Genomic DNA, 57,671 nt, shown 5'->3' on the forward strand with positions numbered 1-57,671 from the left:
ACCCGCGGCATCTGGGAAGACGGCTGGAAGGCCGCCGCGATCCATGCCCCGCTGACCGGCAAGGGCCACTTCGACCAGGACGATTGGGAACTCTACAACGTCGACGAGGATCGCTCGGAATCGGTCGACCTTGCCAAGGAGCATCCCGAAAAGCTGCAGGCCCTGATCAAGGCCTGGTTCGAGGAAGCCGATGCCAACAACGTGCTTCCGCTTGACGACCGCAGCGCGGCCGAAGTGCTGGGCACCGAACGTCCCTCCACCGAGCCGCCGCGTGAACGCTACGTCTACTATCCGGGCACCGCGCCCGTACCGGAAGGCGTTGCCGTGAACGTGCGTGGGCGCAACTACAAGATCATCGCCGATGTCGAAGTGACCGACAGCACCGAAGGCGTGATCTTCGCGCATGGCTCACGCTTCGGCGGGCACTCGCTGTTCATCAAGGACGGCAAGCTGCACTACGTCTACAACTTCCTGGGCATCAAGCCCGAGCAGAAGTTCGTCTCGGACAAGCTCACTCCCGGCAAGTATTCGCTGGGCATGGAGTTCATCCGCGAGAAGGCGGGCGAATACGGAGAATCGCTGGGCAAGACCACGCTCTACGTCAACGAACAGGCCGTGGACTCGGGCGACATGAAGACCCAGCTCGGCAAGTTCACGCTCTCCGGTGACGGCCTGTGCATCGGGCGCGACAGCGGCGATGCGGTCAGCGAGGAATACGCCTCGCCGGGTGAGTTCAAGAACGGCACGATCTTCGGCGTCGGCGTATCGGTCGAGAAGGAACAGTATCTCGATCTCGAAAAGCTGGCGGCGGCGGCGATGGCGGTCGACTGACCCTTCGCGATCGATCGGATCGAAGGATGGATGGGAGCCTTGCGCTCCCATCCATTTTTTTGTGCCCGCCATCCGGCGTGCTGCGACTGGAGCGAGACTGTCCGAAGGGCGCGCGGCCGCATTCGGCGCGAATGGCTATCCGAAAAAGAAGCCGAGCCGGCCCCGGTCAATCCAGGTTGAATGCCCAGGCGTGGCCGAACTGGAGGTAGAACACCGCGCCCGAGGGACCATAGGCCACATCGATACCGGCATCGAGACCCAGCTTTCGGGCGATCCGATAGCGGAAGCCGCCCCCGCCGGCGATCTTTGCGCCGGAATTGTCGAAGATCCGCGCCCCGCCCGCATCGGTGAAGCCCAGCCCCGCAAAGCCCAGCAGCGCCCAGCGGGGGCTGATCTGGCGGGTTATTTCCAGTTCCGTGCTCACGGCCGTCTCGCCCTGGTAGCGCCGCGCCTCGATACCCCGCAAGTTGATCGAGGACGCGAAGTAGACCGGATAGTGCCCCCGGATCGCATCGACTTCCACTTTCGCCCCCAACCGCCATTCGGGCGAGAGCTTGTGGAAGCCGTAGCCGTGCACGTCGTAGATCTGGAAGTCCCGGTCGCTGCCGAAAGCGCCGTCGTTGAACTTGCCTTCGGCGTAGATGTTCAGGCCCTCGGTGGGGGTCATGGCATTGTCGCGGCTGTCGAAATGGACCCCAAACCCGAGCGCGCCGGTCTTGAGCTTGCGCTCGAAGTCGGAGAAGCGCTCGGGCAGATCCTCGATGTCGAGGTCTATGCGCGAGTGCAGCTTGCGGAAATCGAACAGCGGTCCGAGCGAGAAGCGCGAATCCGCCAGGTGCAGCCGCACCGAGGCGAGCGCGCCGTAATCGTACTTGTTGGTATATTCGAGGCCGGACGGCAGGATGTCCGGATAGGCCTTCAGCGTCACTTTGCCGCGCCCCACGCCGAACTTGTAGCTGACCCGGTCATCGAAAGCCGACCCGGACTGGAAATAGCCGTAGCCATAGGAGCCGTTGCCGGTCTTCACCGCCCCCAGCATCCGGCGCGTGGTGCGCTTGGGATCGTCCTTGTTCACGGTGATGAACTGCGCGACCACGCCGAAGCCGCCGTCCACCGCCGGCTCGGTGATGATGACCGGCATCGGGAAGAACCCGCCCTTTGCCAGGAAGTTGGAGAAATCGAGCTTGCCGTCGGTCTCGTCGAAGAAGTTGCGGTGAAACTTCGATTCCTTCTTCACCGGCGGCGTTTGCGAAGGGTCGGGGGGACCGACGGGCTCGGCGGAAGGCGTAGGCGGCGCGGGGACGGGCGCTGGAGGCGCCGGGGCGGGATCGCCCGCCTCCTGCGCCAGGGCGCCGGGCGCGGGCAAGGCAAGGGCCGCCAGGGCGGCGATCGAGAACGCGCGGGGGCTCAGTCTCATCGGCGCATGACTCCCTGTCGGACCATAAAATCCTGCAGGATCATCGGCAGAACCACCGCCGCCGGCCATCGGTAGAAGCCTGTAGAAACGCGCCTGAAGTTAGAACCCCACGGTGGCCATCACTGCCAGCCGGGTATCGCGGTCCCGCGCGAAGGGCGCCTTCTGCAGCTGGTGGCCCAGGTCCACTTCCAGGTCGAGGTAGCGGCCGAGCGTATAGTGGACTTTGCCGCCCACGCTCACCAGTTCGGCATTCTTGGGCGAATCCGGCAGGCGGCGCTGCTGCCAGACCTTGCCGTAATCGACGAAGAGGCCGAGCTGCATCTGGTCGGTCAGCGAACCGCTGCCGGAAATCACCGAGAAGGCCGGCGCATTGAGTTCGGTCTTGAGCAGGAAGCCCTCGCTGCCCAGCGCCGTATTGGGATCGTAGCCGCGCACGCTGCCGAGGCCGCCTGCCGCCAGTTGCTCGCTATAGGGCAGGTTGCTGGTGGCGAACTGCGCCATGCCGCGCAGCACCCAGCTCATGCGGTAGGGCAGCCAGGTGGTGCGGGTAACGGAAATGCGGTCATAGGCATAAGTCGCCTTGGCATAAGGCACCAGTTGCTGGAGATCGGCATCGTGGTTGTAGCGGGTCACCCCGCCGGGCGAGAACACCATCTGGTTCTCGATCACCGTCTGCCCCAGCCGGTCGTCCACGGTGCCGGTGAAGACCACCGGGAACTGGAAAACCTCCACCGCCGTGTCGAGCACGCGGAAGCCCAGGAACTCCAGGTTGTTGTCCGCCCGCTTGTAGTCGATGCCCAGCTGCATGCTGCTCCTGAGCGCGCCGCTGCGCGGCAGGTCGTGGACGAAGCGGGCGCTGACTTGCCCGGAATGGCCCTTGCTGTCGAACAGGTCGGCGATCTTCGGCTTCTGGGTGGCATAGGCGCCGAACACCAGCAGCTTGTCGTTCGGGGAGAGCGGAATGACGTCGCTGGCCGAATGCGAGGTATAGCGGCCCTCGAAGCTGCGGGTGAACTGGTAGGACAGGATCTGCCCGGTGCCCAGCACGTTGCCCCAGTTGAAACCGACGAACCATTCGTCCCTGCCGAGCGTGGCGACGCCCTGGTTGTCATAGCCGCCATAGACGCGCAGCGGCAGCCGGTCATGCGCTTCCAGCACCAGGTCGGTCGTGCCGGTGCCCCGGCCGGGCCGCAGCACCCCGTCCACGGTGAGGAAGGAGTTCTGGTTGTAATCGTCCAGCGCCTCGCGCAGGCGCGGCAGGGTGAGCACTTCCCCGGGATCGAGGTCGCTCATGCCGCGGATCAGCCGGGTGGAGAAATGGCGGTTGCCGGTCACTTCGATGGCGCCGACGCGGTATTCGGTGACGACCACCTGCACCACGCCGCTCTGCACGTTCTGCGGCGGCACGCTGACGTCCACGAAAGGATGCTCGGTGGCGCGGTAGGTATCCTGGACGATGCGGACCACGGCGTCGAGATCGGCGCGGGTCAGCGGTCGGCCGAGATAGGGGCGCACCGCCGCATCGAAGGCCGGACCGGCAAGCAGCGGCAGGCCGCGCACGGAAATGCCGCTTTCCGCACCCTCCGGGGCGATCCCGGCAGGTTGCAGCGCGCCCGGTCCATCGACGAAGACCAGCCCGCGCAACAGCGGCAGGATCGCCGTGGCGTCCGCAGGCGGCGGCGGGGTTTCGGGCGGCACGGGCACTTCGGGCGTGGCGGGGAGCGGCGGGGCCTTGGGCAGGCGCCGCTCGAAGTCCTGCGCCGCGGCCGTGGCGGGCAGCAGGGTGGCCCCGGTCAGCACGGCCACCCCGGCCAGAAGGGCGGCAGGCGCCGTCACGGCCCGCGCGGACCGGCTTCGCAATATCGTGGATCGCATCATTGTCCCCCCATGCCGCCCGGTTCGCCCAGTTCTATCGCCGCAGGCGGCGCTTCGTAGCGGATACGCACTTCCATGCTACCGCCGCCGCGCGCCAGGATCTGCTCGCTGGAATTGAGCACCGTGCTGCGCTTGGCCACCAGCCAGCCGTCCGCCGTCAGGACCACGCCGCCCGGATCGAGGATGCTGGGCATCGCCGCGAAGGCCTGGGTATGGGCCTGGTAGCGCGGGAAGACGCTGGGATAGACCACGTAGAAGCGCGGGAAGGCTCCTGCTGCGAAGCGGGCCAGGTCGGGCGGTTCGGGCAGGCAGGATGCGAGCGAGGTGCAGTTGAACGGCGGGCGGATCGTGCCCGGCCCTTCGGCGCTGTCCGGCAGGTTGTAGTTCGACAGCAGCGTACCGCTATCGGCCAGGTAGTCCGACGGGGAGAGCAGCGCGGTCACCTGGTGGCGGCCGGGCGAAGCCTCCGCATAAGTGCCGGAGGCCTGAGTGATCGTCGCCCCTTCCCCGGCCGCGAAGCCGGTGATCGTGTAATAGCTGGGCACGAGCTGGGCATCGGTGGTGCCGTCCCAGGCCTTGGTGGGATTGCCGGTGATCGCCACCGTCAGGTCCGCGCGGGAGATGGTGCCCGTGCCCGAGGCCAGGGTCGGCAGGACGTAGTTCGCCAGCAGGGTGCCGCTGTTCGGGCTGAAATCACCCTGTGCCAGCGCGGCGGTGACGGTGTGCGGCCCGGCATTGGGACCGTCGTAGAGCCCCTGGCCCTGCGTGACGCTGGCGCCCTCGCCCGCGACGAAGCTGGTGAGGGCATAGTTGGCGCTCGTCAGGCGGGCGACGGTGGTGCCGTCGTAGGCGCGGCTGGGGTTGCCGACGATGGCGGCCGTCAGCACCGCGCGTTCGATGGTGCCCGCGCCGCTGGCGCTGGTCGGCAGGGCATAGTTGGACAGCAGGGTGCCGGACTGGGCGGCGAAGTCGGTTTCGGAAAGCAGCGCGGTCACGATCCGCGCGCCGGCATTGGCACTGTCGTAGCGGCCCTGCGCCTGGGTTATGCTGGCCCCGTCGCTGCCGACGAAGCCGGTGAGCAGGTAGTTGCCGGGCGTGAGGCCGATGCCGGTGGTGCCGTCGTAAGTGCGGGTGGGATTGCCGATGATCGCGGCCGTCAGCACGGCCCGCGCGATCGTGCCCGGCCCGCTGGCGCTGGTCGGCAGGATGTAGTTGGACAGCAGCGTACCGGACTGGGCGGTGAAGTCCGCCGTGCCCAGACCGGCAGTCACGGTCCAGAGGCCCGCGTTCACGCCTGCATAAGTGCCCACGGTCTGCGTCACCGCGGCGCCCTCTCCCGGTGCGAAACCGGCCAGGGCATAGTTTGCCCCGGTCAGCGTGGCGGCATTGGTGCCATCGTAGGGCTTGGTGGGATTGCCGACGATGGCGGCCGAGAGCACCGCCCGCTCGATAGTGCCCAGCCCCGCTGCCGTGGTCGGCAGCAGGTAGTTCGAAAGAACCGTGCCCGCCCCTGCCGCGAAGTCCCCGCTGCCCAGCATCGCCGTCACCAGGTGGATGCCGGCATTGGCATCGGCGTATGTGCCCGAAGTCGCGGTGACCGTGGCGCTTTCGCTGCCGATGAAGCCGGTGAGCAGGAAGTTGCCCGGCGTGAGCAGGGCCGCCGTGGAACCGTCATAGGTCTTGGTGGGATTGCCGAGGATCACGGCGGCCAGCACGGCCTGCGTGATCGTGCCCGCGCCGCTGGCGCTGGCGGGCAGGACGTAGTTCAGCAAGGACGTGCCGCTGTTCGCCACGAAGTCGGCGCTGCCGAGCGCGGCGGTGACGGTGCGCGCGCCGGCATTGGCGCTGTCGTAAGTGCCGACCGTCTCGGTCACCGTGGCGCCCTGCCCGGCGATGAAGCCGGTGAGCGCATAGTTGGCGCTCGTCAGGCTGGCAGCCGTGGTCGCGTCGTAGACCTTGGTGGGATTGCCGAGGATGGTGGCGGTCAGCACGGCGCGTTCGATCAGGCCGATGCCGGTGGCCTGGGTGGGGAGGATGTAGTTGTCGAGCAAGGTGTTCGACTGGGGCGCGAAGTCCCCCGCGCCCAGCGTGGCGGTGATCTGGCGGAACCCGGCATCGGGCGCGGCGAACGTGCCGCTGGCCTGCGTCACCGCGGCGCCCTCGCCCACGGCGAAGCCCGTCATCTGGTAATTGCCCGGAACCAGCGTGATCAGCGTCGTGCCGTCATAGGTCTTGACCGGGATGCCGACGATGGAAGCCGCCAGCGTGGCCTTCCCTATCAACCCCGCGCCCGTAGCGCTGACCGGCAGGACGTAGTTGTCCAGCAGCGTACCGGCGCCGGCAACGAAGTCTCCCGCCACCAGGCTGGCCGTGACGGTGCGCGCACCGGCGTTGGGGCTGTCGTAGACACCGATGCTGCGCGTCACGCTGGCGCTCTCTCCGGTGACGAAGCCGGTGAGTGCGTAGTTGCCGCTGGTCAGCCGGGCGGCGGCGTTGCCGTCATAGACTTTGGTGGGCGTGCCGACGATGGCCGCCGAAAGCACGGCGCGGTCGATGGTGCCGAGGCCGGCGGCCTCCACCGGCAGGACGTAGTTGGCAAGGTCCGTGCCGGCCCCGGCGACAAAGTCCCCGCTGCCGAGCAGGGCGGTGACCAGCCGGGTGCCCGCATTGGCGCTGCCATAGGCGCCCAGCGCCTGCGTGATGCTGGCGCTTTCACCCGAGACGAAGCCGGTCAGCTGGTAGTTGCCGGAGGCCAGCGTGGCCAGGGTGGTGCCGTCGTACGTCTTGGTGGGATTGCCGACGATTGCGGCGGAAAGCGTGGCCTGCCCGATGGTGCCCGCGCCGCTGGCGCCGAGCGGCAGGACGTAGTTCGACAGCAGGGTGCCGGAATTGGCCGTGAAGTCCCCGCTGCCGAGCACGGCGGTGACGGTGCGTGCGCCGGCATTGGCGCTGTCGTAGGCGCCGATGGCCTGCGTGACGCTGGCGCCTTCGCCGGTGACGAACCCGGTGAGCTGGTAATTGGCACCGGTGAGGGCCGCCACCGTGTTGCCGTCATAGGTCTTGGTGGGATTGCCGACGATCGCCGCCGAGAGCATGGCCTGGTTGATGGTGCCCGCGCCGCTCGCGGTGGTCGGCAGGATGTAGTTGGAGAGGAGCGTGCCCGAACCGGCGACGAAGTCACTGTTGGCGAGGTCTGCGGTGACGGTGCGCGCGCCGGCATTGGCGCTGTCGTACCGCCCCGATGTCTGCGTTACCGTAGCGCTCTCGCTGCCCATGAAGCCGGTGAGCTGATAGTTGGCCGTGCCCAGGATGGCGGCAATGGTACCGTCGTACGTCTTGGTGGGATTGCCGACGATCGAGATGCCCAGCAAGGCCGGGTTGATCGTGCCGTCGCCGCTCGCGCTTGTCGCCAGCACGTAGTTGGAGAGCAGCGTCCCGCTGTCGGCGTCGTAATTGCCGGCGAGCAGCGCAGCGGTAATCGTGCTGATCCCGGCATTGGCGCTGGCATAGGCGCCCTGGGTCTGGTTGATCGTCGCGCCCTCTCCGGTGACGAAGCCGGTGATCTGGTAATTGCCCGCGGCCAGTGTCGCGGCGGTCGTGCCGTCATAAGTCTTGGTGGGATTGCCGATGATCGAGACGTTCAGTGTGGCCGGGGTGATCGTGCCGATGGGCTGGGCCAGGACCGTGCCGGAAATGCTGTAGTTGGCAGCGTCGCCGCCTGCGAGCACCAGTCCCATCAGCGAGACATTGATGCCGCTCGCCACGTTCCTGTCGGCGTATTCGCCGGTGATCCCGGCCGTATTGACGGTCACGTCATCGCCCGAGACCACGCCGGTCAGGGTATAGGCGGAAGACAGCGTCGGCAGCGTCACGTTGCCGTCATAGGTCTTGGTCACCCCGACCAGCTGGATCAGTGCCTGGGTGATGTCCGCCGAGAGCCCGGTGGGCTGAACCAGCACGTAGTTTCCGAAGTCATCGGCGAGAGCATAGCCGAAGGCGGTCACCGGAATGTCAGTGCCGACATTCCGGCTGTCGAACGTGCCCGCCGCCCCCGTGGAGACCAGCGAGACGGTATCTCCGCTCACGACATTGACCAGCGCGGCATTCGTGCTGTTCAGCGTGGCGGCGGTGGTGCCGTCGTAGACCTTGTCGTTCGCCACGACCCCGCTGATCGTCAGTACACGCTGGTCGATCGTGCCCGCGCCGCTGGCGGAGACAGGCAGGACGTAGTTGGACAGCAGCGTGGCGCCAGTGGCCGAGAAGTCCCCGCTGCCGAGCACGGCGGTGACCGTGCGTGCGCCCGCATTGGCGCTGTCGTAGGCGCCGGTGGTCTGCGTGACGCTGGCGCCTTCGCCGGTGACGAAGCCGGTGAGCTGGTAGTTCGCGGAAGTCAGGGTGGCCAGGTTGTTGCCGTCATAAGTCTTGGTGGGATTGCCGATGATCGCCGCCGTCAGCTGGGCCTGCGTGATCGTGCCGATGGGGCCGGTCACATCGTTGCTGACGAAATAATTGCCCGCGCTGGCGCCCGACAGGGCGAGATTGCGGACCGTCACCGACATGCCCGAGCCGACATTGGCACCGGCATTATATTGGCCCGAGACACCCGAGGTGTCGGCATTGACGGTGTCGCCGGTCAGGACCCCGGTGAAGCTGTAGCCGGTGGAGGCAGAGGGCAGCGCCGTGGTGCCGTCATAGACCTTGGTCACCGAAGCCAGGATGATCTGGAGCGGGTTGATCCGGGCGGTGAGGCCCTGGGCCTGCACCAGGTTGTAATTGCCCGCATCGGCCCCGGAAACCGTGTAGCCGCTGGTCGTCACGTTCCAGAAGCCGGCGTTGGCGGTGGGATTGCCCGCCCCGTCCACGAAAGTGCCGGTGCTGGCGGCGGTGTCCAGGACGACCACGTCGCTGCCGAGCACGCCGCTGAGGCCGGTGCCGCTGTTGTCCAGCGCGGCGAGCGCGCTCTGGTTGTACGTCTTGTCCAGCGCGGTCGCGCCGATCACGTTGAGGGTTGCGGGCGTGATCGTGCCGATGGCGGCATTGGTCACGCTGGATGCGATCGAGTAGTTCAGCGCATCGGTGCCGGTGATGGCAAGGCCGGACAGCGTCACCAGCTTGCCGGTGCCCACGTTCTTGGTATCGTAATTGCCCGAGATGCCGGCGGCATCGACGCTCACCGTGTCTCCCGCGATGACACCCGAAAGCGTGTAGGCGCTGCCCACGGTGGGAAGGCCGGTCGTGGCATCGTAGACCCGCGTGACGGAGGCAAGCTGGATCGTCGCTTCGGTGATGTCCGCCGCAAGGCCTACAGGCTGCAGCACGATGTAGTTCGCCGCATCGGTCCCGGCGGCGGTGTAGCCGGTGGCCGTGACCGGAATGTCGACGCCCACGTTCTTGGTGGCGAACTGCCCGCTTGCGCCGCTGGAAACCAGCGTGACGACATCGCTGCCGAGAATGCCCGTCAGCGAGCCCAGCGAACTGTCCAGCCCGGCCAGCGTGGTGCCGTCATAGACTTTGTCCAGCGCGGAAATGCCCACCACCTGCAGGCTGGCCGGCGTGATCGTCCCCGCACCGGAGGCGGAAACCGGCAGGATGTAGTTGGCAAGCTGGGTGCCTGCCCCGGCAGTGAAGTCGCCCGCGCCCAGCGTGGCCGTGACCACCCGCGCGCCGACGTTCTTGCTGTCGTAAGAGCCCAGGGCCTGCGTCACGTCCGCGTTCTCGCCCGCCACGAAGCCGCTGAGGCTGTAATTGGCGGTGGTCAGCGTGGCGGCCGTGGTGGCATCGTAGACCTTGGTGGGATTGCCGATGATGATCGCGCTCAGCGCCGCCTGGGTGATCGTGCCGGGGCCGGAAATGCTGGTGGGCAGGACATAGTTGGACAGCAGCGTACCGGCATTGGCCCTGAAGTCCGACACCACCAGCGTGGCGGTGACCGTGCGCGCACCCGCGTTTGCACTGTCGTAAGCGGCCCCCGCGGACTGCGCGATCGTGCCGCCCTCTCCGGTGATGAAGCCCGAAAGCGCATAGTTGGCGGCGGTCAGCGAGACCTGGGTGGTGCCGTCGTAAGTCTTGGTCGGATTGCCGACGATGCTCCCGGTCAGCGCCAGCGGATTGATGTCCGCCGTCAGCCCCGAGGGCTGCGAAAGCGTGTAGTTCCCCGCCTGCGCGCCCGAGATGCCGTATCCGCCCACGTTGACGCGCAAGTCCGTGCCGACGTTGGACTGGAGGAAGGCCGCCGAGGAACTGCCGCCGTCCAGCGCCACGTCGTCCCCCGCCAACACGCCCGAGAGCGTCGCCGCGCCCGAGAGCGTGGCGGCGGTGGTGCCGTCGTAGAACTTGTCGAGCGCGGTGAGGTTGGCAATGGTCAGCCCGCGCGGTGTGATATTGGCCACCAGACCGCTGGGCTGGAACAGGGTGTAATTGCCCACGTCCGCCCCGGCCACCGTGTAGCCCGAAGCCGTCACCGCGATGCCGTTGCCGACATTGGCCGTGGCGAACGTGCCGGTGGAGGCCGATGGGTCCAGCGTCACGTCATCGTCGGTAACCAGCCCGTACAGCGTCGCCGTCCCGGCCAGCTGCGCCAGCGTCGTCTGGTCGTAGACCTTGTTCTGGGCGCTGATGCCCAGCACGTTGAGCGGCGCGGGCGTGATCGTGCCGGGGCCCACCGCTTCGGTGGGCAGGGCATAGTTGGTCAGCAGCGTGTTCGCCCCGGCCACGAACTCCGATGCCGAAGCCAGTGCAACCAGGATAGAGCGCGCACCGGCGTTGCGGCTGTCATAATTGCCCACGCGGGACAGCACGGAAATGCTCTCGCCGCTGACGAGGCCGGAAATCGTGAAGTTGCCGGAGGTAAGCCCGATCCGCGTGGTGCCGTTGTAGACGCGCGTGGGGTTGCCGATCACGCTGGCCGTCAGCGGCGCACGCAGGATCGTGCCGATGCCGGTGGCCTCGGTGGGCAGGGTATAGTTGGCGAGGTTGGTGTTGGCGAAGGGATCGAAGTCGGTCGGCGCAAGCTGCACGGTCACCGCCTGCGGCCCGGCATTGGCACTGCCATATTCGCCCACCGTCTGGGTGATCGTGGCCCCTTCGCCGGCGATGAAGCCGCTCAGCGTGTAGTCGGCGGGGGTCAGCGTGGCGATGGTATTGCCGTCGTAGACCTTGGTGGGATTGCCGGTGATGTCGACGACGATCACGCCCGGGCCAAGGTTGCGCCGCACGATGGTGCCAAGGCCGGCGACCGGCGAAGGGATGATGTAGTTCGACAGCAATGTGCCGGGATCGGTGGTGAAATTGCTGGCGTCGAGATTGGCCGAAACCGTCCAGATCCCGGCGTTGGACGAGGAATAGGTGCCCTGGCTCTGCGTGACTGTCCCGCCTTCCCCGGTGACCCAGCCGTCCACCTGGAAGTTCGATGGCCCCAGAGAGGCATTGGTATTGCCGTCGTAGGTCTTGGTGGGATTGCCGATGATGGTGATGTTCAGGGGCGCGGGGGTGATCTCGCCCTGGATCGCGCCCACCGTGGGGAGGCTGTAGTTCGACAGCAGGGTATTCGGCCCTGCCACGTGGTCCGACGGACTGAGCGAGACGGCGATGTCCCAGATGCCGACGTTCTTAGAGGCATAGTCTAGCGCGGAGGCCTGATTCAGCGTGATGGATTCGCCGGAAACGAGATTGCCCAGCGCCACTTGCGAGGATGTCACGATGGCGGAGGTCGACCCGTCGTAAACCTTGGTCGGCATGCCGCTGCCGGTTACCGACAGCGGACGCGGCGTGATCGCGGCGCTCAGCGTGGACGAGAAGCTGAGGTCGTAATTGCCCGCATCGGCCCCGCTCAGGCTGAGGCCGTCGATCGTCACCGGAATGCCCGTGCCGACGTTCTTGGTGGCGAAAGTGATCTGCGCGCCCGGACCGGCGACGGGGATGATGTCGTCCCCGGCGAAGAGGCCTGAAACCTGGAGGCCGCCCGTGTTGACGCCGCCGAACAGCGTGCCGTCGTAGACTTTTTCGTTGGCGGTGAGCCCGGACACCACCAGCGCGGCGCGGGTGATGTTGGCAGCCAGCCCGCTCGGCTGCGCCACCACGTAGTTCCCCGCGTCCGCGCCGCTCAGTACGACGCCGGTGGCCGTCACTGCGATCGCATTGCCCACGTTCTTGGTCGCAAAGACGCCGCTCGAACCGGAGAAGTCCAGCATCACGTCATCGCTGCCCACCACGCCGAAGATCGTGGCGGAGCCGGTGTTCAGCACGGCCGCCGTGGTGCTGTCGTAGACCTTGTCGTCCGCCACGATGCCGCTGACGATCAGCGAGGCCGGGGCGATCTGCCCCGCGCCGGTGCCGATGGTGGGCAGGATGTAGTTCGACAGGCTGGTCCCTGCCCCGGCGGTGAAGTTGGGCGCCGCGAAGGTGGCGTTCACGGTGCGCGCACCGGCATCGGGCGCATCGTAGGCCGCCGTGGCGGCGGCGCCGACGGCGATGGACTCTCCGGCCGCCACCCCGGTCAGCTGGAAATTGGCCGAAGTGAGAGAAACCGCCGTCGTGGCGTTGTAAGTCTTGGTGGGGTTGCCGATGATCGCCGCGGTCAGCGCCATGCGGTTGATCGTGCCCGTTGCGGCCGTGACGCTGGGCGTTGCCACGGCATAGCCGAAGACGGGAATGCCGCCGTGGGTCGCTTCGAAATTGGTGGCGGTAACGGCAATGCCGGTGGCGGCGTTCTTGTCCGCATATGTGCCGTCCAGCGTCCAGTCGTCGCTATTGATGAGGCCGGTGACGGTGACGTTGCCATCGTCGAGGAAGGCAGTGGTGGTGCCGTCGTAATCCTTCACTACCGGCCCCAGCGTGAAGCTCACGCTCGGCGCGGCGGCATAGAGCAGCCCATTGCCGCCTGCTGCCGGAGCCGTGCCGGCGGGCGCGGCATATTGATAGAAGTCCGGTATCAGGCCGCCCGGGCTGTCGGCGGCCGGGTCGTCCGAATAAACCAGCCAGTTCCCCCCCGCCGAAAGCGCGCCCGCACCGGCCTGGTTGGTGAAGCTGCCCGTGGTCAGCGTCACGTTCCCGGTTGTCGCGGCAAGCTGCCCTGCGGCCGAAAGGGTGGTGGCTCCGGCCGCGCTGGCCGTCACGGCAGTGGCGGTGACGGCAGCGTTGACGCCAAGCGCATTACCGGCGGTGAGCGTGACCGAGCCGCCTCCGGAAATGGGCTGGTCGACCGTGATGTCATTGAGCGCGTCAAGCGTCAGGCCGCCCGTGCCGGTCCAGATCACCGGAGCGGCCACGGTGATGTTGCCGCTGCCCCCGGTGCCGCCCGCCGTCGTCTGCTGCGTGACGTCGCTTCCGGCATTGAGCGAAGTGACGATCGTGGTCGCCGCCGCCGTGTCGATCACGATGTCGTCGGGATCGAGCAGCCATTGCCCGCCGCGACCCGCCAGGATCGTCGCCGCGCCAAGCGTGAATGCGCGCCCGGATGTCTCCACCCTTCCCCCGCCCGCGCCCCCGCCTTCGGTGCCGTCGGCGCGGATCTCCGCGCCGCTTTCGATCCGGGTGACCTGGGCGATATCTTTCCCGCTCGCGAAGGCGGCCGTGCCCACCAGCACTTCGCCGCCGCGCGTTCCCGAGGCGTCGATAAGCGCGCCCGCCGCGATCTGCACCTGCTGTCCATTGACGCCGATCGTGCCGCCGCCGCCGTCGGCCGCCCTGGCCGCCAGCGTCCCGTCCACCACCACCGTGCCTGAAGGCGCCGTCAGCCACAGCTCGCCGTCGATCGTGGCCGTGCCAGTGGCCTGGACCAGGCCCTCGCGGTTGCCCGCCAGCGCGAAGACATTGCCGTTCGCCGCCTTAAGCGCGGCCGCAGCCGCCTCGATCCGGCCGGTCTGGGTCACGTCGCCGCCCGTGCCGATCCCCGCTGCGTAGGAGACGTAAATCCCGTCCGCCTTGCCATCGGTGGTCGCCAGCAGCACGTCCTCGGCCGCAGCCAGCGTCACGCGCCCCTTCGCCGCGGTGATGAGACCACTGTTGGTCACCGAGCGGGCGATGAGGACCACGCTGCCCCCGTCCCCGTCCTGGCCGACGCCCGCGGTAATAGTACCTTGGTTCTCGATCCCCCCGGCCGACGTCCCGCGCGCGCGCAGCGCCCCGCCCGCCATGAAGGCGGCCGGATCGATCGCCCGCGTGGAGCCGACGAAACTGCCCCCCGTCAGCACTTTGCCGCCCGGTCCCACGATCATCCCGGCCGGGTTCATCAGGTAGACCGAGCCGCTGGCCGAAAGTGTGCCGTCTATGCGCGAGAGTTGCCCGCCCATCACCCGGTTGAGCGTCGCGCCCGCGGCATTGTCGATGCGGACCTTACGGTCGGTGCCGATGGAAAAGTCGCCCCAGTCGATCACCGCCCGGTTGGAGCCCTGAGTGATCGTCATCGTCGTGCCGGCGACGGAGATCGTGCCCGATCCGCCCGTGAACACCCCGCCCGTCGGCAGCCCCGGCGCCTCGGCCAGGGCCGGTGCGGAAAGCAGCAGCGCCGGAGCCAGCAGCGGCAGGAGCATGGGCCGCAGGACCGGCCGAAGCCCTGCCGCGGGGAGCCGCCCCAGCGACGTGGTCCGGAGCATGTTCGAACGAATGCGTGCAGATCGGTGCATAAAACCTCGCTGCCCACCCGACTCGCTTGGTACGATCCGCCCGCCCCGCAGGACATCGGGGATTCCCCCTATTGGTTGGGGTAAATGTCGGAGAAGCGGATGAATTCACCGTGCCTGTAACCGCTGGAAATGGCCTCTTCCGCGCGCCACACCGCCTCTCGGTGGGGGTGACGGGCCGCGGAACAGCGAAGTGGATGACGCGAATTCGCGGATCGCGCCCATGGCGGCGTCCGAGTTTCGCCAGCCCGGTATCCTCCGGCATCATCGCGTGCCCCGTTTGGAGCCTTCCAACACGCGGCGAAGTAACGCAGGGTTCAAGCTTCAGGACGCAGGATCGCTCATCGCGTCTGCTCCTCTTCGGCCGAGCGGTCCTCGTGAAAGCCGAGCCGCATCGATCCGCCGCTCAGGCCCGCTATCGCCGCTTCTAGTGCTGCACCTTCCAATGCCACCAGCCCCCGCTCCGCCGCGCGGCGGGTCCTGCCCTTGACGATCGCGCGCACCGCCGCTGCCGTCAGCGCCTGCTCGCCGATGGCATAGTCGACGCGCGCGGGCCGCGCAGTGCGGCCGCCAAGACGGCCCTCGCCCTGCCGGTGGTTCCACGCCAGCTTGCGCAGCGGCACGGCTTCGGCGCCGCTGCGCGCCCTGACCCGCCGCACCGCCACCCGGCGAAACAGCGGGCCCTCGCTCAGATCCGCTGCCGCGATCCAGGCACGGAGCCGCCTCAAGGTATCGCCCGGCAGTGGAACCACGCGCACCGTTTCGCCGCCTTTCCGGGGGGGAATGCGCAATTCCTCCGCCTCCAGCGCAAGATCGCTCAGGGTCAAGGCGACGAGTTGGGAAACCCGCAGTCCGCAATCGCTGCCCAGAGACAGCAGCGCTCCATCCCTCAGGCCCGGCGGATCGGCCTCGCAGGCCGCCAAGAGCACCGCCAGCGTGATCGCCCTGCCCTGCGCCGCCCCCTCACCCCCGTCGCCGGAACGGAGCGCGGCCAACTGCCGCTGTCCGCCCTTGGCGCGCCCTTTCATCGCCAGCAAGGTACCGCGCACCCGGTCGGCCAGCGCGGGATTCGCGCATCCCAGCATCTCGTGAACCGCCCCCAGCGATGCCAACCGCCGCGCTGCCGTGGCGGGCTTGAGCCCCCGTGCTTCGCAGTCCTCGATATAGCGCACCAGACGCGCCTCACCGGCCGGAAGCCCGGTCAGGCGCCGTTCCCGGCAAAAGGTGGCGTAATCGTCAAGATCGCTCGCCAGCGCCTTCACGCTCGCCGCGGCCCGGGGAGCGATGGCAGCGCGGAAAGCCGCAGCATCCAGGGCGTGGTCCGATGCCCACAAACTGCCGACAAGCGCCAGGAGCTGAGCATTGCGATCGATGGCGCCACCAGTCCGGCGCTGGGGCAGAGACTGCTTTCCGGCCGCATGGACGGTGACGATCGCATCGTTCTCCCCACTGCCCGCCGCCGACATTCTGGCGACACGAATTGCGGCCCCATCGCCTTTGCCGCCCTGATGCAAGTCATGCTCCTCCGGCGGCCGAGCGCCCGAGTTCAGCCCGCCCTCTTCCATCGCTACAACCTGCTCACCTCGCCCGTCCGCTGTAATGGCACCCTCACTCCTTCGATGCGCCCCCCAAAAAAGGGCGGAATTCCGCCGCCAGCGAGACTATCGGCAAAGTGGCGAGCGGCATCGAGCGCCGCTTCCTTTCCGCAACTAACGGCGCGTCCGACCGCTGCGCGCCCAAGGACCGCGCCTGCCTTCCGCACCTCAACTATACCACGTTTCGATTATCGATAGTGAGGCAAATCTTGACACCAGCAGGTGCAAAGCTAAATTGATTTAAGTTCCACTTGGTGCAGTCCATTGTTTCAAGGGCGTTTTATGCAGCCGGATCCATCACACCCCCTGGAACCCGCCCCGATCACGCTCTGCGCCCTGCTTCTGGGCCGCATCCAGATCGGCATTTCGCGGGCCAGTGACGCCGCCCTGCCGGTTCTGGCCGCCCGGTCGATCCGCGAAAGCCTCCTGACCGCGCTTCGACAGGAAGGCCACGAATTCACCCAAAGCCGATTCTTCACCTGGTTTGCCGGGCTGGACACGCTTTCGGAGGGCTCGCCCGCCAGTTTACGCCCTCCCAAGGCCCTCTGCCAAGCCATTCTAACCGAATTCCGGCACAATCCCTGGCCTCCCCTCGCCCTGGCCGCCGAAGCCCTTCTGCGGGCTTTCATCGCCCCCAGCGACGTCCACCTCGGAACCGAGCACGAGGACGCCCATACCGCGGTCCAGGCGGCGCACGCGCTGATGGCCGCCATCGACAGCCCGGAGGACGCCCTCCCCTTTCACGCCGCCGCCCGCCTGTTCGCCGCTGCGGCCCGCTCGCCGCACTTCGCCCGCCAGATGCCCAGCCTCGCGCTGGTTCGCGGCATGGCCATGGAACAGCGCCCTACCGGCCATGCAGGCTGGGCGTTGGACATCCTCGCCGGGCGCTACCTCTCGCCGCGTCACGGGCTCCCTGCCGCGCTGCCCCTACCAGGCCTCGTGGTGCTGCCCGCGGGACTTCCCGATAGCGATGACCCCGATGTTGCCCAGCAGGCAATTGCCGCCCTGCACGGCGCCTTCTCGCGGATCGATCGCTGGCTGACCGAAGCCGAACGCGACGGCGCGCGCATCTCGGCAGGCTTGCACGACTGTCGCAGTTCCGGCCGCGCGCGGGAACTGGCCGGCTATCTCGCCGGGTTCGGTCCGCTGCGCGGCGCGCAGATCGAAGCCCTGATCGGCGTCTCGCGCCCCGGCGTCCGCGTCCTCACCACCACCTTGAACGAAGCCGGCCTCGTCGAGACCCATGTCTCGCGCAACGCCGCGCGCGTCCACGCCTACCTGCCCTGGGAACCCGAAGCGCCCGCCCCGCCACCGGCGCAGGAGAAGTTCACCCCCTCGCGCGAGGCCATCGACGATTACGAAGCCTCCATGCGCGCTATCGAGGAACTGCTGAACCGCACGGCCGCCAGAGACGACGAGGACTAACGCCGACGAGTGACTATGCCCTCCGTCGACGGGGGCGCCCTTTTCAATCGCCACCGTTCGCCTGGAGGGGCCAGGCTTAACGGCCTCTGCCGATCCAGACCTAGGCAAACGGTCACGGCCCAGAATAGATGACCCGGGTTGTTCGTCGCCTCGCCTCTCCGCGCGACGGTGACGAATTTGCCGGCGAGGTTACAGGTTGACCTGACCTGGGCCGAATTCTGGAGGACCGGGGCGAAAAACGGCCCTCCGGTCCGATTTCAGCGGTCTTCGTGCGAATTTTCGCGGAAAATCGCGGTTTTCCAGCGCCCCGAAAGCGGCTTTCGTAGAGCGCCGAAACAGGCCTGGGGTAGGGTAAGGGTCCACCAAGGACCTGAAAGCGCTCTACGGGCTTCTCAGGGCAAAAATTTGACATGCCAGACGTGAGACAGGACCTCGGGTGCTGTGGTTTGAATCAATATGCGCCTCAAGGTCCGGAAATTGATTCAACTCGGGTTTCCGCGGCCGGCGAACGCGGCTGCCTCGCGGTTTCATGCGAAGTGGCTCTGGACGCGAGGCAGCGGCGGGAAAGGCCCTCACTCTTGGCACCCCTTTTCAACCCGGCGCAGCCCCCTCCCCCATTTCTCTCCAAAGGCAAACTTCGTGCGGAGCGGTTAGAAAGGTGTTTAGAGGGATTCTGTTAGAAGAAGTTAGACCGCCGGGATCTGCGCTGCAGCGCCGCGAGTCCCGCGATTCGCATTTTCGGGCCATTCCCGAAGTGTCGTTGCTTCGTTCCCGAAGTGTCGTAGGACCTGTTCCCGAAAGGTCGAACGCGTGTTCCTGAAAGGTCGACATGCTGTTCCCGAAGGGTCGAAACATGCGGTTTGGGCGTTCCCGGTGTGTCGAAGGCCTGAATTTCCGGCGGATATTTGAATCACTTTCCAGAGGGGGCGGTGTGGAAAGGTTCAATCGCGCCGCTCTCACGCCAGCCTTCGTCGCGTTGCCGCTTCGCTTCAGCTCCAGACGCGACACTTCGGGAACGGCCCGATCGGCGAACGACCAGGGACAGACGTGAGAAGAGGGGACGCGTTGAGAACGGGCGCTTGCGGTCGTCAGGATGACCTGCGCAAACGGGCCTATGTGCGACTGGGAATTTCGAGTTTCCTTTCCCCATCGAGAGAGGTCCCCGGGCCGCTTCATCGCCTTCCCTCTACTTGAGAGCAATCGCGGTTGGCGTCGAAATGAAGAAGGGGCGCCTGCCGCCACGTCCGCGCCTTGCCGAATAGGGCGCGTCCGGGACGCAGAGACGGGGAGCGCGCCGCGATGCTGGGCCAGAGCTAGTGCCGGAATGGGCAAAGAGAAAGGCCCCGAAGCGGTTGTCGCTTCGGGGCCTTCGGTCTGAGGTCTGCGGCAGGATCGGGGAGCCGTCAGCCGCGCAAGTTGCGACCGTGTTTTTCGTGGTGGCGCTTGACCCAGCCCACGAAGGCGCGCTGCCAGTCAGCGGGGGTGCGGTCGGGAGAGGCGGCGATCCAGCGTTCGAACTCCGCATGCAGGGCGTGGAGGTCCCAGCCCGGGCACGTGCGGCGCAAGTGGTCGATGGTCTCGTCGGTCATGAAACCGCGCGTTGCGGCTTCGGACAGGCCGATGACGGTGCGGCGGATGAGGTGGCTGGCGTCGACCACGGGTTCATTCGGCGAGCCCGCGCGAGCGGCCGGAGACGTTGCCGAGACAGTTTGGGATGCGGCCGGTTTCCCCGGGGAAACGGCGGTGCGGGCGGCGGCTGTCGCGGTGACCTTGCGGGGACGGGCAGGGGCCTTGGGAGGCATCGCCGCCTCGGTGGGCAGGGGCGCGCGGGGGGTGGCGAAGGCGCGATCGATGGCCTGTTCCATCTCGTCCTCGTTCGCGGCGGGACTGGCAGGCAATCCCTTTTCCGCGCCGCCCTTGCCATCGACGCGGCGCATCCGGATCATTGGCTCACCGTCGCGCGCGGTTTCCAGCGACAGCGCGTAGCCGGGAAGGTCGTCCTTCTCGACCAGCTTCAGCATCTCGAACTTGAAGCGGCGGTATTGTCCTTCCGCGCCGGACTTCTCGAAGAGCACCGGCATGGAAATCGCAAAGCCGCCCTCGCCCGCGCCGCCGGCGTGCTTGCGTGCGACTTTGTAGAGCCAGCGCTCGCGGCCACCGGTGATGTCGAAATAGGCGCGATCGATGGAGAGCACGCCGCCCTTCATCATCACGCCTTCCCAGAACCAGTTCGACAGTTCGATGGTCATGCCGCGCGAGCGTTCGGTGCGCTCGTCTACAAGCTGGGTCCAGCCATCGAGCCAGGAGAAGGTCGCCTCGCGGCGGTTCTCGGCACGGATGTTGGTCTTGATCGTCGTCGCCACGAGCCGATCGAGCGCCTGGCTGAGCAATTCGTAGGCGCGGCCCGTGGTCGGCCGGCCGATGGCGCGCAGCAGGTCATAAGGCATGAGGTGCAGCTTGCGCGGCACATCGTTGACACCGCGGCGCGCCATGTCGGCGAGCATGCTGGCGCAGTAGATCAGGATGTCGGCATCCCAAATCGTGGCCATGCCGTAGTCCGGGTTGGCCGAGACGTGAACCCAGAGCTTGCTGTCGGGGCTGGTGTAATCGATCGGCTTGACGCGCTTGGACTTGGCGAGGCTGAAGAAGGGACGCTCCATCATCTCGCGCTGGTCGCGCATCGGCAGGTCCGCGATATACGGAAGGAACAGGTCGAACTGTTCAGAGGCCGTCTCTTTGCGTGGGCGACTCATTATCTCATTCCGAAGTCAGGACGGTGGACACAGGTTGACCCGGACACGGCGTTTCCCTGTTTCCCCGGGGAAACAAGAATCGGCGGATTCGGGTGATTCCCGGCATAATGACGGCGCGCGCGGGGCTGGGCAAATGGCTGGAACGCTTGCTTGTGCAGAACTTGTGCGTGGTTTCGGGCGCTTGTGCGGCGGCCCGTGAGCGAGTCCGGACCGGCGATGGCTCCTCAGCTCCGAGCCGGGGGCGAGGGCAGGGGGTGTTTCCCCGGGGAAACACCGAAAGCGCAGCGGGTGCGGACATGAAAAAAGCAGGGGTGGCGCCCCTGCTTTTCGATCCGTCTTCCGACAATGGAGGGAAGAGGGGGGCCGTTTCGACGTTCTCGAAAAGCCAGGCCGCCTTCTTCCCTCCCGGTGTCATGTCTGCAGCCCGCGTCCCTCGCCATCGAGCTGGATGAGCAGGTTGCGCACGGCATTGACCACTTCGTCGCGGCTTGCGCCCGAACCCGCGTGGAGGCGGAGCGTCACGCCCTGCCGGTTGCTGGTCTGGACCGAGGCCATCGTACGGCCGTGGCGCGATACGATGACCATCGGATCCGGCTTCACCCGCTCGGCGTCGGGCGCCGAGAGCAGGGCCTTGAGAACGTCCGCGGCGGGAAGGGTAGGGCGTCCATCGGCGCGGCGACCGGCCTGCTCACGCGCGAGGCGCGCCGCTTCCTTGCGCACGGCGGCGGCCTTGTCCTTATCGTCGAGCAACTGGGCCAGCGAATAGGCGGGCTTGAGCTGCACGTCGGCCGGCGACGCGAAAGCCGAGAGGACCGCGTCGGGAATGGCGGCGACCTTGAGCATCTTCGACAGCCAGCCCTTGGAGAGCTTCAGCCGTTCGGCCATGCGGGTCATGTGGTTGCCGTAGTGGTCGCGCAGGGCCTGGGCGTAATTGCGGGCCCGTTCGAGGTCGGAAACGTCCTTGCGTGCGCGGTTTTCGAGGTCGGCCAGACGGAACGCGGCTTCGTCATCCAGTTGGGCGACTTGCGCCACGAACTGCATGTCCGGATAGGAATGGCCCCGCAGCCAGGAGATGGACCAGTGGCGGCGGGTGCCGGCGATCACTTCGTAGTCGTGATCGGGATCGCCTTCGACCCGGCGCACGACGGCAGGGACTTTCTGTCCCCCTTCGGCGATGATCGAATCGATCAGTTCCTGGCAGGACTCTTCCGAGAGGTGGGCATAGGAACGGGCATTGCCCGGCCAGATCCGCACGCGTGCCGGATCGAGCAGGAGCTGGGTGACCTGCCGCACTTCGCCGGTGGCGACACGAGCGAGGGCGCTCTCGCGCCCCAGCAGCGTGGTGCCGCGCGTCCTTTCGGTGCGGGGCCTGCCTTCCAGGCCGCCTGTGTGCCCGGATACCTGCCCGGATGCGGACAGGGCCGATTGCGCAGTGGACGAGCCGTCCTCGGCCGCGACATTGGCGGCGGGCGCTGTGTCGTCATCCAGGTTCAGGTCGTCGTCGGAAAGCAGGGCGGCGAGATAGTCGGATTGCTTGCGGGCCATGGCTTACCTCAAAGATAGCTGGCGAGAAGAAGGGCGAGAATCGCGCCGGAACATATGACGAACAAATTCTTTGTAGGAAAACGTTTTTTCGTCCGTTGCGAGGAGCTTAGCCATTGACCAGCAAGTCCTCGTCCACGCGCTGCGAGCGGCCCCATCCGGTGCGTACCAGTTGTTCGATCTGGCCCAGGGCCTCGTCGAGATTGGCCTTGCAGCGCTTGTGCGTCCGCGGTGTGCCGATGGCCTTTTCCAGCTCGTAGACGGTCATCATGCGCAAGGCGGCATGGCTGATCTCGGCACTTTCCAGGATCGGCACCGGCAGCAGGGCCGGCCCGAAGGTCTGCTCCATGATGGAGCGGACCATCTCGTGGCTGGGATCGTTGCCGTCGAACTTCGAGCAGATCAGGCGCACGAAGGAATAGTCCACCGAGATGCCCGCGCCCACCAGCTGTTCGAGCACCTGGTCCATCATCGAGAGGAACTGCACCGTCGAACAGAAGTCGGGCGTGGTGGCGGCCAGCGGCACGAGCAGCGCATTGGCGGCCTGCATCACCGCGAGCGAGATCGTGCCCAGCGCCGGCGGCGGATCGAGGATCACCACGTCATATTCGCGCGCCAGATCCATCAGGCCCTGCTTCAGCTTGCGGAAGCGTGCGGCCAACACCGACTGACCATCCGCACCCGCCGCGGCGAGTTCATATTCGACGTCGAAGAGTTCGAGGTTCGAAGGGATCAGGTCGACATTGGGCCAAGGCGTCCGCTTGACTGCGTAAAGCAGGTCGGCCTGGGTGGGGTCGATCGAGAGGTAGGGGTAGAGCGTCTCTTCCCGCGTGATGTTGAAGTGCGGGTTGAAGCCGAACAGCGTGGTCGTGGTGGCCTGGCTGTCGCAATCGACGACGAGCACACGGTAACCCTGCACCGCGAAATAGTGCGCAAGGTGCGTCGTGACCGTCGACTTGCCGACGCCGCCCTTGAAGTTCTGCACGGCGATCATCGCCGGAACATCGAGCGGCGCGCGGGCAGGGGAGGCGCCCAGAACTTCGCGCATGTGGAGCATTTCCTCCACCGTATAGCCCAGGCGGCGACCGTTGCCGGCGGCGGGCGGCGGCGGCAGGCGCCCGTCGTCCTCGGCCATGCGAATTCGGTTGGTGGAGCAGCCGAGCAGTGTCGCGGCCTCAGCAATGCCGAAACGAACGTTGAGGCCCTTGCGGCTTTCGGGCAAGAAGGCCTTGCGCCGCAGCCGTTCGATCATCTTCTCTCCGGCTTGCGCCATTTCCGAGATACGGTCGACTTGTGAATGCATGTCCCGCCTGCAAAATACTTTTGAACGAGTTTGCAGGTATATGCCTGAGGCGATGTTCAGTCGAGCGCAAAAATCCCGGAAAGCATGACTATCTGTGGGTTTCTGGGGCGTTGCGTCCGATCAGTGCGGCCATGAGGCAAAGGTCTCGGCAATAAACGGCGAAGCGGCGGAAGGATTCAATTGCCGGCCGCAGTGACGTACCGCGCGGTGTCACAAGGTGATTCGCACGCCGCTACCAGTCCGCGCCGTTGATGGTCTTGCCTGCGACTCTTTCCAATCGCCCCCGCTTGGCGAGGTAGAGCCGGGCGTCCGCCTCGTCGAGCAAGACGGTCAGATCCTCCCTGCCGTTGCTGGTCACGACGGTGCCGATGGAAGCGGTGATCGCCAGCGTCAGATCGCCCACCAGGAAGGGCTGGGCGATCGCCGCCACCAGCCTTTGCGCCAGGAACTCCGCTTCCTCGCCGCGGTGAAGGCCATATTGGAGCACGGCGAATTCGTCTCCGCCCAGGCGGGCGACGATATCTCCGCTGCGGATCGCCCCGCGCAGCCGGTCCGCCACGAGGGCGAGCAACATGTCGCCGATGCTGTGGCCGTAATCGTCGTTCACCGGCTTGAAGCCGTTGAGGTCCAGATAATGCACCGCAATCAGCCCGGAAGACGAGATGAGGCGCGTGTTCTCGTCGAAGTATTCACGTAAGGCGAGGCGATTGGGCAGGGCGGTCAGGCTGTCGCTGCGGGCCAGCGAGACCGAGAGCAGGCGTTTGCCGATCTCCGCCTTGACGATCTCGAAGCGCATTTTCAGCGCCTGCATCCCGCCGACCAGATAGGCCGCGGTGATCAGGGCCGTCCCTATATATAAAGGTGTGCCGTGCAGGGCGGCCGTGACGACGATCGGTCCCGCCGCCGCCAGCATCGAGAGATTGGCGATGGCCGGCCTTCGCCCGACGCCCGTGACCACGCCCGCGCAGAAACCCATGACGGTGCAGATCACCAGCATGTGCGCTTGCGGGTCCGGCAGGACGAAGACCCGCGCGCCGAAAGTCCCCAGCAGGATCGCGAAGCCGACATAGGGAACGGCAAAAGCCACTTCGAGCCGCCGCGCCTCGGCCTTGGCGATCACTCCGGTCAAGGCGCGTTGCCGGAAGCGCCGGGCCACCTCGATGCGGGCGATCCAGGTGAGCAGCGCGGCCGAGCCGACCAGCAGAACCGTGCGGTCCTCGCTGGAATGGTAGACGAGAACGAAACAGACGAGAAAGATCACCAGCATGTAGAGCGCCTGCGCGATCGTCTCGTAGAGACTGCGCACGAGTTCGACATAGGCCCGCTCCGCCAGGCTTTCGACAGGCACCGTCTCCGCGGATGACGTTTCGCCCGGTGACGGGGTCATGGCTCTCTCCCAATTCCGCTTTGCGGATATTCTCTCTTCACCTCGTTGAAATCGTCGAGCCCCTCGGTAGTTGCCCGGGGAGCGCCGACGGCGAGGCGACTGGCTGCTATACTTATAGCGCCGCGGGATGAACGGATCGCTTATCATTTCCGGGGTGGGGATGGACTTTGCATGTCCGCAGGAGCGGCGATCGGCGCCGAACGGGCAGGGCAACGCCTGCGTCCAGGGGCTAATTTGTAGCCGAAACGACCTATATCCGCTTTCCGGCACCTTGCGGGCCTTTCCCCGCCCGACAGGCGGTTGGAGCCGACCTGGCAGCGATTTGCGTAACTTGTCCAAGGTCGTTTTTGGGGCTTTCTTCGGCCCTCATAATCTTAGATAATAGCTATAAATCAACGAGTTATTGAATTCACTCCGATGATCGCCATCGCCGCGACCAATCCCGGCGAAAGCCCGGATATGGTTACCGATTTCCTGCCGGCCCTGCCGTTTTCCCCGCCCTGAAGCCGGCTTTGCGTAGCGCCGGCGACGGAGCTGCCCCGGCCGTGAGCCGGCAAACCCGCATAACCGCCTCGAAGCAGCCGCTCCGGCTCCAGTTCGGGATGCCGGGCGAGTCCATGTTCTTCATCTTGCGGGGAAAGCTCTTCCGACACTTCACTCCCGCAAACACCATCAGGCGATCACGAACCATGACGGCTTCGGCAATTCCCTCACCCCCAAGCCGGCCCCGGAGGCTGGCGCGAAAGCTGGGTCTGCTGATGGCGGGCCTCTTGCTTCCGTCGATGCCGTTCCAGGCCGCGCAGGCGCAGATCGCCGCGCCGTCTCCGCAGGCCCCGATCATCGACCGCGACCGTGTCGACCGGCAGGATCCCGACGTGCCGCGGGTGCCGGCGCCGGCGCAAGTGCCGCAGGCGCAAACCCCGGTGGTCGCCACGCCAGCGGCACCTTCGGGCGGAGCCGGCGTCGCGCTGACCGGCCTGCAATACGAAGGCTCCACCCTGCCCAAGCCGCTGCTCGACAAGGCCGTCGCCGCTTTCATCGGCGCCCCGTTGAACCGGGACAACCTGCAGAAGATCGCCAACGCCATCAGCACTACTTATGGGCAGAGCGACATCGCCTTCTTCGCGGTGTCGATCCCGCAGCAAGTGCCCACCGGCGGCGTGCTCACGGTCCGCGTGCTGGAGGGGCGCATCACCCGCTACACGCTGGACGGAAAGACGCGCAGCACGCCGACGCGCCTGATCGACGCGCAAGTGAAGCGCCTCCTGCGCGAGACGCCGACTCACAAGTCCACCATCGAGCGCACCATTTCCCTGCTGCGCGACATTCCCGGCCAGACCGTGCAGGCCAGCCTGAAGCAGACGCCGACCCCCGGCGAGCTGGCGCTCGACCTCAAGGTGGACCGCAAGCAAGTGGACGTGACGCTGAACGTCAACAACAACGGCATCGTCAATGTCACCACGGGCGTGCAGACCCAGCTTTCGGTCGCGGTGAACGGCGTGCTGCGCGAAGGCGATACCACGCGCTTCTCGGGGAACCTGCCGTTCAACCCGGATCGCTACCAGTTCTACTCGCTGAGCCACGCCACGCCGATCGGCTCCAACGGCACCACGCTGGGCGTCAGCGGCGCCTATGTCCGCACCAAGACGCGCGATTTGAACATCATCGGCGAAGCGAAGCAGGGCGGCATCGCCATCTCGCACCCGCTGATCCGCTCCTATCGCCGCAATCTCTCCCTGAGCCTTTCGCTCGACGGGACGAACAGCACCAATTACTTCCTCGATACGGCGTTCGGTGGTTTCAAGACGCGGGCTTTGCGGCTCGGCACGGTATGGTCGTCGATCGACAAGACCGGCGGCTATGCCATCTCCACCAGTCTGAGCCAGGGCCTGGACGCCTTGGGCGCGCGGCCGATCGAGGGCTATTCCGATGCCTCGTTCCGCAAGGCCAATGTGCAGCTCACGGCGATCAAGGAATTGACCAAGGCCGTCTCCGTCAAGGCCACGCTGCGCGGCCAATATAGCGGCGACCGGTTGCCGACCACCGAGCGCTTCCCCTTGGGCGGCGAGGGCGCGGGCATGGCTTACCGCATCGGCATCATCACCTCGGACAAGGCAGCCGCGGGCAGTGTGGAACTGTCCTGGCGCGTCGCGGGCAAGCCAGCGGGTGCCACGCGCGGCCTGACCGTCTTTGCCTATACCGATGGAGCGCTTGCGCACAGTTACGAGCGACCAGCCTACCGACTGGCGGCTCAGGACTTTTCGCTGGCGACCGCTGGTGCCGGGGTACGGGTAACGCCGGTCAAGGGCTGGACTGCGACCGCACAAATTGCAGTACCTGTCAAGTCTCCATCCGAGTTCTACAGTAAAAAGGCGCGGTTCTTCTTCAGCGTCAACCGGACGGTCTGATTTGCGCTTTTGCGTGTACGCAAAACGTCCGGCGCTCTCCGAGCTAGCCGTTTCACTGGATCATGAAATTCACGCGTCGAAGGAATGGGGCGGACTATGAAGAATGTTTGGGAAGTCTGGACCAGTGCGTTCACCGATGCCGAGTGCGAAGCCATCATCAAACGTGCCGAGGGATATTCGGAACAGGACGCAACGATCGGGTTCTCCGGCAACTTGCGCAGCGATCTTGGGCATCGCACTTCGACAGTCCGCTGGCTGGACGCCGGGCGCGAGAAGGACATCGTTTCGCGCGTCATGGATTTCGTCCGCCCCTCCAACCGAACGAACTTCGGCGTGGAGATCGAAGCGCCTTACGAACTTCAGTTCACGGAATACCGCGCGACGAACAAAGGGCATTACGATTGGCATCAGGACGTGTGGCTCGAATCCACCCGGCCTTTTGCGCGCAAGCTGTCTGTCGTCGTCCAGCTATCCAACGCTAGCGACTACAACGGCGGTGCGTTCGAGTTCTTCGGTATCGCCAATCCGGCCGAGCAATTCGCGCCGCGTGGCAGTCTGCTGATCTTTCCGTCCTTCCTTCAGCACCGCGTATTGCCCGTCATAGAAGGGACGCGGCGCAGCCTTGTCACCTGGGTCGAAGGCCCCAACTGGCGTTGATCCGGAGCGGCGAACGCGACGGGGCGGGCGTCGAGAGTGCCTGCAGCCGCACAGGGGACCGTAACCGCACCGAAGTGGTGCCATAACTCCGCCGATACGAACATTGTTTAACACCCGCTTTGCGAAAAGCGCGGATATGAAAAGGGCTTGGTCAGAGGTTGTGGAGAGTGACATGGGCGGGTTTGTACGGGACATTTTGACGACCTTGTCCTACGAACCTCATCCGGCCGAAGCGGCGGGCGTGGACGGTGAAGCGCTGTCGCGGCTCGATCAGCGCCTTGCCGGATTTGCGCAGGGCAGCGGCAGGGCCCGCACGGCGATTTCCATTCGCCCTTCCGATTGCAGCGTCTGGGATGGCAACCCGCGCGATGTGCCCGGCCTCTCGGCGGAAAGCTGCCGCTCGCTGATCGAATCGATCGCGCAGGAAGACGGAAATCGCATTCCCGTGCTCGTCCGCCACAATGCACCCGGCGCTGATTATCCCTATCAATTGCTGGTCGGCAGCCGCCGGCGCTTCTCGGTGGACTGGCTGAATCACAATGGCCGGCCGGAGATTCGGCTGACAGCGCTCATCGTTGATCTCACTGATGAAGAAGCATTTCGCCTCGCGGATATCGAAAATCGCGAGCGGGAAGACATCACCGAACTCGACCGCGCCCGCAGCTATCAGAATGCGGTCGACAGGTTCTACGGCGGGGTGCAATCGCGCATGGCCGAAGCGCTGAACCTGTCGAACAGCCAGTTGAGCCGTCTGCTGTCCCTCGCGCAAATGCCGGACGAAGTCGTCAATGCCTTTGCCACGCGTGACGAACTGCGGGTGCGCCACTCCGAAGTGCTGACGCCGTTGCTGCGCCGTGCCGAACAGCGGGAACGCCTGCTGGTCAGCGCACGCCTGATCGGGGAAGAGCAGCAACGCCTCGCCGCCGGGGGAGAGCGAATGATCCCGGCCGCCACCGTTCTTGCCCGTCTGAAAGACGCCGCCAAGGAAGGCGACATCCGGCGCGGCAACGACCGGCCCCTGGTTCTCGGCGATGCTCGCGTGGGCCGCATCCGGGCCGGAAGGGAAGGGCTGGCCGTGGACCTGCTCGTTTCCGAAGAAACCGACATCGACGCCTTGCTCGTTACCTTGCGGGACGCCCTGATCGACAGCCGCCGCCTTCTCTCGATAGAGCCAGAGCCGGCCGCCTGACCGAGCCGGCCATAGCGGCTTCCGTGGCCGTTCGCGGCGGTGAAGGGCAACTCGTTGGCGCTGACGGGGGGAGATCAGGTATTTCGTCACCCCTCAGGCGGGGTGGGATTTCTCCCTAATCTTTCAGCCTCTGGCTGGGCCGATTCGCCGGCTGACGGGCGGGTCTGCGAAGATGGCAGCGGTTGAATTCGTGGCTGACATATTTTCTCCAGCCATGACGGGCGCCGTCTTCGGCAGACTGTTCCAAACAATAGTCTTTTCGGTTCTAACCGCTCGGCAGGCGGTTTGGCCGACTTGCGCGCCTTGCGTGCTTCCTTCCCCTCCGATCCGACGATGAGCATGGCCTTTGCGTGGCACCAGGCCCGCAATGGCCCGATTTTCCGTGCGCGACAGCACCTTTGCTCATTCCCGATGCGGGACTGTCGCAAGTCCGGGATCGGCAGTTTCAGGCCGGTTCCATCTGGCCGCGAAGCGCCTCCGAACTGTGCCTAGGCTCCGACGCAGTGGGCATTTTCATGGAGGTTAACACGATGCCGCGTCAACAATCGCGCCGATCCGCCAGGCACCTTCTGCTTTGTGCGACGGCTATCCCGCTTCTTCTCCTGGGCGCCTGTGCCGATGGCGTCGGCTTCCGCGTCGGCGCGGGTGGCGGCGGCTCGCCCTCGGGCCCAAGCGGTCCAACCGGACCCACAGGCCCGACGAGCCCCACAGGCCCGACTGGCCCATCCGGCCCCAGCGGCCCTTCCGATCCCAGTGGCCCCACAGGCCCTACCAATCCGAGCGGCCCTACCGGTCCGACTGATCCGAGCGGCCCGACGGGTCCGGCCGGTCCGACCGGTCCCACAGGACCCACCGGGCCAACCGACCCCAGCGGTCCCGCTGGCCCCACCGGTCCCGACGGCCCAAGCGGTCCAACTGGACCAACCGGCCCAACCAGCCCGACCAGTCCGACTGGTCCGACTGGTCCAGCAGGCCCCACCGGTCCAACTGGTCCAACTGGTCCTACCGGCCCCGCAGGCCCCGCAGGCCCGACGGGACCGACCGGCCCGACCGGCCCGACTGGTCCCACCGGACCCACGAGCCCGACCGGACCCACGGATCCCAGCGGCAGCACCAGCTTCACCGGACCGATTGCGGGCGTGAACGTCGGCGGTGGCAGCCTGCTCGGCCAGAGCGGTTCGAGCACGCTGATCGACGTCAATGTCGCGCCGGATACCGCCTCCACCAGCAGCACCGGCTTGGCCGTCGACTTGCTCACCGGAGATGGCAAGGCCGTGCAGGTAACGCTGCCGACCACCGCGGCGCAGACCCAGCAGGCGCTCGCGCCGGTCGGTGCGTTGGCCGGGGCCCTGCTCGGCGATCAGGCCGGAACCACGGTGACGCAGCTCACCAACGGACTGGCGCCGACGGTGGCCACGCTGACCTCCACGGTGGACGGCGTCGCCTCGCCGCTGCTCGATACCGTGAACGGCGTGCTCTCGCCCGTGCTGGGTGAGACTGGATTGCTGGCCCCTGTCACCGGCCAGGTCGGCGGTCTCGTCGAGGGACTGACCGGCTCGCTGGGCGGTGCGGGCGGTCCGGCACGGACATATGACGGTCCGCTGCTCGGTGTCGACCTGGGCAACACGGCCCTGACCGGGGCGAGCACCGGCGACACGCTGGTGGGCCTCAATGTCCTCGCCGAAGGGGCTGGCCAGACCACGGGGCAGCTCGTGACGGCCAGTGTGCTGTCCAATGGCAACATCGCGGAATTGGGCCTGCCGACTACGGCCGAAGGCGTCGCTGCCGGACTTGCACCTGTCGGCAACCTGGCCGGTGCCCTGCTGGGTGAGCAGGCCGGCGGCGCGGTCGACCAGTTGACCAGCGGCCTCGCGCCGGTGGTGGCGCCGGTGACGGCCGTCGTGGACAGCGTGACATCGCCTCTGCTGGGCACCGTCAACAGCGCGCTTGGCGGCGTTGTCGGCGGTGTGACGGGAGGCGTGACCGGAGGATTGGGATCGGGTGACGGCGGCGCGGCAGCGGTGCTGGCCCCTGTCACCGGCGCGGTCGACTCGCTGGTCGGCGGCCTGGCGGGCGGCGCGACGGGCGGAGCCGGGGGCGTTTTGGCGCCGGTCACCGGACTTGTCGAAGGCGTCGTCGGCGGCTTGACGGGCAGCGGAACGGGGGCAGGCGCCGCCCTCGCGCCCGTGACAGGCGCGGTCGACACGTTGCTGAGCGGCACCAATCAGGGCGGCGCCCTGTCCCCGGTAACAGGCGCCGTCACCGGCGTGGTGCAAGGCGTGGTCGGCGGCCTGACCGGCGGCGCGCCCGAAAGCACGGCGCCGCTCGCTCCCGTCACGGGCGCGGTCAACGCGCTGGTGGGCGGTGTCACCGGTGCGGCAACGGGTGCCGGCACCGGAGCCGGGACCGGGGCGTCCAATGGTCTGGGCTCCGCACTCGCACCGGTCACCGGTCTCGTAGGCTCGCTGCTCGGGGGGCTTGGCGCCCGCACGAACTGATCGTCATGCGTGCCCGGCGCCCCACAACCCCATGGCCGGGCACGCGAACGACCCCCGCCTTCTGACCGAAGGGGGGTGGGGGAGAAGAGGCAGTCCCGGCGACGGGGCTGCCTCTTCGATTCTGGCCGCCCAAGCCGCCGCCCAAGCCGCCGCCCAAGCCGCCGCCCAAGCCGCCGCCCAAGCCGCCGCCCAAGCCGCCGCCCAAGCCGCCGCCCAAGCCGCCGCCCAAGCCGCCGCCCAAGCCGTCGCTCGATCCCCGCTACGGCCGCCGCTGCAAACCGTGATCAGGCCTATCGGGGGCTATCGAAACGTAACGAAAATGAACCGGACTGAGTGCTTAACCATAGGGTAACTTCCGCGGCCCGGTTTCCTCCCTCTCCCTTCCCAAGCCGCCGATTTTCCCCAGGTTTGCGTGAATTTCCGGTGCTTTGCGTGTTTGCGCAGACCTCTTCCGCGAATTTTCCGGCTTATTCCCGAACGACTTTCCGTTCTCCCGGCCCGCACGGATGCGGTCAGGTCCGAGGCGGCTGCTTCTGGGCGCGGTGCTTCGGCGGGGCCGACCTATCATCTCTTCAACAGGCCGATCGCGGCTGAGATCACGTTGGAGAAGACCCATGCCGACCCGTCATTACCCCTCGTTCAAGCGACACGCCCTCCTGGGCACGGCCACGATCCCGCTGCTGCTGGTAGCGGCCTGCACGAGCGGAATGGACTTCCAGGCCGGCACCCCTTCCGGGCCGACCAGCCCCAGCACGCCCAGCGGTCCCAGCACGCCTTCCGGCCCGAGCACCCCTTCCGGCCCGACGGGCCCTACGGGTCCGACCGACCCCAGCGGTCCCACCGGCCCGACCGGTCCCACGGGTCCGACCGATCCCAGCGGCTCGACCACCAGCTTCACCGGCCCGGCCGCCGGTGTCTCGGTGGGCGGCACCGATCTGCTCGGCCAGAGCGGATCGGGCACCCTGGTCAATGTGAACGTGAACCCGGACAAGGCGACCACCGACACGAGCGGCGTGACCGTCGATGTCCTCACCGGCGACGGCAAAGTGGTGCAGGTCACGCTTCCCACCACCGCGGACGATACCAAGCAGGCGCTCGCCCCGGTGGGCACGCTGGCCGGCGCCTTGCTGGGCGACCAGGTGGGCGGCACGGTGACGCAAGTGACCGACGGTCTCGCGCCAACGGTGGCCACGGTCACTTCGGCGGTGAGCAGCGTCACTTCGCCGCTACTCGACACGGTCAATGGCGTGCTCGCGCCGATCGCCGGTGAGAACGGCGTGCTAGCGCCCGTCACCGGGCAGCTCGGCGGGCTGGTCGACGGCGTCACCGGCAGCCTGGCTGGTGCAGGGGGGGCCGATGGCTCCGGCCCGGCACGGACATTCGACGGCCCGCTGCTCGGCGTCGACCTCGGCAACAATCCCGTCACCGGGCCGAGCAACGGCGATACCCTGGTGGGCCTGAACGTCCTGGCCGAAAATCCCGGCCTGACCACCGGCCAGCTGGTGACGGCCAATGTGCTCTCCGACGGCAAGGTGGTCGACGTGGCGCTGCCGACGACGACCGAGGGCGTGGCCGCCGGGCTGGCGCCGGTCGGCAACCTGGCCGGCGCCCTGCTGGGCGAGCAGGTCGGCGGACTGGTGGACCAGGTGACGGGCGGTGTCTCGCCGGTCGTCGCGCCGGTTACGGCCACGGTCGCCACGGTGACCGCGCCTGTCCTCGATACGGTGAACGGCGCGCTCGGCGGTACGCTGGGGCAAGTGACGGGCGGCCTTGGCGCCGGCACGGGCGCCGGATCGGTGCTGGCGCCGGTCACCGGCCTTGTCGAAGGCGTGGTCGGCAGTCTCGGCAATGCCGGAGCAAGCGGAAGCGGTTCGCCGCTGGCGCCGGTGACCGGTCTTGTCGAAGGCATCGTCGGCGGCCTGGCGCCGGGATCGACGGGCAGCGGCGCGGCAGGTTCGGTGCTGGCGCCGGTGACGGGCGCGGTGTCCTCGCTGGTCGGCGGGCTGACCGGCGGCCTTGGTGGCGGCCTCACGGGGGGCGCCTCGGGCAGCGCTTCCGGTGGGGCATCGGCAGGCGGCGCGCTGCTCGGCGGCCTGCTTGGCGGCGCGTCGGGTAGCTGACCCGATCCGGCCCCCGGCGCGGGATCTCCCCCACCCGCGCCGGCTGGGCCCAACCGCTCTCCCCCTCCCGGCGGTCCTTTTCCCCCGGCCGCCTTTCCCTCTCGAAGCTCTTGGACCCGACCGATGATCGACCTCGCCAGGATCAGCCCGCCCAACCGCTGCTGCAACACCCTGCTTGTCGCACGTCTCGACAATGCCGAGGCCATTGCCGCGATCCACGGCGAGGACGGACTCCGCGCCGCGATGGCGCATCTGGCCGGCGCGATCGAGCGGAACCTCAACCCGGTCCGCGTCCACAAGGCCGAGCGGGACCGGATGACCCTGCTGGCCCATGCGGCGATGCTCGAACCGGACTTCGTCTGCGCCCAGATCGAGGCGCTTGGCATGCAGCTTTGCCTGGACCCCCTGGTCCATGGCGCGGGCCGCATCCTGCTCTCGGTCTCGATCGGCCATAGCGACCCGGTGCCCGGCGTCCTGGGCGAAGACCTCTCGGCCGCGCTTGCTGCGGCCTGCGCCCGGCTTGAGCGACTGGCCGCGCCCGGCCATACGGCCAGCCTTCACCTGGCGAACGAGGCCAGTGCCCAGATGCTCGCCCGCTACCGTGACGACATGGCGCGGGCGGAGCGGCTGCTCGGCCAGATCGCGCGGGGCGAAACTTTCTTCGCGTGGCGGCCGATCTTCGATCCGCGCCATCCGGACCGCCTGTTCCAGCACGAGGCGCTGCTGCGCTATGCCGGGGAGCGGGGCGAGCAGTTCGACTGCACCGCTGCCTATGCGGCGCTGGAGCGGTTGGGCATGGCTCACCTGCTGGATCGCAGTCTGGTGCTCCGGGTGCTGGACGCCCTCGAAGCCGATCCGCACGCGCATTTGTCCATCGCGATCTCGCCGCAGAGCCTCTCCTTCGACCTTGGCGGCGCGGATGCGGCCTGGACCGACGTTCTGGCGCGGCTGGAGCGCCGGCCCGAGCTGGCGGAGCGGCTCGTGCTCGAATTCCACGAATCCGCTGCGTGCCGGTTCTGGCCGGGGACGCTGACTTTTCTCAACACCCTGCGCGAGCTGGGGGTGGGCCTGGGGCTATACGGATTCGGTTCGGGCCATGCTTCGGTGCGGCAACTCGCCGTGCTGCGGCCCGACCAGGTCAAGCTGGACAGCGCCTTTCTGCGTACCGCCTTCCTTTCGGAGCGCAACCGCGCGCGCGTCGGCCGGCTGGCGCTGGAAGCGCGCACGCTGTGCCGCACCGTGATCCTCACCGGGGCCGAAACCCCGGCGCAGATCCGGCTGGCAGCGGAGGAGGGCGTGGAATGGATTGCCGGTGCGCGGCTCGGCCGCGTCGGCACACGGCGGGTGTGGTCGGCGCCGGATCGGGCGGCTCAGGACCGGATCCCGCGGGCGCGAACGGTCAGCGCCCCTTCCGCACTCGAAACCGCCGCGCCCGAACCTGCCCGTTTCAGGCCGCTGTCCTGGCCGCTCGCGGCGCAGAGCCCCGTTTTCTGATCACCCATAATCAAACGAAAAGACTGGAAAGGAAGCCGAGATGACGAACGACAAAGTCCAGCACGCCCGCGAACTCCTGCGCATCGCGCTGGACATGCTCGACGAATGCGAAGCGCGCGTGAGCGGTGCTCTCGTGGCCGGCGCGCTCGATGCGCTGGGCGGTTCGCACGCGAAGACGCTGGATGATCTGCCGGCCGGCGCCCCGCCGATCGAGGCCATGGCCCTGGCGATCCAGCGCGGCCGTCCCGCCTACTCCAGCATCCGCAGCTGCGCATGACCCGGCCCCTCTATTCCGATCAAGGAGAGCATGCCGATGAAGGAGGCCCGATGAACTGGGGCAACCAGAGCCTGCCCGCCCGTTTCGAGCGCGATGCGCGGTCGAACCTGCCGCGCTTCAGCCTCCTGCTCGATGCGCAGGTACGGGCCGATGGGCAGGAAGCGGACGTGGTGGTGCACAACCTCTCCCAGGGCGGCCTGCTGGTCGAAAGCGACGTCGAGCTGACGGTCGACGATGTGATCGAGATCGACCTGTCGGAACACGAACGCGTGCGCGCCCGGGTGATGTGGCACAGCGAGAGCTTCTACGGCTGCCGTTTCGAGACGCCGATCTCCGCGGCGGTGCTGGGCGCGGCCCGGCTGCGCGCGGCGCCGCTCGCGGCCGAGGAAGCGGAAGAGGAGGACGCTGCCGATGCCGCGTCCGATACCGATGACGATGCGCAGGAATCGCTGGCCCGGCGCCTGCGGCGGCTGCGCAAGCAGAACGGCTTCAGCCAGGGCGAACTGGCCGAGCGGATCGGCGTCAGCAAGCCGACGGTCTGGGCCTGGGAGCACGGCCGCGCCCGTCCGCAGGATGCCCGCTTGAAGGGAATAGCCGAAGCGCTGGGCACCACGGTCGACGAACTGGACGGCCTGCCGCGCACCGATAACCTGGCCTTTCTCATGGCCCAATATCGCGATCAGATCGCGACCCACTTCAATGTCGCACCGGCGAAAGTGAAAATCGTAATCGAGTTCTGAATTCGATTGCAGGCATTTTTTTAAGCCGTTCGAACGGCTTGACGTGAAAGTTCGTGCATCCCGCTTTCATTTATTGATAATGTCCCGGGCTTATACGAGTAACGACGTCCAGTGGCGATCCACCAGTGGCTGCTGGTGGCGGACGTCACACGGAGGAACGGGATCGGATGCGGGACGACCAGGCCAGGGTACTTGTTCTCGATGATTTTTCGGCCATCGTCGAAGAGTTGCTGACCCTGATGTCGCTTCACGGCATTCCCGGCGTCGGTGCCGCCAATCTCACCGAAGCCGTGGACATGCTGGAACGCCATCCCGCCGTCAGCGTGGTCGCCTGCGACTTGCGGCTGGACCGCGAATCGGGGCTCGACATCGTATCCCGCGTCCGCAAGCACCCGAAGCTGGGCGCGCGGGAATTCGAATATGTCTTCATCACCGGAGACCAGATGCGCGAGGATCTGGTGGCCGGTACGTCGCATTACACGTTCCTGACCAAGCCGGTGCAGCCGCAGGCGCTGATCGGCACGATCCGCAAGATGCTGGCCAACGGTGTCGGTGCGTGACGGGGACCGGCGATGATGCGGCCGCCGCGAGCGGCCTGATAGAGGCTTTGCGCGAGCATGTCGGCCTGCGGGTCGTCAGCGACTTGCGCCTGGATGCGGCCGCGAAGACGATCCTGTTCCGCCGCGAGAATGCCGGGGAGGGCGAGCAGCCCGAGGCTCTGGCGATCCATTCCGAGGATGTCCTGCGCCTTGCCGCGCTGAGCGGCCGCTCGGACGTGACGACCGATCTTCGCACCGGCCCGCGCAGCACTTTGACCGTGATCCTGCGCGGCAACCTGGGCGGCATGCATTGGGCCAGCGCGGTGCTCTTGAACGCGCCCGAGCCGCGCGTGTCCCACGAGGAAATGGGGCACGAGGCCATGGCCGAGCGCGCCCGCATGGCGGATCTGGGCGAAAGGGCGCTGACCCTGGCCCATGAGCTGCGCCAGCCCCTCTTCACGATCTCGATGGCAAACGAGAGCCTGCGCCTCATGCTCGACCGGCCGGACACCACGCGCTCGCGCCTTCAGACCAGCGCCTCGCGCATTGCCGAGCAGGTCCTGCGCGCCCAGGTCATCATCAAGCGCACCCTGGGTCAGGCCGCGGACGACAAGATCGTCGCCCGCCATACCGACGTGATGGAAGCGGCCGCCAGCGCGGTGGAGTTCCTGGAAGCGTTGTTCGAGCGGGCGGAGATCGCCGTCGAGCTGGAACCCACGGGCCTTTCCGCCTGTGTCGCGTTGGGGCGGGTGGAGCTGGAGCAGGTCTTCGTCAACGTCTTGCGCAACGCCGCCGACAGCATCCAGTCGCGCCGCGCGGCAGGCTGGGACGGGGAGGGGCGGATCGCCATCGCCCTGGAAGGCAAGCCCGGCCAGATGCGCTGCGTGGTGACCGACAATGGCGCGGGCCTTTCCGCCGATCTCGAACGGCTGGCCTTCGAACCGTTCTTCACCACCAAAGCGCAGGACGGCACCGGCCTGGGCCTGCACATCTGCCGTCAAATCATGGAAAAGGCCAAGGGCGGCATCCGGCTGGTGTCCAATCAGGGCGTGGGCGCCCGGGTGGAAATCTGCCTGCCTTCCGCGTCGGGCAGGCCGGCAACCTCAGATGTCGTCGCGGCCTAGGCGGATCACGAAACGCGTGGGCTGACTGGATCGCAGCATGGAGCGGAAGTCCCCGCCCGCCTCGATCGCGACCTGTTCGACCAGCCAGAGCGTGGCATGGTCCAGCTTGCAGCCGGGGGCAGGCGCCTCGTTCTCGTCGATGCACTGCACCGTCACCACGACGTGAACCGGCGTCATGGCGGCGCGCAGCAGGACTTTGCCCTTTCGCTTCTCGCTGCCCGGCCCGATGAAGCTGCCGAAGGCACTGAGCAGCGCGGCCACCGCCATCATCTCCAGCGCGCCGTGATGTTCGGGCAGGAGATGGTCCAGCGCATTGCCGTCCAGTTCCACCGAGACGCCGTGGTGCCGCACGTTGGACTTGGTGGCGGCCACGGCCCGCTCCAGCGCGCTACGCACGCTGAGCGCGCTGCGCTCCTTGTCGCCATCGCGCCCGAACCACCGGAACAGGCTGAGGATGAAGGCCGCGGCCTCGGTATGCGTTGAAATGCGTGCGACCCGGTCCAGCAATTGCTTGCGGCTCTCTTCGCCGATGTCGAGCTGCTCGACGATATAGCGCATGTTGCCGTTGGCCATGGAGATCACGTTCAGCGGCTGCGCCAGGTCGTGCAGCATGCCCGCGGTTACGCGCCCGAGCAGCAGGTCGCGGGTGACGGGCACCAGGCCGTCCTCGCCCCAGGCCAGCAGCCGGGCGTCGACCATGGCCAGGTGCCGCGCGAGGCCGGCACCCAGGAACGCGGCGCTCAGCGATCCGGTGAAGACCGCAACGGTCGCCGGCAGGCCGGGGGCGATCAGCGTGGCGCAGAAACTGGCCATGGCGACCAGCAGTGCCAGCACCCAGGTCCAGCGCGGCGCGCGCAGCAGCACGGTGACGAGGCTGCGCGGGAAGAACCCGGCCGCGGCGACCATGCCCAGGGTGGTCCAGTAGGCGGGCGCGATCCGGGCTTCGGGAATGAGGTAGAAGCCCGCGCTGAGGGCGGCGGTGACCAGCGCGGCCTTGATCGTCTTGTGCAGGACGAAGAGAGCGCCCGCTGCGGCCGAACCGATCACGCCGGCGGCGGGGGCATGGCTGGAAACGAGGCCGAGGCAAAGCGCGCAGAGCGCGATGGCGCCGGGATAGAAACGCGTGCCGTCTTCCCAGGCGCGCAGCCGCATGGCCAGTTGCGGTGCGAAGCCTGCGCCGCGGGAGGCGCTCTTGCCCCCCGGCAGGCCATCGTCGTTGGCCCCCGGTGCTCCCGACGGCCCAGCCCCGGAAGAGTTGGTCCCCGCCGGAGCAGCCGGCGGAAATTCCAAGACGTTGTTGTTCGGCAATATCATTGCAGTCTGGCCCCCGAGCCCGGATCGGACGCCCTGCGTCTGCGAGTCCGGACGGATCGATGATTGCCAGCCCGACGGGTTTTCGCAACCGCGAAATAAACCTGATAGAAGGTTTTATGCGGTCGTAAGTAAATAGACTAACAAAGCGCCGTTCAGCCGGATCCGCAAGCCGCTTTCAGAATGTTAATCCGGCGATAATCGTCGCGAATGTCGGCGGAAGCCGAAGAGAAGCGCCAGACGAGAATGCGCAAAGCAGGCGATCCATTCTGTTCTGCTCTTGCCTTATGCTTTCCCTGCTAACGCATAACCGGCTTTTGCGTGGATCGGAAAGAACCGATCCGAACATGTTTGGCGATAGTCTTGGCATACCCCTAAATGGCCAAAGATCAGGATTGACGCCTGATTTGGAGGAAATGAGCAAAGGTATACTTTCCGGGGCTTTAACGCTTGAGAAAGACTCCCGCTGATTGCGGTCGTATCGGCTATTTCTCCATCTCGGATCATATTCGAGAGCCGCTATCATTCATACGCAAGACGGCGATTTCAGCCGTCGAATGATTGAAAATCTCCAATTCGGATCTTCGGGGCAGTCGATCCGATTTGCGTAGACGCAAGGGACCAGGGGGAATGGGCATGCGGCTCGGTTCGAAGGCGAAGCTGACAATCGGCGTCGGGCTGGTTGCGGCCTGCTGCTTTGCCTTTCTGGGGGTTCGCGAACTGGGACGGGCTGCCAGGCCGGTGGCCGATGCCGCCGCCCGCATCCCGCTGGGCAAGTCGGAGCCTTCCTACACCGTGCTTGCCGCCACCACGCGCGACATCAAGGTGGGCGAAACCATCACCGCCGACATGATCCGCAATGCCCGGTCCGATCCCGCACGCTTCCCCACCGCCGTGACCCCGGCCGAGATCGTCGGCAAAGTGGCCACGCAGGACATTCGCGCCAACGCGCTGATCCCCCGCACGGCGGTGGGACAGGAAACGAAGCTGGCGATCCGCGTGCCGATGGGAATGCGCGCGATCAGCATCGACACGACGGCGGAAATCGCCGTGGCCGGTCTGGTCCGGCCGGGAGACCGGGTGGACGTGCAAGTCGTCTATCCCGGCGAAGACGCCCTCAGCGGCGCGCGGGCCAGCGGCGTCAGCCGCGCGCGCACGCTGCTGCAGATGGTTCCGGTTCTGGCCGTGGGCGAGGCGGTGGTCGGCACCCAGCCTGCAACTGGCGTGACGGGCACGGTCGCGGCCGAGCCGCCGCCCGCCCGCACGGTGACGCTGGCCCTTTCGCCCGAGCAGGTTTCGCAGCTCTCGCTGGCCAAGAGCACGGGCGCGCTCACGCTTTCGCTGCGCAACCCGGGCGACAGCGTCGAAGTGGCGGTTTCGCAAGTGGCCTCCACGCCGCTGCCGCGCCCGGCCATGCCCTATCCGGTGCCGGCGCCCGCTTATGCGGCCCCCCGCCCCGCCCCTGCGCCCCGCTCCACGCCCGCAGCGCGCCCTGCGCCGAGGCCGGGTAGCCAGTCCGGCGGCGCGCAGGCCATCGAACTCGTCGTCGGCGGCAATCGCCAGGTCATCTATTCTGGGAGTGCATCGCAGTGAAAGCCCTGATCGCCTCCTGCGTCCTGGCCGGAGCCGGCCTTGCCGGCGCCTCCCTGGCCGCTCCCGCCCATGCCCAGGCTCGGGGCGAGGAGCAGCAGGAACTCCTGCAAGTGGACGACCAGCGCACCCTGTCCTTCCCCAAGGCGATCGGCCGGGTGGAAGTGAGCCGCGAGAACGTGATCGGCGTCTCGGCCCCGACCGCGCAGTCGATCCGCCTCAAGGCGCTGGCGGTGGGCGATGCCGTGCTGACCGTCTTCGCGCAGGACGGCACCGTCATGGGCGAACGCAACGTCCGCATCGGCGGCGCGGGCTTTACCGGCCAGGCCGCGGGATACCGCCCCGGTGAGAAAGTCGTGGCGGTGGACGTGCAGTTCGCGGCCGTCTCCAGCTCCACGCTCAAGGCGCTGGGCTTCAGCTTCGCCAAGCTGGCCGGAGACCTTCAGGGCGCCGTGATCTCGCCCAGTGGGGTCAACAGCTACAGCAACGACCGGACCGGGTTGTCGATCGACGCTTCGGTGCCGATCCAGAGCGCCTTCAACCTCTTCCTCTCGGCCCGCAACCACGGGATCGGCGCCGTGCTGAGCGCGCTCTCGTCCAACGGACTGTCCCAGCTCCTGGCGCAGCCAACCCTGCTGGTGCGTTCCGGCGAGCAGGCCAGCTTCCTGGCCGGCGGTGAATTCCCGGTGCCGGTGCCGCAGAACAGCGGCGGCAACGGCAATACCCTGTCGATCGAGTACAAGGAATTCGGCGTGCGCCTGACAGTGACGCCTTATGTCCTGTCCTCCGACCACATCGTGCTGAAACTGGCGCCCGAAGTGAGCGAACTGGACTATAGCAACGGCGTGCAGCTTCAGGGCTACGTGGTGCCCGGCATCCGCCGCCGCTCCGCGGAAACCACCGTAGAACTGGGCAGCGGCCAAAGCTTCGTGATCGCCGGGCTCAACTATACCAACAGCGCGATCACCAAGGACAAAGTGCCGTTCCTGGGCGACCTGCCGGTGCTGGGCGCCTTCTTCAAGCGCCAGCAGACCCAGAAGGAACGGCAGGAGCTGATCATCGTGGCGACGCCGCGACTGGTCGAGCCCGGCACTGCGCCGGTGGCGCTGCCCTCGGCGCCCGGCAATCCCGATCCCAGCCTCGGCCAGATGATCGTCGGCAACGACGGCGTCGAGCAGTCCGTGAAAACCTTCGGCGTCGTGAGGCCCTGACATGCCCAAGATCCACCTCCTTTCCGTAGACCGCACGCTGGCCCAACGCGTGACGGACGCCATGGGCGAGCATGTCGCCGTCGAAATGGTGCAATCGCTGGAGCACAGCGATCTCGATGGCCCCGGCATCGTCGTGATCGACCATGCCTCGGTTCCGGCGGAGCGCTCGCTCTCGTCCTCGATCGGCGAAGTGGCGCAGATGGCGCCGGGCCGGGCGGTGGTGGTCGCCACCGAGGACATGTATGCCGGGCAAGTGCTGCAGGCGATCCGCGCCGGCGCGGCGGACGTGCTGCCGCGCGCGGCGGCGGGCGCGGAAATATCCGAAATCCTGACGCGGGTGATGAACACCGCGCTCACCACGCAGGGCCGGCTGGGCCGCCTGACCATCGTGCTCGGCAACGACCGCGAGGCGCTGCCGATGCTGGCGACCGACATGGCGCTGGCCTGCAGCCTGGCCCAGATGCCGACGCTGCTGGTGGACTTCACTTTGCCCACCAGCACGGCCGAGGCCTATCTCGACCTCAAGGTGGACTACGGCGTGGCCTCTGCCGTCGCCGATCTCGACCGCATGGACACCAGCCTGCTTTCGGACGCCCTGGCGCGGCACGAGGCCAGCGGCCTGTCCCTGCTGACGTTCGACGGCGGCACCGGCGCGGAGCCGGCCGGTGTCGGCCCCAACGACGTGGTCGGCCTGATCCAGCTGCTGCGCGCCAACTTCGCGCAAGTGGTGGTTTCGGCAGGCAGCCTGCGCCATGGCGGCCTGCTGCGCGAACTGGCCTCCCAGGCGCAGGCCATCGAGATCGTCTGCAGCCAGTCGATCCGCGAACTCGAAGCCTGCCGCCGCCTGCTCGACAAGATCGCGCTCGACACCGCCAGCGGCAATCGCATGCGCCTGCTGGTCTGGGACTACGATCCGCGCATCCTGCTCGACGGCCGGCGCATGGCCGACGTGCTGGGCGTGGAGGCCGTGATGGGCGTGCCGACGGACCGCGTGCGCACCGCCAATGCCCTCAATGCCGGCCGCCCGCTGATCTACGACCGGGAGAGCGGCGCTTATGGCCAGGCCGTGCGCCGCGCCTGCAACATCGCCGCTCCGGCGAAGTCCGGCGGCAGCATCGACCGCATGCGCCGGGCCATCCTGCGCTCCGTGGAGCGCAGCGCATGAGCCTCCTGACCACCGAGGAACTGCAGGAGGGCCTGGCCGCGGGTCGCCGCAAGTCCGCGGTGGCGCAGCCTTCGGCCCAGCGCATGAGCGACAGCTACCAGGCGGTCAAGGCGATCACCTGCCAGCAGGTCATAGAACAGCTGGAGACCCAGGGAATCACCGCGGAATCGCTGGACCAGCGCACGCTCCGCCACGAGATCGAACAAGTCATCAACAGCCGCAGCCGCCGCGGCCAGCTTGCCCTCAACAGTGCCGAGCGCCTCCTGCTGATCGAGGACGTGGAGGACGAAGTGGTCGGCCTCGGCCCGCTGGCGCCTTTGCTGCGCGACGGTTCGATAGACGACATCATCGTCAACGGCGCTCACGCCATCTACGCCGAGCGCGGCGGCCTGCTGCAGCGCGTGGAAACGCGCTTCCGCGACGATGCCCATCTCATGAACATCATCCAGCGCATCGTCGGCCCCATCGGCCGCCGCGTGGACGAGGCGGCGCCCTTCTGCGACGCCCGTCTCGCGGACGGATCGCGCGTCAACATCGTCATCCCGCCGATCGCGCTCGACGGCCCGCTGGTCTCGATCCGCAAGTTCCGCCTTCAGGCCCTGACCCTGGACGACTGCGTCGCTGGCGGCGTGATGAGCGGCCCGATGGCGACTTATCTCGCCGCTGCCGTGCGCTCGCGGCTCAACGTCCTGATCTGCGGCGGCACCGGGGCGGGCAAGTCCACCCTGCTCAACGTGCTGTCCGGCTGCATCAGCAACCACGAACGCCTCGTCACCATCGAGGACGCGGCCGAGCTGCAACTCTGCCAGGACCACGTCGTGCGGCTGGAAACCCGCCCGCCCAGCGTGGACGGCAGCCGTGAGGTGAGCGCGCGGGATCTCGTGCGCAACGCCCTGCGCATGCGGCCGGACCGGATCATCCTGGGCGAAGTGCGCGGCGTGGAGGCGGTGGAGATGCTCCAGGCCATGTCCACCGGCCACGACGGGTCGATGGCGACGCTTCACGGCAATTCCCCGCGCGATGCGCTGTCGCGGCTGGAAATGCTGCTCGGCTTCGCGGGGCAGCAGAACGACGTGCGCGCGGTGCGGCGTTTCGTGGCCAACAGCATCCATGTGATCGTCAACATCCAGCGCCTGGCCAGCGGCATGCGCCGCGTCACCTCGATCAGCGAAGTGACCGGAACCGAAGGCGACGCCTTCACCCTGAACGAGCTTTTCCGCTTCGAGGAACAGCCGCCGATGTCGGGGGAGGGCACGTTCCAGACGCTCTCGCCGCGGCCTTATCATGCGGCGCGGCTCAAGGACTATCCGATGCCCGGGCTGGCGCAAGGCTCCACGGGTTCGGGCCTTGCCAGCGGCCGGGGAGCCTCGACCGCATGGTGAAGGGCGCCGCCTATCTGATCCTGGCCCTGCTGATCCTGGGCGGCGTGCTCTTCGCCCTCCTGGGCGAGCGGGCGCGCAGCCTGGCGGCCATCGACCGGCGCCTGGCCGGGCTGACCACGCCCGGCTCCGCGCCGGTGCGCTCCTCGGTGGCGATTTCGGTGCCGGAACGCATCGCGCCGCTGCTGGCGCAGGCCCAGCTGGAGATCACGGTGCAGACCGTGCGGCTGCTGGCGCTGGTCGGCCTGGGCCTGGTCTTCCTGGTGCTGGTGCTGGCCGGCCCGGCTTTCGCGCTGGGGGTGCTGCTCGGGCTGCCGATGGCGGCGCTGTCCTGGCTGCGCGGCCGCGCCCGCAAGCGGGTGGACGCCCTGACCGAGGCCCTGCCGCTCTATCTCGACGGCGTGCGCCAGCTCCAGGCGGTGGGCAACTCGCTCTCGCAGGCGCTGGCCCGCGCGCTGGCGGATGCCTCTCCGGTGGTGCGCTCCTTCTTCGACACGGCCGCGCGGCGGCTGGAAATGGGCGCGCCCGTGGCCGAGACGATGCAGCAGCTGGCCGACCGCATCCAGGTTCTCGAAGTGTCGATGATCGCCGCCGCCATTCGCACCAACTTGCGCTACGGCGGCTCGATCGGCGCGGTCTTCACCAACCTGGCGCACATCCTGCGCGAGCGCCTCCGCATCCGCCGCGAACTTGTCGCCGCCACGTCGGAGGCAAAAGTCAGCTCGCGCGTGCTGATCGCCATGCCGCTCCTGGCCATGATCGGCCTCGTGCTGATGAACCCGGCCTATCTCGACTTCTTCATCTCGGATTCGCGCGGACGGTCGCTTTCCTTCCTGGCGATCGGCCTCGAAGTGGCGGGCATCCTCATCATCCGCCGCATGCTGAGGCTTGAGTTCTGATGCCGGCGCTCGGCCCCATGCTCCTCTTCGCCCTGGCGGCGGGCAGCCTCGTGCTGGTGGTTTTCGGCGTGCGGATGCTCGATGCCGACGCCCGCCTGCGCCAGCGCATAGACGGGCAGTCCGGCCGCGCCGGCGGCGCCTCCACCGCTGCCCGCTTCCCGCTGCCCCGCGTGTTCGTGGTGCGCGGGCGGGACCGCGAGGAAGTGGAGCAGAAGCTGCGCAAGGCCGGCTATTTCGAGCCCGGCGCGCTGGAGGCCTTCGCCTGGCTGCGCCTGGCCGCGACGGCCGCCGTCGCGCTCGCCTCGATGCTCGCCTGCCTGGCCACCAGCGGCAATCCGCTGCGCCCGCTGTTCCCCACGCTGGCCTTGTCCGGCCTGACGTACATCGGCGCCAAGTACGCCCTGCGCATGCGTGCGGCGTCGCGCGAGCGTATTCTCACCGCCGAGTTTCCCTTCCTGCTCGATCTCATGCTGATGATGCTGGAGAGCGGCGTCTCGCTGGACCAGTGCTTCCGCGCCATCGCCCGCGAAGAGCGCGTCGCCGTGCCGCATCACGCGCGGCTGGTGGCCATGCTGGTCGAGGATCTGGACCGGGGGCAGGACTACCAGCTCGCGTTCGACCGCTGGGCCGCCCGCGTGGCCGTGACCGGCGCGCGCGAACTGGCCACGGTGTTCCGGCAGTCCCTGTTCCAGGGCATGGAGCTGGTCCCGGCGCTGCGCGAATTCATCCGCGAGTTCTCCCAGCGCCGCGTCGCTCGCGCCCGCGAGGCGATCGGCACGATCACCGTGCGCATGGTGATCCTGATGCTCGTGTTCTTCATGCCGGCGCTGTTCATCGTTCTAGCAGGCCCGCCGGTAGCCGCCATTCTCGACACTTTGGGGAGCGTCAAGTGATGATCCGTCGCCGCCTCTTTCCCGTGGCCCCGGCCGCGCTTGCGCTCGCCGCTGCGGTCCTGTCGCCCGTTCCCGCCCTGCTTTCCCCCCCGCTGGCGGGCCGCGCCTTCGCAGCAGAAGCCCTTGGCGCGGAAGCGTCCGGCTCGACCCGCCAGCTCTACCTCGTGCTGATCCAGCAGGCCCGCAAGGACGGCCGCCAGCGCGCCGCGCTCGCATTCCTCGATGATTTCGACCGGCAATATCCCGGTGACCGGGAATCGCGCATCCTGCGGATCAATTGCCTGCTCGACCTCGGCCAGAACGACCAGGCGCAGGCCGCCCTGGCGCAGATCGCCGCCTCGGATCACAGCGCCGAGGCCGAGGCCGTGCGCGGCCATGTCCTGGCCGCGCAAGGACGCTGGCCGGCGGCGGCGGAGCAATATCGCACCGCGCTGCGCGTCAGCCCGGCCGATCCGCTGGCGAGCAACGCCCTCGGCTACGCGCTTCTGCGCGGCGGAGAGGCGGGGCAGGCGGTGGAAGCGCTCAAGGCCGCGCGGGACCTGGCGCCGGGCAACGAAGTGGTGCGCAACAATCTCGCGCTGGCGCTGACCGTCGCCGGGCGCCGGGCCGAAGCCGAGGCGCTGCTCGCCACCGTCCGCGATGCCGCCGCCCGCTCCACGCTGCGCGCGCAGATCGCGGAACAGGCCGCGCTTCTGCTTACCTCGGCTTCACCCTCCGCAATCCCGGCGACCCCGGTCGCAGCGCCGGCCATCGCAGCGCGGGAGAACTGACCGTGGCCCGCCTCCGCCCCTTCCCCAGACTGCGGCCCCTGCGCGAACTGAAAGGCGACGAGGGCGGCGTGATCGGGCCGATGGTGGCGGTGCTGGGCGTCTCGCTGCTGGGCGCGGCGGGGCTGGCTCTGGATGTCGGCCTCTACTACCAGGGCAACCGCGACTTGCGCGCGGCCACCGAGGCGGCGGCGCTGGCGGCCGCCATGGACCCCTACCGGGCCGAAGCCCGCGCGCGCGACTACCTGACCCGCAACGGTTATGATCCCGCCGTTCTCAAGTCGGTCCAGATCGGCCGCTACTGCGCCGACATCGGCCAGGCCACCGACCAGCGCTTCGACCCGACGATGGCGCGCTGCCCCGGCAACGGTCTCGCCAACGCGGTCCGCGTGGTCACGAGCAAGGCAAGCCGCCGCTTCCTCACCGGCGTCCTGGGCGAAGCCGGCCCGATCCCCGACCTCACCGCCACCGCCTCCGCCGCCCGCATCGATGAGGCGGGAGTGAGTGTGACGTCCGATGTTCTGACAAAAGTGGTTTCGCCCGTGCTTGACCCGGTGACGGTGCCGCTGGTGGGCGTCGTCAACAATCTCCTCGGCTCGCTGCTGGGCATTCCCATCTCCCTGGGCCGGACCGACGTTCGGGGGCTCATGCAAGGCAACGTCGATGCCGGTCTGTTCTTCGACAGCCTGGCCAGGAAAGAAGGCTTCACGGGAACTTATGGCGAGCTGGTGAACAGATCGCACGGACTGAAGGACATTGCCGAAGCCGCAGCGGATGCCGCCGCCACGCCCGAGGCCGCCGCGGCCTTGCGCGTATTCGCGCGGCAGGTCAGCAACGGCTACATCGTGCCCTTTAACGGCATGTACAGTCTTGGCGTCTGGAAAAACATGCCAGTGGGCGAGGCCGACGACCAACCGGCGCTGCGAGCCGGGATGAACGCCTATGCACTCATCACTTATGCGGTCCAGTCGGGGCCGACCGCCATCGACCTTTCCAAGGCCGTAGGGCTGCTGGTGCCAGTCAGCACAGTCAAGATCGGCCTGGTTTCGAGCGGAGCGGGCGATCGTCCCCGGTTTGCCTTCGGACCGGCTGGAGAAGCCAAGGCCGGTACGTCTGCCTTGCGGATCGGCATCCTGATCGACTTGCCCATCAATCTCGCGGTGGCTTCGGTCAATGTGCACTTGCCTGTGATCGTGGACGTTGGCGCAGCCCAGGCCGAAGTCAGCGCAATCGACTGCTCCAATTCATCCGAACAGGCACGCGACACGCGCGTTGCCGTCCATGTGCGGTCAGGCACCGTCAACGCCTATATCGGCGACACTGCCTTCGACCCGATGGCCAAATCGTTGCCGGTGATCGGTGCGAGCGACATTCGCCAGGCCAGCATCGTCAGCGTGAATCTGCTGGGCAGCCTCGTGTCCGCCGAAGTGAAGGGACGCGCGGTGGTACAGCCCGTCACTGGCGCAGGACCAAATGATGCGACCCTGACGTTCGGGCCGGGCGCCGGCAGTCCATCCGTTCCGACATCCGGCCAGACCATCGGCAATTCGGTTCAGCTCGGCCAGACTGTGAGCAGTCTGACGAAGAGTTTGCTCGGCTCGAATGGATTGGACGTCAACGTCAAGCTCCTGGGTACGTGCCTGATTGCCTGCGACATTCTTGAAGCGACGGGTCTGGCTACGGTGACCGGCACCGTGCTGCCGGCTGTCATCGGGCCGGTAACTGATCTGGCCGGGAACGTGATCGACCCGCTTCTGACCAACGTGCTGGCGGCACTTGGCGTCCAACTTGGCAGCGCGACCGTCTGGACTACCGGTGCGCGGTGCGGAGTGCCTGTTTTGATTTAGTTTTCATGAAGACTGCCACCGGAGTCCTCCAACCGGTTGCGGAAATTTAATCGGAGGAATTGGGGAGTATTGAGCCATGATTACCATTCGTAAGTTTTTCGGTCGTCTTCTTGGCGACGAACGTGGTCTTACGGCAGTAGAATATGCTGTGTTGGGAGCGATTGTTGTGGCTGCAATTGGAGGTGTTAGTGGAACCTTCGGTGCAAATCTCAAAGGCGCATTTGAAAAGCTGATTCCTTCGGCTGCGACGCCTTGATCTGATGCGTAACGCAATCAACAGTTCAAATCTGTTGAAATGCAACCGCGGAATGGCGGCGCTGGAGTTTGTGTTTCTCGCTCCGGCGCTGCTGGCCCTGGTCTTCGGGATCATCATCTACTCGATCTACTTCAGCGCGCTGATCGGCGTGCGGCAGGCTGCGGCCGAAGGGGCGCGGGCTGCCGTTGCCGGGCTTTCCACCAGCGAGCGCGTCGATCTGGCGCAGAAGCGGGCGAAGCAGGTTGTCGATGGTTATGGCCGCATTCTCGGCAGCGGCACGTCCGCTGTAATAACCGCTTCATCGGATGGAGTGGGTGCGTTCAAGGTCAAAGTCAGCTATGACATGAGCGGCAGTCCAATAATGAAATACGGGAACTTCGTTCCCTTGCCATCGTCGAACGTAGAAGCAAGCGTCGTCGTGACAAATGGGGGATATTGAATGGCTGGTCTGAGTTATTTCAATCTGGCCTTGCTGATAATCTTGCTTCTCCCGGCGGTGATTTTGCCTTGGGAGGGGCGAAGGCCACCTGATCTTCTCTATGTTGTTATCGCTATCGGCGGCCTCAGCTTCGCTGCGCTGAAAGGCGGCGCGCCCGCGCTTGCCTGGGCGATGGCGGCGGGCGCCGGGTGCCTGCTGCTGGTGGCCGGCAGCGTCGCCGCCCTGCGTGCGGGCATGGGGCTGAGGGTGCTCACGGGCAGCCAGATCAAGCTTCTTGCCGCCGGGGCTACCTGGCTCGGTCTGGTCGGCGCACTGACCATGATCGCGATCACAGCCATGACGCTGCTCGTACTGGCAAGCGCTCAGCAATTCCGCACCGCCGCGCGCCGTCCCGACTCGGGGGCGATCGTGGCTGTCGCCATCTTCTGCGTGGGCCTTCAGCAGGTTCTGCCGTCAATCTGAAAGGGGCAACCTCCGCTCAGGCGAGGTTGGATGTGCCGATGAACGTAATGAATCCCAGCTGGCGGTCCCGCCTAGGAGCCATGCTCAACCCGGCCCAGCCCCACGGGGCGGCGGACGAGGATGCCGTCGGCGATGAAACGATGCGGCCCGAGCCGGTTCTCATCGTCGACGACGATGAGGATTTCGGCAGCGAATGCGCCTTCAGCCTGCGGCTCATGGGCTATGACCCGATCGTCGCCACGAGCGCGGAAGAGGCCATGGCCCTGTTCGAGAGCAACGAGATCTCGATCGCCATCGTCGACTACAACATGCCCGGGCAGGACGGCATCGCGCTGATCCACGCCCTGGGCCAGAATGCCGAGGCGCGGGGCCTGCGCCTTCAGTTCATCATGGCCACGGGCTATGCCAGCAAGGATGTCGCCATCGACGCCATGCGGGCATCGGCGGTGGATTTCCTGGAAAAGCCGATCAACCAGTCGGACTTGCGCCAGGCCCTGCAGCGCATCAAGGGCCTGCGCCAGACGCCCGACGCGCGTGAATCGCTCCTCGGCAAGATGTCCAGCCTCAGCACCGAACTGCAGCGGCTGGCGATGCTGATGGACGATCCCGGCGCGCAGCCGCAGATCCGCGCGGGAGACCTGGTGCGCGAGCCGGAGCCTGTCGTCAGGGTTCCGCTTTCCGAAATCCCGGCAATCCCCGAGGCCGGACAGCTTACCGACTTCATCCGCGAACTCCTGCGCAAGGAAATGAAGCGCCGCGAGATCGGCGGCGGAGAATTGTTCGGCGATCCGGCCTGGGAAATGCTGCTCGACCTGCTGCTCGCCAAGATCGAGGGGCGGCGCGTTTCCGTTTCCAGCGCCTGCATCGCCTCCGGCGCGCCGATGAGCACGGCGCTGCGGCTGGTGCGCCGGCTGGTCGGCGAAAGCGTGCTTTGCCGCCTGCCCGACGAACACGACCGGCGCCGGCACTTCCTGATCATCAACCCGAAGTTCGAAGGCCCCTTGCTGGAGTACCTGACCGAGCAATTGCGCCAGCGCGCAAAATCGGGCGTGAAGTGACGGCCTGAGGATCGAAAGCTCGCATCGGAGGTTGAAAGGAGCGGCTGCACACGGCCGCTCCGCGCAAGTCGAGAAAAACCAGATCTTCGGAACCGGAACCCGGGGAGCGACCACCGCAAACGATTCATGCGGCCGGTGGAACGGTTTGTTTACAAACAACCGTTAACCAAGCGCCATCCTTCCCGACGCGAAGTTCCCATGACCATAGATCCGCGCACAATGCTGTTCATGACGAATGCCGTGGCCTTCGTGGCTTCGGCGTTCCTGCTGTTCGAATGGCACCTGCTGCGCGAACGGTCGCTGGCTTACTGGAGCGCCGGATTCGCCGCGATCGTCCTGGGCTGCGCGATCACCCCCCTGCGCGAGGCGGGCTTCTTCATCGCCGGGGTCTGGCTGGCCAACGGCCTGCTGGTGACGGCGCATCTGGCATTTCTCTACGGCACGGCCGCGTTTCTCGGCCGCCGGGTGTCGCCGGGCTGGTGCCTGACGCTGCCGGTCTGGGGGCTGATGCTGGCGATCCCAGACGATGCCTCGCGCACGCAAGTGCTGTCGATGATGAACGCCTTGCTGGTGGCTGTGCTCTCGCTGAAATCGGGGCACATGCTGGGCGGCCTGCGCCAGCACCGCAATCCCGATTCCGCGCTTCTGGCGTTCGCATTCCTGGCCCACGGCGGCTTCTACTTGTTCAAGACGCTGACGGCCTTCGTCCCCGGCGCTTTCGTCAACCTCTTCCACTACACCGGCCTGATGATCTCGGTCTCGCTGTTCGAGGGGATCATGATGGAAGTGGCGCTGGCGCTGTCGATCGTCGGCGCGCTGCGGCGTCGGCGCGAGCGCAGCATCGTCCGCCTGGCCGAGCACGACCCGCTGACCGGCCTGCTCAACCGCCGCGGGTTCGACGTGCGCGCCCGCGCGGCACTGGAGGAGGAGGGCGCTCCGGCAGCGCTGCTCCTGCTGGATATCGATCACTTCAAGTCGATCAACGATGGTTACGGCCACCCCGAAGGCGACCGCCTGCTGGTGGCCTTGGGCGTGTTCCTCAATTCCACCCTGCCGGGGCACGCGATCTGGGCGCGACTGGGCGGCGATGAATTCGCCATCCTGCTGCCCCGCACCGATTCCTTTGCGGCGCAGAGCTTGGCCAAGGCGCTCTGCCGTGGCTTTGCCAGCGTCGGCGGTGGACGCGGGAACGGCGGTACGCTCAGCATCGGCTGCGCGACCCAGTCGGCCGGCGCGATCGACCTTGAGACGCTGTTCGGGGTGGCGGACCGCGCGCTCTACGATGCCAAACGTCAGGGCCGAAACCGGCCCAGCCACCGCGAGGTCGGCGCCGAATCGGTTGCGCCCCCGGCGCCGCGCGACCGCGCCTTTCGCAGTGCCATCCCCCTTGTGACGCTTCCGGTCGACGCGCCCCGGCCCCGAGAAATCGTTCCTACACGGTAAAGTATCGTTTCCTTTGAGTGCGACAATCGAATGCAGCATTCGGTTGATCGCGAATAGGCAAAGGCGACTTGAGAAACATTTACGAAAACAATACCTGATGCGCTTAAGCTATCGCTTTGACCCGGGGGGGACAAACTTGCGATCGAGCTACGTTGAAGTGCGAAGTCAGGATGTCCATGACACGGCGCGGCCGTTCAAGTTGGAAGGCGAGGCTTTTCGAGTCCGCGATCTGTTGCCCGCCCTCTCTCTGCTGGGCGCGGGGCTTCTGGCCTTGCTCGTGGCCTCGATCTGGAGCGACGCCACTGACGACAAGTTCGTGGTGATAACGCCGCCCGGCTGGTCGCAGGGACGGACCGTGGCACTGGTTCGCGGCATGGACGGCACGCTGGTCCGCACCGGAAACTTCGCCAACGTGGTCTTCGCCGCTTCGGCCGATCCTGCCTTTGCCGCCAGGGCCCGCGCGGCCGGCGCCTGGCTGGTGGCGCCTGCGCCGCTCGCGGCCGGATGCACCGATTCCAGCCTGGAGCCCGTGCTGTGAACGCCGCTGTCGACAGGCTGCGCAACCAGTTCGGCCATATCCTGGTCCCGCTGCTCTGGGGCCATGTCCTCATCCAGGCTGCTGCCGCCCAGACGCTGAGCACTTCGGGGAGCTGGTCGGCGCTGCGGGCCGGGATCGCGGCAGCGATCGTCGCCGCGGCCTATCATGTCACCTGGCGGCGGTTCGGCACGGCGCCGGCCACGCGCTATCTCTCGGCCGTGGCGCTCATGGCGGAGCCGGCCATGCTGCTGTTCCTGCTGCGCGGGCACCCGTGGCAGATGGACATGCACATGTACTTCTTCGCGATGCTGGCGCTGACGATCGCCTGGCTGGACCGGGAAGCGATCCTGGTGGCCGCGGCCGCCATCGCCGCGCATCACGTCGTATTGCTCTATCTCCTGCCCTATGCGGTGTTCCCGGGCGCGGGCAACCTGGAGCGGGTGGCGCTCCATGCCACGATCGTCGCTTTCCAGACCGGCGTGCTGGTCTGGCTGAACAACATGCTCCACGCCAGTTTCGATCGCAGCGCGCGCATGAGCGAGGAAATCGTCGCCAAGAACGCCGCGCTGGAGGAACGCACGCGCGAGGCCGAAGAGGCGACCCGCGCCAAGTCGATGTTCCTGGCCAATATGAGCCACGAGATCCGCACGCCGATGAACGCGATCCTGGGCTTCTGCCACCTGGTATCGCGCACCGAACTGGACGAGCGCCAGCGCGGTTATGTCGAGCGGATCAGCAGTGCCGGTGCATCCTTGCTGCGGCTGATCAACGACATTCTGGACTATTCGAAGAACGAGGCCGGCAAGCTCACTCTGGAAGCACGGCCTTTCGACCTTCGCGCCGCGATTGCCGGGCAAGTGCAACTGCTCTCGGTGGAGGCGGCGGCGAAGGGCGTGCAGATCGTGCCGCAGATCGATCACCGCCTGCCCGTCAGCGTGGTGGGAGACGAACTCCGCTTCTCGCAAGTCGTGCTCAACCTTCTGAGCAATGCGGTCAAGTTCTCCGACCGGGGCGCGGTGACCATCGGCCTCGACTTGCTCTCGGCCGGGGACCAGGCGCTGGAAGTGACGCTTTCCGTGCGCGACCACGGCATCGGCATGAGCGCGGAGCAGCAGGCCAGCCTGTTCCGCTCCTTCTCGCAAGGGGACAACTCCACCACCCGCCGCTTCGGCGGCACCGGGCTGGGCCTGGCCATCTGCCGCCAGATCGTGGAGCAGATGGGCGGCGACATCCGCGTGGACAGCGCTCCCGGGCAGGGCAGCACTTTCACCTGCCGCATGCGCTTCGCCGCGCGCAAGGCGCTGGGCGAAGGTGCCGTTCCCGCGCCGCATATCCGCGGGCTGCGGGTGCTCGCAGCCGATGACAATGCGGCGGCGCGGCATCTGGTGGAGGAGATCTTCGAAGGCTGGGACATGGGCGTGGACCTCGTCGCTTCGGGCGAGGAAGCCGTTTCCGCCTTCGGCAGCGCGGCCGAGCGCGACCAGGCCTACGACCTCGTCCTGCTCGACTGGAAGATGCCCGGCATGGACGGCATGGAAGCCGTGCGCGAGCTTCGCCGCATGCAGCACGGCGCGCCGTCTCCGGTGACGCTGATCGTCACGGCGTATTCCGTGGACGAAATGGCCGCCGAAGCGGGCGAGGCGGGGGTCTCCGCCTTCCTGACCAAGCCGATCGAGCCCCATGCCCTGCTGGAGACCATCACCTCGCTCTTTGCCGAAGCCGCCATCGAGCATGGCCCGGGCCGGGCCGCGCCGCATCGGCGCCGGGGCAGTCCCAGCCTGGCGCCGCCCCCGGTCGAGACGCTGGGCGCCGAAGTGGAAGGCAAAGTCGATCCCCGCCTGCGCGGCCTGCGGGTGCTGCTGGTCGAGGATAACGAAATCAACCGCGAAATCGCGACCGAACTGCTGACTCATGCCGGTCTTGTCGTGGACTGCGCCGAGAACGGGCGGGTCGCCTGCGACAAGGTGGCCCAGAACGGCAGGGCCTATGCCGGGGTGCTCATGGACGTGCAGATGCCGGAAATGGACGGGATCGAGGCCACGGCGGTCATCCGCCGCACCTGGCCCGCAGAGGAACTGCCGGTCATCGCCATCACGGCCCATGCTTTCGATGCCGAGCGGCAACGCTGCCTGGACGTGGGCATGAACGACCATGTCGCCAAGCCGGTCGATCCGGCTCAGCTGATCCGCACGCTCAATCGCTGGCTGAAGCCCGCGCGCGAAGGCATCGCGCCTGCAGCGAGCGCGGTGGCGGAGAAGCCGGTGGGAACGGACGCGGCGGCAACCGCGAAAGCGTGCGCGGCCATGACCGACCTGCCCGACCGGCTCGGCCCCTTCGGCATTGCCGAGGCGCTGAAGCGCGTGAACGGCAAGGCGTCTCTGCTCCGCAAGCTGATCGTCAGTTTCGCGGGAACTTACGCCGATGCCGCGCAGGACATCCGGCAGCGGATCGCGGCGGGGCAAGTTGCCGATGCCCGGCGCGTGGCCCATAGCCTCAAAGGCGTGGCGGGATCGCTGGAACTGCGCGAGCTTCAGGCCTGTGCCGCTGATGTCGAACACTGGCTGGCGCGCCACGATCTGGCACCGGCCACTGCCGCGCTGGCGGCGCTCGAACCGGAACTGGCCAGGGCCGTCGCCGCGGCGCGGTCGCTGGCCGAAACGCCCGCGATCAATCCCGTCGTACCGACCGCCGATGTCGATCCCGGTGCCGCGCGCACCGGCAACCTGGCCGACGGGCGCGAGGATCTGCGCGCCCTGCTGCGGCGCCGCAGCCTGAGCGCACGCGGCGCCTTCGACCGGCTGGCGCGCGATATGGGCCTCACTGAAGCCGAACGCGCCGCTCACCCCCTGCACGAGGCTTTGCAGCGGCTGGACTATGCCACCGCCCTGGCTCTGCTGGACGAATTGCCGGGCGCTCCGCAAGGTAACCCGGCCCCTGAAGGCCCCGTCTCTCAAGGAATCCCTTCGTGACCAAAGCGACCATTCTCGTCGTCGATGACGATGTGGCGAATATCGAGATCATGAACGCCGTGCTCGAAGACGACTACGACGTCTGCTTCGCCACCACCGGCGAAGAAGCGATCGAGACGGCGCGGTCGGTCGATCCCGACCTGATCCTGCTCGACGTGATGCTGCCGGGCCTCGACGGTTTCGAGGTCTGCCGCCAGCTCAAGACGGATCCCGTCATGGCGGACGTGCCGGTGATCTTCATGACCGGCCTCGGCGATGCCGAGGACGAGATGCGCGGGCTGTCGCTGGGCGCGATCGACTATGTGGCCAAGCCGATCCAGCCCGCCGTCCTGCGCGCACGGGTAAGCAACCATGTCGAGCTGAAGCGCCTGCGCGACAAGCTGGCCGAACTGGCGGTAACCGACGCGCTCACCGGCCTCAGCAACCGCCGCCAGCTGGAACGGACGCTGGAAGGCGAGTGGGTGCGGTTGTGCCGGACCGGGGACTGGCTCTCGGTCATCATGCTGGACATCGATTTCTTCAAGCAGTTCAACGACACGTATGGCCATGTCGCGGGGGATCGCTGCATCGTCATGATCGCCGCTTCGCTCAACCGCGCCTTGCGGCGGATGACGGCGGTGACGGCGCGCTATGGCGGTGAAGAATTCGTTTGCATCCTGCCGGGCGCCGATCCGGTTACGGCGATGCAGGTGGCGGAGGAGATCCGGCGGCAGATCAATGCCCTGCAGATTCCGCATGAAACGTCGAACGTCAGCCCTTGCGTCACGGTCAGCGTCGGCGTCGCCAGCGCGCGCTGCACGGGCGACACTTCGCCCGAACGCTGGATCGCCGAGGCCGACAAGCAGCTCTACCTCAGCAAGGTGAGCGGGCGGGACCGGATCGTCGCCACCGAATTCGAAGTGCCCTGCCTGGGCTGAAGGGGGCTTGGGCTGAAGGGGGCCGAACGATAGCGTATAGGGAGAACGTCGTCCCGGGTCAGACCCGGGACGACGGATTTTCCGGAAGCTGTCAGGCCGGTTCGGCGACGCGTTCCTGCATCAGGCGTTCCGCGGTGCGATCGGCCACGGTCGAAGGGGCGAGGCCCTGCCTTGCGGCTTCGTCCAAAACTGCGGCGACGCGCGGACCGATCTGAAGAACGCGCTCGCGCACTTCGTCCGCGCTCTCGCGCAAGTATTCGGCGGCCACGTTGATGATCCCGCCGGCATTGGCGACATAGTCGGGCACGTAAGTCACGCCGCGTTCGAGCAGGCGCGCGGCCATGTCCTCGCTGGCAAGCTGGTTGTTGGCCGCGCCGCAGACCAGCTGGGCCTTGAGCGCGTCCACCGTGGCCTCATCGAGCGCGCCGCCGAGCGCGCAAGGGGCGAAGACGTCGGCCGCAACCCCGGCGATCTCGTGAATGGGGACCACGCGGGCGCCATGGCGTTCCGCCATGCGTGCGCAGCGCGCGGGGTCGATGTCGGCCACGATCAGTTCGGCACCGGCCTCGGCCAGCAGATCGCACAAGTGCGCGCCGACGTTGCCGACGCCCAGCACCGAGACGGTCATGCTCGAAAGCCCGCTGCCGGACCGAAGCGCGACGGCCGCGCGCATCGCCTCGAACACGCCCAGCGCCGTCCAGGGCGAAGGATCGCCGCCGGCGCGGCCGGGCAGG

General features: G+C 67.2%; 38 protein-coding genes (2 of these 38 cut by a window edge). 28 read left to right on the forward strand and 10 right to left on the reverse strand.

Going from position 1 to position 57,671, the window contains the following annotated elements:
* A protein-coding gene (locus tag AC1VV3_RS22485; protein ID WP_431567804.1) for an arylsulfatase crosses the window boundary here: on the forward strand, positions 1 to 831 show its final stretch. The gene continues 1,491 nt to the left of window position 1, outside the view; only the last 831 of its 2,322 coding nucleotides appear in the window; its start codon lies off the left edge, out of view; its stop codon occupies positions 829 to 831.
* Positions 832 to 997: 166 nt separating this feature from the next.
* Here the strand turns inward: AC1VV3_RS22485 and AC1VV3_RS22490 are convergent, their stop codons facing one another.
* The 4 genes from AC1VV3_RS22490 to AC1VV3_RS22505 all read right to left on the reverse strand — a co-directional run bounded on the left by AC1VV3_RS22490 (position 998) and on the right by AC1VV3_RS22505 (position 16,208).
* Entirely contained in the window at positions 998 to 2,248 is a 1,251-nt protein-coding gene (locus AC1VV3_RS22490) for a BamA/TamA family outer membrane protein (RefSeq protein WP_431567805.1), read from the reverse strand.
* A gap of 99 nt (positions 2,249 to 2,347) precedes the next feature.
* Complete coding sequence (locus AC1VV3_RS22495) at positions 2,348 to 4,084, reverse strand: ShlB/FhaC/HecB family hemolysin secretion/activation protein (protein ID WP_482962556.1); 1,737 nt, start codon at positions 4,082 to 4,084, stop codon at positions 2,348 to 2,350.
* Between the two features lie 38 nt (positions 4,085 to 4,122).
* Complete coding sequence (locus AC1VV3_RS22500; RefSeq protein ID WP_482962557.1) at positions 4,123 to 14,715, reverse strand: YDG domain-containing protein; 10,593 nt, start codon at positions 14,713 to 14,715, stop codon at positions 4,123 to 4,125.
* A gap of 368 nt (positions 14,716 to 15,083) precedes the next feature.
* Positions 15,084 to 16,208, reverse strand: a complete 1,125-nt coding sequence (locus AC1VV3_RS22505) for a tyrosine-type recombinase/integrase (protein WP_482962558.1) — start codon at positions 16,206 to 16,208, stop codon at positions 15,084 to 15,086.
* A gap of 411 nt (positions 16,209 to 16,619) precedes the next feature.
* Here AC1VV3_RS22505 and AC1VV3_RS22510 point away from each other — a divergent pair, with 411 nt between their 5' ends.
* Entirely contained in the window at positions 16,620 to 17,762 is a 1,143-nt protein-coding gene (locus AC1VV3_RS22510; RefSeq protein WP_482962559.1) for a hypothetical protein, read from the forward strand.
* Positions 17,763 to 19,165: 1,403 nt separating this feature from the next.
* Here AC1VV3_RS22510 and AC1VV3_RS22515 read toward each other — a convergent pair.
* From AC1VV3_RS22515 to AC1VV3_RS22530, 4 genes are all read right to left on the reverse strand, one after another.
* On the reverse strand, positions 19,166 to 20,515 hold the full coding sequence (locus AC1VV3_RS22515) for a replication initiator protein A (protein ID WP_482962560.1): 1,350 nt from the start codon (positions 20,513 to 20,515) through the stop codon (positions 19,166 to 19,168).
* Positions 20,516 to 20,926: 411 nt separating this feature from the next.
* Positions 20,927 to 22,060: a ParB/RepB/Spo0J family partition protein gene (locus AC1VV3_RS22520; RefSeq protein WP_482962561.1), complete on the reverse strand. Its 1,134-nt coding sequence runs from the start codon at positions 22,058 to 22,060 to the stop codon at positions 20,927 to 20,929.
* Between the two features lie 106 nt (positions 22,061 to 22,166).
* Positions 22,167 to 23,360 (reverse strand): AAA family ATPase, encoded by a 1,194-nt coding sequence (locus AC1VV3_RS22525; protein ID WP_132267795.1) that lies wholly within the window; start codon positions 23,358 to 23,360, stop codon positions 22,167 to 22,169.
* A gap of 232 nt (positions 23,361 to 23,592) precedes the next feature.
* Positions 23,593 to 24,747, reverse strand: a complete 1,155-nt coding sequence (locus AC1VV3_RS22530; RefSeq protein ID WP_134093296.1) for a GGDEF domain-containing protein — start codon at positions 24,745 to 24,747, stop codon at positions 23,593 to 23,595.
* Between the two features lie 758 nt (positions 24,748 to 25,505).
* Between AC1VV3_RS22530 and AC1VV3_RS22535 the strand changes: the two genes are divergently transcribed.
* From AC1VV3_RS22535 to AC1VV3_RS22580, 10 genes are all read left to right on the forward strand, one after another.
* Positions 25,506 to 27,155 (forward strand): ShlB/FhaC/HecB family hemolysin secretion/activation protein, encoded by a 1,650-nt coding sequence (locus AC1VV3_RS22535; RefSeq protein ID WP_482962562.1) that lies wholly within the window; start codon positions 25,506 to 25,508, stop codon positions 27,153 to 27,155.
* 96 nt (positions 27,156 to 27,251) lie between these two features.
* On the forward strand, positions 27,252 to 27,812 hold the full coding sequence (locus AC1VV3_RS22540; RefSeq protein ID WP_482962563.1) for a 2OG-Fe(II) oxygenase: 561 nt from the start codon (positions 27,252 to 27,254) through the stop codon (positions 27,810 to 27,812).
* Between the two features lie 172 nt (positions 27,813 to 27,984).
* A complete protein-coding gene (locus AC1VV3_RS22545; RefSeq protein ID WP_482962564.1) occupies positions 27,985 to 29,001 on the forward strand; it encodes a ParB/RepB/Spo0J family partition protein in 1,017 nt (338 codons plus the stop codon).
* A gap of 1,139 nt (positions 29,002 to 30,140) precedes the next feature.
* A complete protein-coding gene (locus tag AC1VV3_RS22550) occupies positions 30,141 to 31,499 on the forward strand; it encodes a hypothetical protein (RefSeq protein WP_482962565.1) in 1,359 nt (452 codons plus the stop codon).
* A gap of 614 nt (positions 31,500 to 32,113) precedes the next feature.
* Positions 32,114 to 33,619, forward strand: a complete 1,506-nt coding sequence (locus tag AC1VV3_RS22555; RefSeq protein ID WP_482962566.1) for a hypothetical protein — start codon at positions 32,114 to 32,116, stop codon at positions 33,617 to 33,619.
* 123 nt (positions 33,620 to 33,742) lie between these two features.
* Entirely contained in the window at positions 33,743 to 35,113 is a 1,371-nt protein-coding gene (locus AC1VV3_RS22560) for an EAL domain-containing protein (RefSeq protein ID WP_482962567.1), read from the forward strand.
* A gap of 40 nt (positions 35,114 to 35,153) precedes the next feature.
* Positions 35,154 to 35,390 carry a hypothetical protein gene (locus AC1VV3_RS22565; protein WP_482962568.1) on the forward strand — a complete coding sequence of 79 codons (237 nt, stop codon included), beginning with the start codon at positions 35,154 to 35,156 and terminating at the stop codon, positions 35,388 to 35,390.
* A 50-nt stretch (positions 35,391 to 35,440) separates the two neighbouring features.
* Positions 35,441 to 36,130 (forward strand): helix-turn-helix domain-containing protein, encoded by a 690-nt coding sequence (locus tag AC1VV3_RS22570; RefSeq protein WP_165921469.1) that lies wholly within the window; start codon positions 35,441 to 35,443, stop codon positions 36,128 to 36,130.
* Between the two features lie 167 nt (positions 36,131 to 36,297).
* A complete protein-coding gene (locus AC1VV3_RS22575; RefSeq protein WP_132267811.1) occupies positions 36,298 to 36,690 on the forward strand; it encodes a response regulator in 393 nt (130 codons plus the stop codon).
* On the forward strand, positions 36,687 to 37,793 hold the full coding sequence (locus AC1VV3_RS22580; protein ID WP_482962569.1) for a sensor histidine kinase: 1,107 nt from the start codon (positions 36,687 to 36,689) through the stop codon (positions 37,791 to 37,793). The genes AC1VV3_RS22575 and AC1VV3_RS22580 overlap by 4 nt, the downstream gene beginning before the upstream one ends.
* On the opposite strand, the gene AC1VV3_RS22585 is transcribed toward AC1VV3_RS22580, so the two are convergent.
* Positions 37,773 to 39,083, reverse strand: a complete 1,311-nt coding sequence (locus AC1VV3_RS22585) for a histidine kinase (RefSeq protein ID WP_482962570.1) — start codon at positions 39,081 to 39,083, stop codon at positions 37,773 to 37,775. The genes AC1VV3_RS22580 and AC1VV3_RS22585 overlap by 21 nt on opposite strands.
* Before the next feature lie 657 nt (positions 39,084 to 39,740).
* On the opposite strand from AC1VV3_RS22585, the gene cpaB reads away from it, so the two are divergent.
* The 16 genes from cpaB (at position 39,741) to AC1VV3_RS22665 (ending at position 56,937) form a co-directional block, all read left to right on the forward strand.
* Positions 39,741 to 40,697, forward strand: coding sequence for a Flp pilus assembly protein CpaB (gene cpaB, locus AC1VV3_RS22590; protein WP_482962571.1), 957 nt, complete (start codon positions 39,741 to 39,743; stop codon positions 40,695 to 40,697).
* On the forward strand, positions 40,694 to 41,905 hold the full coding sequence (locus AC1VV3_RS22595) for a type II and III secretion system protein family protein (RefSeq protein ID WP_482962572.1): 1,212 nt from the start codon (positions 40,694 to 40,696) through the stop codon (positions 41,903 to 41,905). Before cpaB ends, AC1VV3_RS22595 begins: the two co-directional genes overlap by 4 nt.
* A 1-nt stretch (position 41,906) precedes the next feature.
* Positions 41,907 to 43,070 (forward strand): CpaE/TadZ family protein, encoded by a 1,164-nt coding sequence (locus AC1VV3_RS22600; protein ID WP_482962573.1) that lies wholly within the window; start codon positions 41,907 to 41,909, stop codon positions 43,068 to 43,070.
* Positions 43,067 to 44,452, forward strand: coding sequence for a TadA family conjugal transfer-associated ATPase (locus AC1VV3_RS22605; protein ID WP_482962574.1), 1,386 nt, complete (start codon positions 43,067 to 43,069; stop codon positions 44,450 to 44,452). Before AC1VV3_RS22600 ends, AC1VV3_RS22605 begins: the two co-directional genes overlap by 4 nt.
* A complete protein-coding gene (locus tag AC1VV3_RS22610; protein WP_482962575.1) occupies positions 44,446 to 45,348 on the forward strand; it encodes a type II secretion system F family protein in 903 nt (300 codons plus the stop codon). The genes AC1VV3_RS22605 and AC1VV3_RS22610 overlap by 7 nt, the downstream gene beginning before the upstream one ends.
* A gap of 17 nt (positions 45,349 to 45,365) precedes the next feature.
* The gene (locus AC1VV3_RS22615; RefSeq protein WP_134093692.1) at positions 45,366 to 46,241 is read left to right on the forward strand and encodes a type II secretion system F family protein; all 876 of its coding nucleotides are present in this window, start codon (positions 45,366 to 45,368) and stop codon (positions 46,239 to 46,241) included.
* Complete coding sequence (locus tag AC1VV3_RS22620) at positions 46,241 to 47,011, forward strand: tetratricopeptide repeat protein (protein WP_482962576.1); 771 nt, start codon at positions 46,241 to 46,243, stop codon at positions 47,009 to 47,011. The genes AC1VV3_RS22615 and AC1VV3_RS22620 overlap by 1 nt, the downstream gene beginning before the upstream one ends.
* 2 nt (positions 47,012 to 47,013) lie before the next feature.
* Positions 47,014 to 48,855 (forward strand): pilus assembly protein TadG-related protein, encoded by a 1,842-nt coding sequence (locus AC1VV3_RS22625; RefSeq protein ID WP_482962577.1) that lies wholly within the window; start codon positions 47,014 to 47,016, stop codon positions 48,853 to 48,855.
* A 76-nt stretch (positions 48,856 to 48,931) separates the two neighbouring features.
* On the forward strand, positions 48,932 to 49,111 hold the full coding sequence (locus tag AC1VV3_RS22630; RefSeq protein ID WP_482962578.1) for a Flp family type IVb pilin: 180 nt from the start codon (positions 48,932 to 48,934) through the stop codon (positions 49,109 to 49,111).
* Positions 49,112 to 49,115: 4 nt separating this feature from the next.
* On the forward strand, positions 49,116 to 49,550 hold the full coding sequence (locus AC1VV3_RS22635) for a TadE family protein (RefSeq protein ID WP_482962579.1): 435 nt from the start codon (positions 49,116 to 49,118) through the stop codon (positions 49,548 to 49,550).
* The gene (locus AC1VV3_RS22640) at positions 49,551 to 50,012 is read left to right on the forward strand and encodes a hypothetical protein (protein WP_314469182.1); all 462 of its coding nucleotides are present in this window, start codon (positions 49,551 to 49,553) and stop codon (positions 50,010 to 50,012) included.
* Positions 50,013 to 50,092: 80 nt separating this feature from the next.
* Positions 50,093 to 51,070, forward strand: coding sequence for a response regulator (locus AC1VV3_RS22645; RefSeq protein WP_442045454.1), 978 nt, complete (start codon positions 50,093 to 50,095; stop codon positions 51,068 to 51,070).
* A gap of 228 nt (positions 51,071 to 51,298) precedes the next feature.
* Positions 51,299 to 52,513 carry a GGDEF domain-containing protein gene (locus tag AC1VV3_RS22650; RefSeq protein WP_482962580.1) on the forward strand — a complete coding sequence of 405 codons (1,215 nt, stop codon included), beginning with the start codon at positions 51,299 to 51,301 and terminating at the stop codon, positions 52,511 to 52,513.
* 232 nt (positions 52,514 to 52,745) lie between these two features.
* Positions 52,746 to 53,051 (forward strand): hypothetical protein, encoded by a 306-nt coding sequence (locus tag AC1VV3_RS22655; RefSeq protein WP_132267835.1) that lies wholly within the window; start codon positions 52,746 to 52,748, stop codon positions 53,049 to 53,051.
* Positions 53,048 to 56,020 carry a hybrid sensor histidine kinase/response regulator gene (locus AC1VV3_RS22660; RefSeq protein ID WP_482962581.1) on the forward strand — a complete coding sequence of 991 codons (2,973 nt, stop codon included), beginning with the start codon at positions 53,048 to 53,050 and terminating at the stop codon, positions 56,018 to 56,020. The genes AC1VV3_RS22655 and AC1VV3_RS22660 overlap by 4 nt, the downstream gene beginning before the upstream one ends.
* Positions 56,017 to 56,937 (forward strand): diguanylate cyclase, encoded by a 921-nt coding sequence (locus AC1VV3_RS22665; protein WP_132267839.1) that lies wholly within the window; start codon positions 56,017 to 56,019, stop codon positions 56,935 to 56,937. The genes AC1VV3_RS22660 and AC1VV3_RS22665 overlap by 4 nt, the downstream gene beginning before the upstream one ends.
* 91 nt (positions 56,938 to 57,028) lie before the next feature.
* Here AC1VV3_RS22665 and AC1VV3_RS22670 read toward each other — a convergent pair whose 3' ends face one another.
* Positions 57,029 to 57,671 carry the 3' portion of a Leu/Phe/Val dehydrogenase gene (locus tag AC1VV3_RS22670; RefSeq protein ID WP_132267840.1) on the reverse strand. 410 nt of this gene lie beyond the right edge of the window, so 643 of the gene's 1,053 nt are visible here — the last part of the coding sequence; the start codon falls outside the window, past its right edge; it ends in the stop codon at positions 57,029 to 57,031.

The organism is Novosphingobium sp. BL-S-34 (assembly GCF_056857015.1).

Coding starts and splice junctions, on each gene's coding strand:
- AC1VV3_RS22490 (WP_431567805.1), bottom strand. CDS start 2,248: ATGAGACTGAGCCCCCGCGCGTTCTCGATCGCCGCCCTGGCGGCCCTT.
- AC1VV3_RS22500 (WP_482962557.1), bottom strand. CDS start 14,715: ATGCTCCGGACCACGTCGCTGGGGCGGCTCCCCGCGGCAGGGCTTCGG.
- AC1VV3_RS22505 (WP_482962558.1), bottom strand. CDS start 16,208: ATGTCGGCGGCGGGCAGTGGGGAGAACGATGCGATCGTCACCGTCCAT.
- AC1VV3_RS22510 (WP_482962559.1), top strand. CDS start 16,620: ATGCAGCCGGATCCATCACACCCCCTGGAACCCGCCCCGATCACGCTC.
- AC1VV3_RS22515 (WP_482962560.1), bottom strand. CDS start 20,515: ATGAGTCGCCCACGCAAAGAGACGGCCTCTGAACAGTTCGACCTGTTC.
- AC1VV3_RS22520 (WP_482962561.1), bottom strand. CDS start 22,060: ATGGCCCGCAAGCAATCCGACTATCTCGCCGCCCTGCTTTCCGACGAC.
- AC1VV3_RS22525 (WP_132267795.1), bottom strand. CDS start 23,360: ATGCATTCACAAGTCGACCGTATCTCGGAAATGGCGCAAGCCGGAGAG.
- AC1VV3_RS22530 (WP_134093296.1), bottom strand. CDS start 24,747: ATGACCCCGTCACCGGGCGAAACGTCATCCGCGGAGACGGTGCCTGTC.
- AC1VV3_RS22535 (WP_482962562.1), top strand. CDS start 25,506: ATGGCGGGCCTCTTGCTTCCGTCGATGCCGTTCCAGGCCGCGCAGGCG.
- AC1VV3_RS22540 (WP_482962563.1), top strand. CDS start 27,252: ATGAAGAATGTTTGGGAAGTCTGGACCAGTGCGTTCACCGATGCCGAG.
- AC1VV3_RS22545 (WP_482962564.1), top strand. CDS start 27,985: ATGGGCGGGTTTGTACGGGACATTTTGACGACCTTGTCCTACGAACCT.
- AC1VV3_RS22555 (WP_482962566.1), top strand. CDS start 32,114: ATGCCGACCCGTCATTACCCCTCGTTCAAGCGACACGCCCTCCTGGGC.
- AC1VV3_RS22560 (WP_482962567.1), top strand. CDS start 33,743: ATGATCGACCTCGCCAGGATCAGCCCGCCCAACCGCTGCTGCAACACC.
- AC1VV3_RS22565 (WP_482962568.1), top strand. CDS start 35,154: ATGACGAACGACAAAGTCCAGCACGCCCGCGAACTCCTGCGCATCGCG.
- AC1VV3_RS22570 (WP_165921469.1), top strand. CDS start 35,441: ATGAACTGGGGCAACCAGAGCCTGCCCGCCCGTTTCGAGCGCGATGCG.
- AC1VV3_RS22575 (WP_132267811.1), top strand. CDS start 36,298: ATGCGGGACGACCAGGCCAGGGTACTTGTTCTCGATGATTTTTCGGCC.
- cpaB (WP_482962571.1), top strand. CDS start 39,741: ATGCGGCTCGGTTCGAAGGCGAAGCTGACAATCGGCGTCGGGCTGGTT.
- AC1VV3_RS22600 (WP_482962573.1), top strand. CDS start 41,907: ATGCCCAAGATCCACCTCCTTTCCGTAGACCGCACGCTGGCCCAACGC.
- AC1VV3_RS22605 (WP_482962574.1), top strand. CDS start 43,067: ATGAGCCTCCTGACCACCGAGGAACTGCAGGAGGGCCTGGCCGCGGGT.
- AC1VV3_RS22610 (WP_482962575.1), top strand. CDS start 44,446: ATGGTGAAGGGCGCCGCCTATCTGATCCTGGCCCTGCTGATCCTGGGC.
- AC1VV3_RS22615 (WP_134093692.1), top strand. CDS start 45,366: ATGCTCCTCTTCGCCCTGGCGGCGGGCAGCCTCGTGCTGGTGGTTTTC.
- AC1VV3_RS22620 (WP_482962576.1), top strand. CDS start 46,241: ATGATCCGTCGCCGCCTCTTTCCCGTGGCCCCGGCCGCGCTTGCGCTC.
- AC1VV3_RS22630 (WP_482962578.1), top strand. CDS start 48,932: ATGATTACCATTCGTAAGTTTTTCGGTCGTCTTCTTGGCGACGAACGT.
- AC1VV3_RS22635 (WP_482962579.1), top strand. CDS start 49,116: ATGCGTAACGCAATCAACAGTTCAAATCTGTTGAAATGCAACCGCGGA.
- AC1VV3_RS22640 (WP_314469182.1), top strand. CDS start 49,551: ATGGCTGGTCTGAGTTATTTCAATCTGGCCTTGCTGATAATCTTGCTT.
- AC1VV3_RS22645 (WP_442045454.1), top strand. CDS start 50,093: ATGCTCAACCCGGCCCAGCCCCACGGGGCGGCGGACGAGGATGCCGTC.
- AC1VV3_RS22650 (WP_482962580.1), top strand. CDS start 51,299: ATGACGAATGCCGTGGCCTTCGTGGCTTCGGCGTTCCTGCTGTTCGAA.